The organism is Campylobacter sp. BCW_6464, from assembly GCF_001762775.1.
Lineage (GTDB): Bacteria > Campylobacterota > Campylobacteria > Campylobacterales > Campylobacteraceae > Campylobacter_D > Campylobacter_D jejuni.
Genome location: NZ_MJXM01000026.1, coordinates 1 through 56240, shown reverse-complemented (window position 1 = coordinate 56240; position 56240 = coordinate 1). Strand labels below are relative to the sequence as shown.

At 31.2% G+C, this 56240-nt stretch carries 64 protein-coding genes and 4 tRNA genes (1 of these 68 running past the window's edge); 49 read left to right on the top strand and 19 right to left on the bottom strand.

The window, feature by feature from the left end:
• Both gltB and AJ885_RS01065 read right to left on the bottom strand, forming a co-directional pair.
• A protein-coding gene (gltB, locus tag AJ885_RS01070) for a glutamate synthase large subunit (RefSeq protein ID WP_070280595.1) crosses the window boundary here: on the bottom strand, positions 1-2883 show its 5' portion. 1608 nt of this gene lie to the left of the window's left edge; only the first 2883 of its 4491 coding nucleotides appear in the window; its start codon is at positions 2881-2883; its stop codon lies beyond the left edge, outside the window.
• A 134-nt stretch (positions 2884-3017) separates the two neighbouring features.
• Entirely contained in the window at positions 3018-4325 is a 1308-nt protein-coding gene (locus AJ885_RS01065; protein ID WP_044779740.1) for a Na+/H+ antiporter family protein, read from the bottom strand.
• 203 nt (positions 4326-4528) lie between these two features.
• Here AJ885_RS01065 and AJ885_RS01060 point away from each other — a divergent pair, with 203 nt between their 5' ends.
• Both AJ885_RS01060 and AJ885_RS01055 read left to right on the top strand, forming a co-directional pair.
• Positions 4529-5767, top strand: a complete 1239-nt coding sequence (locus AJ885_RS01060) for a sulfite oxidase (RefSeq protein ID WP_070280593.1) — start codon at positions 4529-4531, stop codon at positions 5765-5767.
• Positions 5768-5769: 2 nt separating this feature from the next.
• On the top strand, positions 5770-6111 hold the full coding sequence (locus tag AJ885_RS01055; RefSeq protein WP_070274248.1) for a monoheme cytochrome C: 342 nt from the start codon (positions 5770-5772) through the stop codon (positions 6109-6111).
• A 25-nt stretch (positions 6112-6136) separates the two neighbouring features.
• Here the strand turns inward: AJ885_RS01055 and gyrB are convergent, their stop codons facing one another.
• The 3 genes from gyrB to dnaA all read right to left on the bottom strand — a co-directional run bounded on the left by gyrB (position 6137) and on the right by dnaA (position 11025).
• The gene (gene gyrB / locus AJ885_RS01050) at positions 6137-8446 is read right to left on the bottom strand and encodes a DNA topoisomerase (ATP-hydrolyzing) subunit B (protein ID WP_070280591.1); all 2310 of its coding nucleotides are present in this window, start codon (positions 8444-8446) and stop codon (positions 6137-6139) included.
• Positions 8447-8475: 29 nt separating this feature from the next.
• Positions 8476-9543, bottom strand: a complete 1068-nt coding sequence (dnaN, locus tag AJ885_RS01045; RefSeq protein ID WP_002860849.1) for a DNA polymerase III subunit beta — start codon at positions 9541-9543, stop codon at positions 8476-8478.
• A 159-nt stretch (positions 9544-9702) separates the two neighbouring features.
• Positions 9703-11025, bottom strand: a complete 1323-nt coding sequence (gene dnaA, locus AJ885_RS01040) for a chromosomal replication initiator protein DnaA (protein ID WP_020246800.1) — start codon at positions 11023-11025, stop codon at positions 9703-9705.
• A 94-nt stretch (positions 11026-11119) separates the two neighbouring features.
• Between dnaA and ruvC the strand changes: the two genes are divergently transcribed.
• The 4 genes from ruvC (at position 11120) to AJ885_RS01015 (ending at position 15816) form a co-directional block, all read left to right on the top strand.
• A complete protein-coding gene (ruvC, locus tag AJ885_RS01035; RefSeq protein ID WP_074497628.1) occupies positions 11120-11602 on the top strand; it encodes a crossover junction endodeoxyribonuclease RuvC in 483 nt (160 codons plus the stop codon).
• Positions 11603-11804: 202 nt separating this feature from the next.
• Positions 11805-14405: a flagellar hook protein FlgE gene (gene flgE / locus AJ885_RS01030; RefSeq protein ID WP_070280587.1), complete on the top strand. Its 2601-nt coding sequence runs from the start codon at positions 11805-11807 to the stop codon at positions 14403-14405.
• 245 nt (positions 14406-14650) lie between these two features.
• A complete protein-coding gene (queF, locus tag AJ885_RS01020; RefSeq protein ID WP_070233449.1) occupies positions 14651-15034 on the top strand; it encodes a preQ(1) synthase in 384 nt (127 codons plus the stop codon).
• A gap of 137 nt (positions 15035-15171) precedes the next feature.
• Positions 15172-15816, top strand: a complete 645-nt coding sequence (locus tag AJ885_RS01015) for an outer membrane beta-barrel protein (RefSeq protein ID WP_044778581.1) — start codon at positions 15172-15174, stop codon at positions 15814-15816.
• Between the two features lie 35 nt (positions 15817-15851).
• Here the strand turns inward: AJ885_RS01015 and AJ885_RS01010 are convergent, their stop codons facing one another.
• Positions 15852-16481, bottom strand: a complete 630-nt coding sequence (locus AJ885_RS01010; protein ID WP_002860843.1) for a hypothetical protein — start codon at positions 16479-16481, stop codon at positions 15852-15854.
• A gap of 320 nt (positions 16482-16801) precedes the next feature.
• Between AJ885_RS01010 and leuA the strand changes: the two genes are divergently transcribed.
• The 4 genes from leuA to leuD are packed head-to-tail and all read left to right on the top strand — an operon-like array spanning position 16802 to position 21413.
• Positions 16802-18337, top strand: a complete 1536-nt coding sequence (gene leuA, locus AJ885_RS01005) for a 2-isopropylmalate synthase (protein ID WP_070243343.1) — start codon at positions 16802-16804, stop codon at positions 18335-18337.
• On the top strand, positions 18334-19410 hold the full coding sequence (gene leuB, locus AJ885_RS01000; protein WP_070248648.1) for a 3-isopropylmalate dehydrogenase: 1077 nt from the start codon (positions 18334-18336) through the stop codon (positions 19408-19410). The genes leuA and leuB overlap by 4 nt, the downstream gene beginning before the upstream one ends.
• Entirely contained in the window at positions 19397-20809 is a 1413-nt protein-coding gene (gene leuC / locus AJ885_RS00995) for a 3-isopropylmalate dehydratase large subunit (RefSeq protein WP_072238641.1), read from the top strand. The genes leuB and leuC overlap by 14 nt, the downstream gene beginning before the upstream one ends.
• Position 20810: 1 nt before the next feature.
• A complete protein-coding gene (gene leuD / locus AJ885_RS00990; RefSeq protein WP_070209953.1) occupies positions 20811-21413 on the top strand; it encodes a 3-isopropylmalate dehydratase small subunit in 603 nt (200 codons plus the stop codon).
• Here leuD and AJ885_RS00985 read toward each other — a convergent pair.
• From AJ885_RS00985 to AJ885_RS00975, 3 genes are all read right to left on the bottom strand, one after another.
• Complete coding sequence (locus AJ885_RS00985) at positions 21393-21923, bottom strand: GNAT family N-acetyltransferase (protein ID WP_070209952.1); 531 nt, start codon at positions 21921-21923, stop codon at positions 21393-21395. The genes leuD and AJ885_RS00985 overlap by 21 nt on opposite strands.
• Positions 21924-21950: 27 nt before the next feature.
• A tRNA-Val gene (locus AJ885_RS00980) sits at positions 21951-22026 on the bottom strand.
• Positions 22027-22029: 3 nt separating this feature from the next.
• Positions 22030-22105, bottom strand: a tRNA-Ala gene (locus tag AJ885_RS00975).
• 136 nt (positions 22106-22241) lie between these two features.
• On the opposite strand from AJ885_RS00975, the gene AJ885_RS10585 reads away from it, so the two are divergent.
• The 8 genes from AJ885_RS10585 to AJ885_RS10385 all read left to right on the top strand — a co-directional run bounded on the left by AJ885_RS10585 (position 22242) and on the right by AJ885_RS10385 (position 27279).
• Complete coding sequence (locus tag AJ885_RS10585) at positions 22242-22469, top strand: DNA topoisomerase (protein ID WP_286086455.1); 228 nt, start codon at positions 22242-22244, stop codon at positions 22467-22469.
• Positions 22435-22962, top strand: coding sequence for a topoisomerase DNA-binding C4 zinc finger domain-containing protein (locus AJ885_RS00970; RefSeq protein ID WP_070248646.1), 528 nt, complete (start codon positions 22435-22437; stop codon positions 22960-22962). Before AJ885_RS10585 ends, AJ885_RS00970 begins: the two co-directional genes overlap by 35 nt.
• Positions 22959-25310 carry a hypothetical protein gene (locus tag AJ885_RS00965; RefSeq protein WP_070280585.1) on the top strand — a complete coding sequence of 784 codons (2352 nt, stop codon included), beginning with the start codon at positions 22959-22961 and terminating at the stop codon, positions 25308-25310. The genes AJ885_RS00970 and AJ885_RS00965 overlap by 4 nt, the downstream gene beginning before the upstream one ends.
• A gap of 167 nt (positions 25311-25477) precedes the next feature.
• Positions 25478-25816 carry a hypothetical protein gene (locus tag AJ885_RS00960; RefSeq protein ID WP_070274256.1) on the top strand — a complete coding sequence of 113 codons (339 nt, stop codon included), beginning with the start codon at positions 25478-25480 and terminating at the stop codon, positions 25814-25816.
• The gene (locus AJ885_RS00955) at positions 25813-26211 is read left to right on the top strand and encodes a hypothetical protein (protein WP_172346024.1); all 399 of its coding nucleotides are present in this window, start codon (positions 25813-25815) and stop codon (positions 26209-26211) included. Before AJ885_RS00960 ends, AJ885_RS00955 begins: the two co-directional genes overlap by 4 nt.
• 118 nt (positions 26212-26329) lie before the next feature.
• Positions 26330-26560 carry a hypothetical protein gene (locus AJ885_RS10390; RefSeq protein ID WP_004305866.1) on the top strand — a complete coding sequence of 77 codons (231 nt, stop codon included), beginning with the start codon at positions 26330-26332 and terminating at the stop codon, positions 26558-26560.
• 62 nt (positions 26561-26622) lie between these two features.
• Positions 26623-26946: a hypothetical protein gene (locus AJ885_RS00950; protein WP_004305863.1), complete on the top strand. Its 324-nt coding sequence runs from the start codon at positions 26623-26625 to the stop codon at positions 26944-26946.
• Positions 26947-27075: 129 nt separating this feature from the next.
• Complete coding sequence (locus AJ885_RS10385) at positions 27076-27279, top strand: hypothetical protein (protein WP_140442065.1); 204 nt, start codon at positions 27076-27078, stop codon at positions 27277-27279.
• A 95-nt stretch (positions 27280-27374) separates the two neighbouring features.
• Here the strand turns inward: AJ885_RS10385 and AJ885_RS00945 are convergent, their stop codons facing one another.
• The 5 genes from AJ885_RS00945 to AJ885_RS00930 form a co-directional block, all read right to left on the bottom strand.
• Positions 27375-27704, bottom strand: a complete 330-nt coding sequence (locus AJ885_RS00945) for a hypothetical protein (protein WP_004305859.1) — start codon at positions 27702-27704, stop codon at positions 27375-27377.
• A 62-nt stretch (positions 27705-27766) separates the two neighbouring features.
• On the bottom strand, positions 27767-28561 hold the full coding sequence (locus tag AJ885_RS00940) for a Fic family protein (RefSeq protein ID WP_004305857.1): 795 nt from the start codon (positions 28559-28561) through the stop codon (positions 27767-27769).
• Positions 28562-28762: 201 nt separating this feature from the next.
• The gene (locus AJ885_RS10035; RefSeq protein ID WP_004305855.1) at positions 28763-28927 is read right to left on the bottom strand and encodes a YopX family protein; all 165 of its coding nucleotides are present in this window, start codon (positions 28925-28927) and stop codon (positions 28763-28765) included.
• 75 nt (positions 28928-29002) lie between these two features.
• On the bottom strand, positions 29003-29296 hold the full coding sequence (locus AJ885_RS10580) for a hypothetical protein (RefSeq protein WP_251988558.1): 294 nt from the start codon (positions 29294-29296) through the stop codon (positions 29003-29005).
• 758 nt (positions 29297-30054) lie between these two features.
• Positions 30055-30142, bottom strand: a tRNA-Ser gene (locus tag AJ885_RS00930).
• Between the two features lie 136 nt (positions 30143-30278).
• Between AJ885_RS00930 and AJ885_RS00925 the strand changes: the two genes are divergently transcribed.
• Positions 30279-30355, top strand: a tRNA-Met gene (locus AJ885_RS00925).
• A gap of 13 nt (positions 30356-30368) precedes the next feature.
• On the opposite strand, the gene AJ885_RS00920 is transcribed toward AJ885_RS00925, so the two are convergent.
• From AJ885_RS00920 to AJ885_RS00910, 3 genes are read right to left on the bottom strand one after another with little or no spacing between them, the layout of a single operon-like run.
• A complete protein-coding gene (locus AJ885_RS00920) occupies positions 30369-30467 on the bottom strand; it encodes a hypothetical protein (RefSeq protein WP_002869298.1) in 99 nt (32 codons plus the stop codon).
• The gene (gene rlmN / locus AJ885_RS00915; protein ID WP_004305852.1) at positions 30464-31534 is read right to left on the bottom strand and encodes a 23S rRNA (adenine(2503)-C(2))-methyltransferase RlmN; all 1071 of its coding nucleotides are present in this window, start codon (positions 31532-31534) and stop codon (positions 30464-30466) included. The genes AJ885_RS00920 and rlmN overlap by 4 nt, the downstream gene beginning before the upstream one ends.
• A 22-nt stretch (positions 31535-31556) precedes the next feature.
• The gene (locus AJ885_RS00910) at positions 31557-32093 is read right to left on the bottom strand and encodes a purine-nucleoside phosphorylase (protein WP_004305850.1); all 537 of its coding nucleotides are present in this window, start codon (positions 32091-32093) and stop codon (positions 31557-31559) included.
• A gap of 79 nt (positions 32094-32172) precedes the next feature.
• On the opposite strand from AJ885_RS00910, the gene rsmA reads away from it, so the two are divergent.
• The 24 genes from rsmA (at position 32173) to secY (ending at position 45677) form a co-directional block, all read left to right on the top strand.
• Entirely contained in the window at positions 32173-32973 is an 801-nt protein-coding gene (rsmA, locus tag AJ885_RS00905) for a 16S rRNA (adenine(1518)-N(6)/adenine(1519)-N(6))-dimethyltransferase RsmA (protein ID WP_004305848.1), read from the top strand.
• Positions 32942-34936 carry a ribonuclease J gene (locus tag AJ885_RS00900; protein ID WP_079860274.1) on the top strand — a complete coding sequence of 665 codons (1995 nt, stop codon included), beginning with the start codon at positions 32942-32944 and terminating at the stop codon, positions 34934-34936. Before rsmA ends, AJ885_RS00900 begins: the two co-directional genes overlap by 32 nt.
• 35 nt (positions 34937-34971) lie before the next feature.
• The gene (locus AJ885_RS00895; protein ID WP_004305844.1) at positions 34972-35733 is read left to right on the top strand and encodes a pseudouridine synthase; all 762 of its coding nucleotides are present in this window, start codon (positions 34972-34974) and stop codon (positions 35731-35733) included.
• A gap of 197 nt (positions 35734-35930) precedes the next feature.
• A complete protein-coding gene (gene rpsJ / locus AJ885_RS00890; protein ID WP_002779353.1) occupies positions 35931-36242 on the top strand; it encodes a 30S ribosomal protein S10 in 312 nt (103 codons plus the stop codon).
• 9 nt (positions 36243-36251) lie between these two features.
• A complete protein-coding gene (rplC, locus tag AJ885_RS00885) occupies positions 36252-36827 on the top strand; it encodes a 50S ribosomal protein L3 (protein WP_070280583.1) in 576 nt (191 codons plus the stop codon).
• On the top strand, positions 36824-37438 hold the full coding sequence (gene rplD, locus AJ885_RS00880; protein WP_002829330.1) for a 50S ribosomal protein L4: 615 nt from the start codon (positions 36824-36826) through the stop codon (positions 37436-37438). The genes rplC and rplD overlap by 4 nt, the downstream gene beginning before the upstream one ends.
• A 2-nt stretch (positions 37439-37440) precedes the next feature.
• Positions 37441-37722: a 50S ribosomal protein L23 gene (locus AJ885_RS00875; protein WP_002856384.1), complete on the top strand. Its 282-nt coding sequence runs from the start codon at positions 37441-37443 to the stop codon at positions 37720-37722.
• A 1-nt stretch (position 37723) separates the two neighbouring features.
• Positions 37724-38554 (top strand): 50S ribosomal protein L2, encoded by an 831-nt coding sequence (rplB, locus tag AJ885_RS00870; protein WP_002869292.1) that lies wholly within the window; start codon positions 37724-37726, stop codon positions 38552-38554.
• 1 nt (position 38555) lies between these two features.
• The gene (gene rpsS / locus AJ885_RS00865; RefSeq protein WP_002851509.1) at positions 38556-38837 is read left to right on the top strand and encodes a 30S ribosomal protein S19; all 282 of its coding nucleotides are present in this window, start codon (positions 38556-38558) and stop codon (positions 38835-38837) included.
• A gap of 10 nt (positions 38838-38847) precedes the next feature.
• Positions 38848-39273, top strand: a complete 426-nt coding sequence (gene rplV, locus AJ885_RS00860; RefSeq protein WP_004305840.1) for a 50S ribosomal protein L22 — start codon at positions 38848-38850, stop codon at positions 39271-39273.
• Positions 39273-39974: a 30S ribosomal protein S3 gene (gene rpsC / locus AJ885_RS00855; RefSeq protein ID WP_002851138.1), complete on the top strand. Its 702-nt coding sequence runs from the start codon at positions 39273-39275 to the stop codon at positions 39972-39974. Before rplV ends, rpsC begins: the two co-directional genes overlap by 1 nt.
• Positions 39975-39976: 2 nt before the next feature.
• Positions 39977-40402 (top strand): 50S ribosomal protein L16, encoded by a 426-nt coding sequence (gene rplP / locus AJ885_RS00850; protein ID WP_002779441.1) that lies wholly within the window; start codon positions 39977-39979, stop codon positions 40400-40402.
• Positions 40389-40574, top strand: a complete 186-nt coding sequence (gene rpmC / locus AJ885_RS00845; RefSeq protein ID WP_002851566.1) for a 50S ribosomal protein L29 — start codon at positions 40389-40391, stop codon at positions 40572-40574. Before rplP ends, rpmC begins: the two co-directional genes overlap by 14 nt.
• A gap of 11 nt (positions 40575-40585) precedes the next feature.
• Positions 40586-40837 carry a 30S ribosomal protein S17 gene (gene rpsQ, locus AJ885_RS00840; protein ID WP_002851549.1) on the top strand — a complete coding sequence of 84 codons (252 nt, stop codon included), beginning with the start codon at positions 40586-40588 and terminating at the stop codon, positions 40835-40837.
• Complete coding sequence (gene rplN / locus AJ885_RS00835) at positions 40837-41205, top strand: 50S ribosomal protein L14 (protein ID WP_002779438.1); 369 nt, start codon at positions 40837-40839, stop codon at positions 41203-41205. The genes rpsQ and rplN overlap by 1 nt, the downstream gene beginning before the upstream one ends.
• A complete protein-coding gene (gene rplX, locus AJ885_RS00830) occupies positions 41205-41438 on the top strand; it encodes a 50S ribosomal protein L24 (RefSeq protein WP_070248637.1) in 234 nt (77 codons plus the stop codon). Before rplN ends, rplX begins: the two co-directional genes overlap by 1 nt.
• Before the next feature lie 3 nt (positions 41439-41441).
• Entirely contained in the window at positions 41442-41987 is a 546-nt protein-coding gene (gene rplE / locus AJ885_RS00825) for a 50S ribosomal protein L5 (RefSeq protein ID WP_002851453.1), read from the top strand.
• Position 41988: 1 nt separating this feature from the next.
• Entirely contained in the window at positions 41989-42174 is a 186-nt protein-coding gene (locus AJ885_RS00820; RefSeq protein WP_002851478.1) for a type Z 30S ribosomal protein S14, read from the top strand.
• A 9-nt stretch (positions 42175-42183) separates the two neighbouring features.
• On the top strand, positions 42184-42579 hold the full coding sequence (gene rpsH, locus AJ885_RS00815; protein ID WP_002860830.1) for a 30S ribosomal protein S8: 396 nt from the start codon (positions 42184-42186) through the stop codon (positions 42577-42579).
• 78 nt (positions 42580-42657) lie between these two features.
• Positions 42658-43194, top strand: coding sequence for a 50S ribosomal protein L6 (gene rplF, locus AJ885_RS00810; protein WP_004305835.1), 537 nt, complete (start codon positions 42658-42660; stop codon positions 43192-43194).
• A 9-nt stretch (positions 43195-43203) separates the two neighbouring features.
• The gene (gene rplR, locus AJ885_RS00805; protein WP_044778598.1) at positions 43204-43560 is read left to right on the top strand and encodes a 50S ribosomal protein L18; all 357 of its coding nucleotides are present in this window, start codon (positions 43204-43206) and stop codon (positions 43558-43560) included.
• Between the two features lie 11 nt (positions 43561-43571).
• Positions 43572-44015, top strand: coding sequence for a 30S ribosomal protein S5 (rpsE, locus tag AJ885_RS00800; protein ID WP_002779428.1), 444 nt, complete (start codon positions 43572-43574; stop codon positions 44013-44015).
• Between the two features lie 4 nt (positions 44016-44019).
• Positions 44020-44412, top strand: coding sequence for a 50S ribosomal protein L15 (gene rplO / locus AJ885_RS00795; RefSeq protein ID WP_002868266.1), 393 nt, complete (start codon positions 44020-44022; stop codon positions 44410-44412).
• Positions 44412-45677 (top strand): preprotein translocase subunit SecY, encoded by a 1266-nt coding sequence (secY, locus tag AJ885_RS00790; protein ID WP_002860827.1) that lies wholly within the window; start codon positions 44412-44414, stop codon positions 45675-45677. Before rplO ends, secY begins: the two co-directional genes overlap by 1 nt.
• 27 nt (positions 45678-45704) lie before the next feature.
• Here secY and AJ885_RS00785 read toward each other — a convergent pair whose 3' ends face one another.
• Positions 45705-46976 (bottom strand): MFS transporter, encoded by a 1272-nt coding sequence (locus tag AJ885_RS00785; RefSeq protein WP_044779753.1) that lies wholly within the window; start codon positions 46974-46976, stop codon positions 45705-45707.
• Positions 46977-47150: 174 nt separating this feature from the next.
• On the opposite strand from AJ885_RS00785, the gene topA reads away from it, so the two are divergent.
• The 6 genes from topA (at position 47151) to AJ885_RS00755 (ending at position 54280) form a co-directional block, all read left to right on the top strand.
• A complete protein-coding gene (topA, locus tag AJ885_RS00780; protein WP_044779754.1) occupies positions 47151-49253 on the top strand; it encodes a type I DNA topoisomerase in 2103 nt (700 codons plus the stop codon).
• A gap of 1 nt (position 49254) precedes the next feature.
• Positions 49255-50091, top strand: a complete 837-nt coding sequence (locus tag AJ885_RS00775; RefSeq protein WP_044779755.1) for a biotin synthase — start codon at positions 49255-49257, stop codon at positions 50089-50091.
• Positions 50072-51247 (top strand): cation:proton antiporter, encoded by a 1176-nt coding sequence (locus AJ885_RS00770; protein ID WP_044779757.1) that lies wholly within the window; start codon positions 50072-50074, stop codon positions 51245-51247. The genes AJ885_RS00775 and AJ885_RS00770 overlap by 20 nt, the downstream gene beginning before the upstream one ends.
• A 114-nt stretch (positions 51248-51361) precedes the next feature.
• Positions 51362-52630 carry a citrate synthase gene (locus AJ885_RS00765; protein ID WP_002851494.1) on the top strand — a complete coding sequence of 423 codons (1269 nt, stop codon included), beginning with the start codon at positions 51362-51364 and terminating at the stop codon, positions 52628-52630.
• 78 nt (positions 52631-52708) lie between these two features.
• Positions 52709-53473 (top strand): 3'(2'),5'-bisphosphate nucleotidase CysQ, encoded by a 765-nt coding sequence (locus AJ885_RS00760; RefSeq protein ID WP_044779758.1) that lies wholly within the window; start codon positions 52709-52711, stop codon positions 53471-53473.
• Positions 53474-53512: 39 nt separating this feature from the next.
• Entirely contained in the window at positions 53513-54280 is a 768-nt protein-coding gene (locus AJ885_RS00755) for a hypothetical protein (protein ID WP_074487267.1), read from the top strand.
• Positions 54281-54283: 3 nt separating this feature from the next.
• Here the strand turns inward: AJ885_RS00755 and AJ885_RS00750 are convergent, their stop codons facing one another.
• Positions 54284-56038, bottom strand: coding sequence for a hypothetical protein (locus AJ885_RS00750; RefSeq protein ID WP_070280582.1), 1755 nt, complete (start codon positions 56036-56038; stop codon positions 54284-54286).
• Positions 56039-56240 lie beyond the last annotated feature (202 nt).

Sequence of the window (56240 nt, the reverse complement as noted above, 5' to 3'; positions counted from 1 at the left end):
ATAGACTTTAAAGCCCATTAATTGTCCGCCTTCACCTGGTTTTGCGCCTTGAGCGACTTTGATTTGAATTTCTTTTGCATGACTTAAGTAGTTTAAATCCACGCCAAAACGCCCACTTGCTACCTGCTTAATGGCTGAGTTTTTATCCGCACCCTCTTTGATTTCATAGCGTTCTTCATCCTCGCCACCTTCACCTGAATTTGATTTAGCACCTATTTTATTCATAGCTTGTGCTAAACACTCGTGTGCTTCTTTAGAAATAGAACCATAACTCATCGCCCCTGTTCTAAAGCGTTTAACTATACTTTCTACACTTTCAACCTTATCTATACTGATAGCTTCACTAAAATCAAATTCCATCAAAGAACGCAAATTAACTTGTTTTTCATCTACTAAAGCCGAGTATTTTTTAAAGCTTTCATAGTCTTTGTTACGACAGGCTTGCTGAAGATTAAAAATCACAAGCGGATCGATTAAATGTTCTTCTTTAGCACTTCTAAAACCATGAATTCCTTTAGAATCTAAAGCCTTATGTGTATCGTTAAAAGCATGTTTGTGTAAAGCAATGAGTTCTTTTTCAAAATCTTCTAAATCCATACCTTCAATGCGTGAAGTTGTAGAAGTGAAGTATTTATCAATCACCTTAGAGCTTAAGCCCAGACATTCAAAAAGTGCAGAGCCATTATAACTTTGCAAGGTAGAAACTCCCATTTTAGAAGCAATTTTGACTATGCCACTTGAACTTGCCTTGATAAAATTTTCTACCGCCTTTTCATAACTTAAATTTAAATCTTTATTGGCAATGAGTTTTTGTATGCTCTCATAAACCAAATAAGGATTAATAACAGTCGCACCATAGCCTAAAAGACATGCAAAATGATGAATTTCTCTAGGTTCACCACTTTCGATGATAAGACTTGTGTGTGTTCTTAAATTTTTTCTTACTAGATGATTATGCACTCCAGAAACAGCAAGCAAAGCGGGGATATAAGCGTTTTTTTCATCCACTCCTTTATCGCTTAAAATGATAATAGAAACACCTTTTTTAACCTCATCTTCTATCTTAACACAAAGTTCATCTAAAGCCTTTTCTAAAGTTTTTTTAGAATAATCATAAAGTATAGAAAATTCTTTAACTTGAAATTTATTTAAAGCCTTAACTTCAAAAAGTTCTTCATTACTTATCACAGGCAAGGCTATTTTTACACGTTTTGCATTGTTTTCATCGGGTTTTAATAAATTGCCTTCGCTTCCTAGATAAATCCTTGTAGAAGTAACGATCTCTTCTCTTATGGCATCAAGGGGAGGATTAGTTACTTGTGCAAAAAGTTGTTTAAAATAATTATACAAAGGTTGATAAGTTTTAGAAAGTATAGCCAAAGGAGTATCTACACCCATAGCTGCTATAGCTTCTTTACCATTTTGAGCCATAGCAGCCACACTCATTTTAAGCTCATCATAACTCCAACCAAAAGCTTTTTGGAGTTTTAAAACCTCATCTTCTTTTAAAAACTGATGTTTATAAACTCCGCTTTTTTGTTTTTCAAGTTCAACTAAATTTTTAAGCCATTTTTTATAAGGCTTAGCATTAGCATAATGCTCTTTGATTTCATTATCAGCTATAACCCTACCTCTTGCTGTATCAACGAGTAAAAGTTTTCCAGGTTCTAAGCGTTTTTTAGCTTTGATATTTTTTTCATCAAGTTTTAAAGCCCCTGTTTCACTTGAAAGTATGAGCATATCATCTTTTGTAAGATAATACCTTGAAGGACGAAAACCATTTCTATCCAAACTCGCCCCCATAATCACTCCATCAGTAAAAACTATAGCAGCAGGTCCATCCCAAGGCTCCATCAATAAAGAATGATATTCATAAAAAGCACGCTTTTTGCTTTCCATATTTTCATTTTTATGCCAAGGTTCTGGCACCATCATCATAAAAGCTTCTTCTAAAGTGCGACCATTTAGAGCTAAAAATTCTAAAGTATTATCAAACATTGCAGAATCACTGCTAGGCTTAGCTATGATGGGAAAAATTTCATCTAAATTTTCAAAATACTCACTTTGCATCAAACCTTCTCTAGCTCTTATACTATCAACATTTCCGCGTATGGTATTAATCTCTCCATTATGCACCATATAGCGGTTTGGATGTGCTCTTTCCCAACTTGGAAAGGTATTAGTCGAAAAGCGAGAATGCACCAAAGCGATGGCTGATTTCATATTGACATCTTTAAAATCAAGATAAAAATTGCTCAATTGAGTTGAAAGAAGCATTCCTTTATAAACTATGGTACGTGAAGAAAAACTTGAAAAATAAAATTTTGGCACATTAATAGCTCTTTTTTCTATAAGGCGACGCGTACTATAAAGCACTCTTTCAAACTCAAGTCCTGCACTTATTTTACTTGGTTTTTTCACAAAGGCTTGTAAAAAATAAGGCATAGCTTTTAAAGCACTTACACCTATATCGCTAGGATTAAAAGGCACTTCTCTAAAACCTAAAAATTCAAGTTTTTTATCCTTTAAACCTTGTAAAAATATCTCTTTTGCTTCTTCTTTTGCATCAGTATTGGGTGATAAAAACATCTGTGCTACGGCATAATCACCCTTTTTAGGAAGTTCAAAACCCAATTCTTGAGTTTTAAAAAAATCATGTGGAATTTGGATCAAAATCCCCGCCCCATCACCTGAATTTTCTTCAGCTCCTGCACCACCTCGGTGCTCAAGATTCATCAAAATTTCTAAAGCATCACAAATAACCTTATAAGAGGCAATACCGCGTATATTAGCAATTGCAGCGATACCGCAGGCATCATGTTCGTTCTTTGGATGATATAAACCTATGCTTTGATTACTTTCTAGGATATTTTCTAAATCCATTCTGCTCTCCTTATAAGACTGATTTAAATTTTGTTAGCTTTATAAAGGATTATAGCATATATTTTTTTAAAATCGATATAATTTTTATCTTAAAAATAAATAAATTAAAAAATATTTTGATAGATTTGTAAAAATTATAAAAACATGGCGATAATACTACCTAAAATCAATAATGAGCCATTATAAAAAATAAAAGTTGGTATGCAAGTATCTTTAATGTGATCGTGTTGTTTATCAGCATTTAATCCTACAGTAGTTCCCATGGTTGTTTCACTAGCTGGACTTCCTGCATCTCCTAAAGCTCCTGCTACTCCTAAGATAAATATAATAAGTGCTGTACTAAAACCAAGTTCCAAACAAATAGGACAAAAAAGCGTAGCTATGATAGGTATAGTTCCAAAAGAAGTACCTATACCCATAGTGATGATAAGTCCTATTAAAAGCATAAAAAATACTGCTAAAAATTTACTTTGTTCCATCCAAGGAACGACTGAATTTACAAGCTCTACTACTGATCCACTTTCTTTTAAAACTTCTCCATATCCTGCAGCAACAAGGATAACAAAAGCTATAAAACCCATCATTTTAAGCCCATCATCAAAAACTTCATTGACTTTTGAAAATTCAACTCCACCCAAAATAACCATTAAAACAAAACCCAAAAGCCCTGATAAAGGTAAATTCATAGTCAAAATTTGCAAAATTAAAGTTAAAACAAGCCCAGCTAAAACGCCCCATTCCTTACGCGTCATTTCAAGATTTTCTAAATTTACTTTAGCAATTTCTACTTCTTGATACTCTCTTGGCTTACGATAAAACACAAAAAGCGCTAGAAAAAGTCCTGTTATCATACAAATAGCAGCAAAATACATAGTATTTGTAACATCATTTAAAGATACACTTACATTATTTGCATTTAAATTATCTTTTAAAAGATCTTGAAAAGTAAGTCCAAAGCCTACTGGCAAAACCATATAAGGCGTAGTAAGTCCAAAAGTTAAAGCACAAGCAACCGCTCTACGATCGATTTTAAGTTTATTAAAAAGACTTAAAAGAGGTGGAATTAACAAAGGTATAAAAGCCACATGAATAGGAATTAAATTTTGAGAAAAACAAGAAATCAAAGCTATAGACAAAAGCAATAAATATTTTTTATGAGATATAAAATGGCTTACTATCTTAATCAAATATGCAGTTAAATTTGTCTTTGAAATCGCTGCGGCAATGGCCCCTAAGAGTATATAGCTAAGAGCTGTTTTTAAATTTTCCTTCATTCCGCTTATAAGTATATTCATAGTATCTACGAGTTCAAGATGAGAAAATACACCTGCAACAAGAGCTGAAATCAAAAGACTCAAAAGCACATTAAAACGAAACAAACAAAGTAAAGTCATCAAAACAACACTGATAATGATAGGATTAGTAAGTAAAGTCAAAATCATTCCTTAAATAATTTTAAAAATTTAATTGTAGAAAAAACTTAGTTAAAATGTAATAAAAATCGAACATATGATGATTTTATTTAATATGTAAAATTATAAAAATAATTAATTTTTTTAATTTAAATAATTAATATAATTAATTATTTAAATTTTTAAAATTTATAATAAAATAAAAGATTATATAAATATTTAAGGATATTTCAATGAAACAGAACAATCAAAAAGAAAATCGTAGAGACTTTCTAAAAAATATAGGACTTGGTTTATTTGGCATTAGTGTATTGTCAAATTTTTCTTTTGAGAATTTTTTAGGAAGTAAGGCTTTGGCAAAAGAATTACCTGATTTTAAAATAGAAGGTAAAAAAGATCTTATCTATCATGGTGAAAAACCATTAACAGCAGAAACTGAAATTTATGCTCTTGATTCTGATTTTACAAAACCTGAAAATTTCTTTGTTAGAAATAATGGCTTACCACCAAGCCTAGAAACGATAAAAGAAAGACTTCATAAAGGTTGGACTTTAGAAATCGATGGAGAAAGTATTATCAATAAAAAATCTTACACCATAGAAGATTTAAAAAAGAAATTTAAAACCTATACTTATGCCTTAACAGTTGAATGCGGTGGAAATGGTAGATCTGAAGTTATACCTAGCACAAAAGGAACTCAATGGGGTTATGGTGCAGTAGCTTGTGGTAGATGGACAGGAGTGCGTTTAAAAGATATTTTAAAAGATTGTGGCATCAAAAATGATGCGGTGTATATTGGATATTATGGTATAGATACAAAATTAAATGGTGAAGAAACTTCACCTATTAGTAGAGGGGTTCCTATTTCTAAAGCTTTACAAGATGAAACTCTAATAGCTTGGGCTTATGAAGGCAAAGATATTCCTTTAGTCAATGGCTATCCACTTAGACTTGTTTGTGGTGGTTACCCTGCAAGTACAAGCGGTAAATGGCTTTATAAAATTTCAGTAAGAAATAAAATTCATGATGGTGAAAAAATGGAAGGTTCTTATAAAGTTCCTGTAAATCCGGTAAAACCAGGAGATTTTAATTATAAAGGCGAGATGAAAATCATAGAATCAATGCCTATAAGATCTGTAATTACTAATATCAAAAATGGTTCTGAAATAAAAGCAAATAAAAAATTTGAAGTTAGAGGTAAAGCTTGGGCTGGAGAACTTGAAGTTAGTGAAGTTTATATAAGCAATGATTATGGCGTAACATGGACTAAAGCAAAGGTAGAAAAACCATTAAATAGATTAGCATGGCAAAAATGGAGTGCTCAAATATCAATACCAACAAAAGGATATTATGAAATTTGGGCAAGAGCTATCGATAGTCAAGGTAACAGTCAACCTATGGTTTTAGCACAGTGGAATCCAGGAGGATATATCAATAATGCATGCCATAGAGTTAATGTTTATGGAGTTTAAGTATGAAAAAAATTATATTGATCTTAGCATTGTTTTTAAGTGCAAGTTGGGCTCAAAATCTTGAAATTAACCCTGATACAGGATTGATTATCGATCCTGATTCACCTTTAGTGGAAGCAAATTGTTTAGCTTGTCATGGATCCAATCTCATTACCAATATGCACGCAAGTAGAAAAGCTTGGTTAGCAGCTATAAGATGGATGCAAGATAGTGAAGGACTTTGGGAAATAGAACCTGAAGATGAAGAAAAAATTTTAAATTATCTTGAAAAATATTATGGAGAAAAATACGATACAAGAAGAAGAATTCCTCTAGCTATATTCTTACAAAGCAAAACTCATTGAAGAAATCATTTCTTCAATGATAAATTTACACATCCAAATGTTTTACATCTTTAGCGTGTGCTTGAATATAATCGCGTCTTGGTTCAACCTCATCGCCCATAAAGAGATTAAAGGTATCGTTTGCACTTTGTGCATCTTCAATAGTGATTTTTAAAAGTCTTCTTACGCTTGGATCCATTGTGGTTTCCCAAAGTTGCTCAGGATTCATTTCTCCTAAACCTTTATAGCGTTGTATAGTAGCACCTTTTTTAGCATTGGTTTCAACATCTTCAAGAACTTCTAAAATATCTTTATCAAATTCCAAGCCTCTATCTTTAATCTTATCAAAAATATAACTTGCTTCTTCATATAGTGGATGAGTGAAAAGTTCTTCATTGATCACAAGTTCTTCTAGGCCATTTTGAGTTTGAACAAAAGCTCGAATTTCATTTTCGTTGATATAATGATTTAAGATATTGTGTCCTTGTGTTTCTAAAAATTGTTTGATTACACTAAATAATTCTTCATTATTTGCTTTAACTAAATTTGAATTTTCTATCATATAGCGTATCACAGAAATCACATTAAAACGCTTTTCAAGATCTTTTAAAATCGCACGATAAGCTGCAACGATTTTTAAATAATCTTTTAAATCATTCATTCCTATACCTTCATAGTTTAAACCTTCTATTCCCGTTTCTATCAGGTATTCGCTCAAAGCTTTTTCATCTTTTAAATAAATTTGCTTTTTAGCTTTTTTATAAAGATATAAAGGTGGTTGTGCTAGATAAATATGTCCATTTGTTACAAGTTCATTCATAAAACGGAAGAAGAAAGTTAAAAGCAAGGTTTGTATATGAGATCCATCAACATCCGCATCTGTCATGATGATGATTTTATGATATCTAAGTTTTGAAAGATCAAAATCTTCACCTATACCACAGCCAAAAGCGGTAATCATATTTTGAATTTGCTCAGATTTTAAAATTTTATCCAGTCTTGCTTTTTCAACATTTAAAATTTTACCACGCAAAGGCAGTATAGCTTGGAAAGATCTTTCTCTACCTTGTTTTGCAGAACCTCCTGCAGAATCCCCTTCCACAAGATAAATTTCACTTTCACTTGGATCTTTACTTTGACAATCAGCTAATTTCCCTGGTAAAGTTCCTACGCTTAAACTTTCTTTTTTACGCGTTAATTCTCTAGCTTTTTTCGCTGCTTCTCTTCCTCTAGCTGCCATTAAAGCTTTGTTCATTATAGCTTTAGCTTCGATAGGATTTTCTTCAAAATATTTAGTCAAATACTCAAAACTTGCTTTTGAAACTATAGGACGCACATAAGTTGAACCAAGTTTTCCTTTGGTTTGTCCTTCAAATTGTGGTTCAGGCACCTTTACACTTACAACAGCGATCAAACCTTCACGCACATCTTCACCCGTGATTTTATTATCTTTTTCTCTAGCACTTGCATTTGCTTCTATATAGTTACTTATCACACGAGTTAAGCCCATTCTAAAACCAGCTTCATGTGTTCCACCATCTGGAGTTTTGATATTATTTACAAAAGAGAGTAAATTTTCGCTATAAGTATCATTGTAAAGCAAAGCTACTTCAACATTCACATCTTCTTCATCTACGCTAAAGAAAATTGCTTTAGTTAAAGCTTCTTTTTTATTTAAGTCTGTAACAAACTGAGAAATTCCACCTTCAAAGTGAAAACTTTCATGTTTGCCTACGCGGTTATCTTTAAAATTTATAGTGATTTTTGGATTTAAGTATGCAAGTTCACGAAATCTTTTAGCCAAAATTTCATAATCAAATTCAGTCACTTCAAAAATTTGATCATCAGGCCAAAATTCTATAGTTGTTCCTGTCTTTTTACTTTTTCCTATCACACCAAATTCACTGATAACTTTACCTTCTGAAAATTCTTGACGATAAATTTCTCCATTTCTTTCAACTGTAGCTACAAGTTTTTTAGAGAGTGCATTTACAACCGAAACCCCAACACCGTGCAAACCACCTGAAACTTTATAAGTATCTTTATCGAATTTTCCCCCTGCATGAAGGACAGTTAAAACAACGGTTAAAGTTGGCATATTTTCAGTTGGGTGCATATCAACAGGAATACCACGACCATTATCACTAACTATACAGCTTCCTTCAGTAGTGATTTCTACATCTATAGTATTACAATGTCCTGCCATAGCTTCATCGATAGAATTATCCACAACTTCATAAATCATATGATGAAGTCCGCCTATGTTTGTATCTCCTATATACATACCTGGGCGTTTTCTAACAGCTTCTAGACCTTTTAGGACTTTAATATTACTCGCACCGTAATTTTCTTGCATATTTTTCCTTTATCTTTTACTTGTTCTTATTATAAAACCATAGGCATGATAATCATTGATAGTCCTTGGGATTTGACTATAAATGCTGAATTAGGTTCATTTACACTTAAAGTGAATTTTTCTTCTTCTATAGAAGTTAAGAAGTCAAGTAAATATTTGATTTTTATAGTAAGATTAAATTCTTCACTCACTCCTGTTTGAATTTCAAGTTCTGTTTTTGCTTCCATATTGTCTAAACTTATACCTTCAAAGATGATTTTATCTTTGTTAAAATGAAGTTTCATTTTTTCAGTTACAACGCTGATTTTTTTAAGACTATCTATAAAATCTTCAGTTGAAAAGCTAAGTTCTTGTTTGAAAGTTTTTGGTATAACTTTTTCATAATCTGGAAATTTATCGTTAATAAGTTTTGTAAAGAATTCAAAGTTTTCATTTTTAGCGATAAGCATATTTTGATCATAAAAAATTTCTATTTTTTCATAGAAAAGTTTTTGCATTTCCATGATAGCTTTTTTAGGGATACTAAAACTGAATTCTTGATTATTTGCTTTTTCTAAAGTATAGATTGCAAGGCGTTTTGTATCAGTTCCTACGAAGTTAATTTTATCTGTTTTTATATCTAAAAATGCACCATTTAAGGAGTATTTTGGGTTGTTTGTATCAATACTTGGTAATATCTTTTTAAGAGAACGGCTTAAATCACTTGAATCAATGTCAAATTGGTTTTTTCCTTCTGTATTTGGAAAATTTGGAAAATCTTCGTGATTAAACATAGGAAGTTTGTATTTTGTACTTTTTTGTCTTATAAATAAGAAATTATCAATAGTTTCTAAAACAACTTCTTCATTATTTAAGCTTTTAATAACATCTGCAATACTTTTTGCATTTGCAGTAGCAAAACCACTTGATTCTACGCGGATTTTTTTTATCTTATAGTTGATACCTATTTCATAATCACTAGCTCTAATAAGAAGTTTATCTTCATCAGCATGAAAAAAAAGATGAGAAGTAATGGTGCTTGAATCTTTTTTTTCTACATAAGCATTACATAAAATCACTGCAGATTCTAAAGTATTTTTATTGATACTTAACTTCATTTTTTCTCCTTGGTTTATTTTAATTTAAATTCGTTGTAATAATAAGCTTGTTGAAATTGTGAAATTCTTCAAAGCAAAATAATCAAATTTGTATTTTATCATACTTTGCTTAATTTCTTTTTTTTCACACTCTAGAATTTATTTTTCACATCCTTTCACTTAACTTTGACTTTTAACAAGAATTTTGTTTTTAAGTTCTTCGATTTTTGCTTTTAAAGAAGCATCATTTTCTATCATTTCTGTGATTTTTTTAACATTATGTGAAATAGCTGTATGATCTTTCATTTCAAAATAATTCGCAAGTTGTGGCATAGTCAAAGCTGTAAGTGTCCTAGCTAGGTAAATCACAATGCGTCTTGCTGTGACTATATTTTGAGTTTTTTTATTGGATTTCACATCGCTTGGTTTGATGTTAAATTCTTTACATACTAAAGATAAAATATCATCTATGGTGATATTTTCTTTCTTTTCTTTGATATGATCTTTCATCACACTTTTGGCAAGTTCGAGTGTGATTTCTTGTCCTAGTATGGTTGCATAAGCATTTAAACTTATGATGATACCTTCGATTTCTCTTATATTATCCCCTAAAGAAGTAGCGATATAGTTTATGATATCATTAGAAAGATTGATATCGTTAAATTCACATTTTTTTCTTATGATGGCTATTTTTGTATCTAGTTGAGGTGGAGTTATATCAGCTATGATCCCATGTGCAAAACGACTTTTTAAGCGTTCGGTTATACCTTTTAGCATGTTGGGTGGATTGTCTGAAGTCATGATGATTTGTCCATCGTTGTTTTTGATTTCATTAAATATAAAGAAAAATTCTTCTTGAATTTTATCGGTTTTTCCTAAAAACTGCACATCATCTATAAGCAAAACATCGCAGTTTCTATACTTTTCATGAAATTTATCTAAAGAGCCATTTTTTAAATTTGAAGTAAAATCATTGATAAAATTCTCACTTGTAGCGTAAATGACTTTTTTTCCCATTTCTAAGCTCGCATTTCCAACTGCTTGAAGTAAATGTGTTTTTCCAAGTCCTGTAGGCCCATAAACAAAGATAGGATTATAAAGTTTTCCAAGCTTGTCTTTATGTATTATAGCTTTACATGCTCCATAAGCGTATTTGTTAGAATCCCCTACAACAAAACTTTCAAAAGTAAAAGAAGGATTTAAAATCGTGCTTTGTGCTTTTATATGAGCTATGTCGATTTTTGTGCTTTTGTTGCTTTGCTTAGCACTTTGTGCTTGTATATTTATGATGGCTTTATTTCCACTTTGTACTTCATAAAAATGCGCGATTTTTTTGCCGTATTTTGTTTGTATGAATTTAGCCATGAGTTCATTTGGAGCGTTAAAAACCAAAAGATCTGCTTTGCTTTGCTTTTCGTTGAATTTTAAATTTGATAAATAGTTTTCGTATTCGTTTTCGCTTAATTCTTTTTTTAAATTTTCAAGTATTTGGCTTGGATTCATAATCTCTCTTTAAATTTTGCATAATGTATAAATTTTATCTTAAATTTCATAAAAAAAGGTTAAAATCCGCTTTTGTATTTTATTTTCAAAAGGTATGAATTTGAAAATTTTAGGTATAGATCCAGGTTCAAGAAATTGCGGTTATGCTATCATAGAAGCCAACAAAGGAAAAAACATTCTCATAGAAGCAGGGCTTATAAAGATAAAGCCAAGTACTTTACAGTATCAAATCACAGAGCTTTGCGAGGGTTTGGACTTGATTTTTAAAAATCATTCTTTTGATGAGGTAGCTATAGAAGATATCTTTTTTGCTTACAATCCAAAAACTGTTTTAAAACTCGCACAATTTCGTGGAGCCCTAACTTTAAAAATTCTTCAAATTCATGGAGACTTTGCAGAATACACTCCCTTACAAGTGAAAAAAGCCGTCACAGGAAAAGCCAAAGCAACCAAAGAACAAGTTGCTTTTATGGTAAAAAGACTTTTAGGACTTAGCAAAGATATCAAGCCTTTAGATATCACAGATGCTATCGCAGTGGCTTTAACTCATGCGGCAAATTTAAGAGTTAGGGTATGATTTTGGTAATTTTCATTACACAAAAGCCTAAAGTTCCATAAACTCCCAAAATACCTTTAAATTTTTTCTATATTTTTTAAAAATTTCATAAAAAATTTCAAAAGTTGGAACAGAACTTGCTTGTAAAACTTCACATAAACGCAAAAGTTTTTTAAAGCCAAAGCGTTAAATTTTTAAAGCAATATTTTATAAAGGATTTAAGATGATGAGATCACTTTGGTCTGGCGTAAGCGGACTACAAGCACATCAAGTTGCGATGGATGTTGAAGGTAATAACATTTCAAATGTTAATACTACTGGTTTTAAATATTCTCGTGCAGATTTTGGAACTATGTTTAGCCAAACAGTAAAAATCGCTACAACTCCAACTGATGGAAGAGGTGGACAAAACCCACTTCAAATCGGTCTTGGCGTTTCAGTAAGTTCTACTACAAGAATTCACTCTCAAGGTTCAGTTCAAACTACAGATAAAAACACTGACGTTGCTATCAATGGTGATGGTTTTTTCATGGTGAGTGATGATGGTGGTCTTACAAACTATCTTACAAGAAGCGGAGATTTTAAACTTGATGCTTATGGGAATTTCGTAAACAATGCCGGTTTTGTTGTGCAAGGATGGAATATCAACTGGGATGATCAAACCATAGATAGCTCAAGAACTCCACAAAACATTTTCATCGATCCAGGTATGCATATCCCTGCAGCAAAATCAACTGAAGTAGCTATCAAAGCAAATTTAAATAGTGGTTTAAATATAGGAACTTCAAGCACGAATTTATACGGACTTGACTCAGTTCATGGATGGAATACTAAAACTAATAGAGCTGAAGATGAAAATGATACAGGAACCACTCAGTTTTATACCACTTCTAAAAATTCGGTTGAAGTAACTGAAAAAGGCGTAGATGCAGGAGCTTTGTTTAATGCAAAAGGAACAGGGCTAAATCTAAGAGATGGACAAGGAATTTGGGTATCTTATGCGGATGCAAAATATTCAACAAATAAAATAGGATTTAATGTATTTGATCCAAATTTACAGCAAAATCAAACTTCAGCCTTTTGGGGAACAGCAGATCAAAAAGTAAATTTAGATATAACTTTAAATGGAGTTAGAATTCAAAATGAAAATATCCAAAGTATAGATGAAGCGATTGCTTATATTAATACTTTCACTGCACCAACAGATACTAGAGAAGGAACAGGAGTAAAAGCCGTTAAAAATGCTGATGGTAGTGGTATAGATTTTGTCAATACAAATTCTGATGGCACTACGGATAATATGAAAAATATAAATCTTGTAGTCGCTTCTACTAATACAGCTGGAGAGATTTGGAACGCTACTTGGAACGCAGAAAAAAAATCGTTTACTTTTTCTCAAACAGGAATTCCTGCTATTGAAAAAAATGGAACTTCTCTATGGACAGCTGATAAAGTGGCATATGATCCAACTCCTCCAGATGGTCCAGCTACAAAAATTACATTAACAGGAACTGATAGAGTAGAAGTTATTACAGCTCATAAATATATTTATAGTTCAAATCCTGTAGATATAGGTCCTATGTATAATCCTGATGGAGGCCCTTCTTTTAAAGATAATGATAATGTCCAAAATACAAGACCAACGGATCCTGCTTCAGGAGCTTATTATGATGCAGTAAATGGTAGACTTTTAAATACAAATGCAAGAACCTTTAGAACCACAGAAGATTTAAGAGAGCTTTTGCAAAGAGATGCAAGATATGGGGTAGATTATGATGGAAGTGGATCTTTTTCATTAGATGATATTAATCAAAGTGTAAAAGTTGTGGTAAATTCAAGTGGACATTTTGCTATTTCTAATGCTAATGAAAAATCAGAAATTCCAGCTAATGCTTTTAATAATGGAAATGGTGGTGCAGGAACAACACAAACAACAAATCCAAAAAATATGAGTTTTAATATCACTGCTTATTCTAACAAGGCTGGAACAGTAAGTACCAACGATGCTTTTACAGCTATCTTTAAAGCTTGGGATGGTCCTTTAACAGTGGGTGGCTCTATCAAAGAAAGTGAACAACTTAAGATGAGTTCTTTCTCAGCTGGACTTGAAATTTATGATTCTTTAGGTTCAAAACACACTTTAGAAGTGCAATTTGTTAAACAAAGCACCACTCAAGATGGGGGTAATGAATGGCAAATGATCATTCGTGTACCAGAACCTGCAGAGATCAACACTACAGGAGAAGGTCCTACGAACATCATCGTGGGTAGTGCAAGATTTAATAATGATGGATCTTTAGCAAGTTATACACCAAAAACTATAAATTTCTCACCAAACAATGGTGCTGCGCCAAATCAACAAATCAAACTTTCCTTTGGAACAAGCGGAAGCAATGACGGTCTTGTAAGCTCAAACTCTGCTTCAACTCTAACAGGACAAGCAACCGATGGTTATACTTCGGGTAACTTAAAACCTGATGCTATCCGCGTTGATGATAAAGGAAATATCTTGGGCGAATTTACCAATGGTAAAACTTTTGCAGTGGCAAAAATCGCTATGGCTTCAGTGGCTAATAACTCAGGTCTTGAGGAAATCGGCGGAAACCTTTTCAAAGTTACTGCAAATAGTGGTAATATTGTAGTAGGTGAAGCAGGAACAGGGGGTCGTGGTGAGATGAAAACCTCAGCTCTTGAAATGTCAAATGTGGATTTGAGCCGTTCTTTAACAGAACTTATCATTATCCAAAGGGGTTATCAAGCAAACTCAAAAACCATTTCAACCAGTGATCAAATGCTTCAAACCTTGATCCAGCTTAAACAATAATTTAAGCTTAGTATTCTATAAAATATTGTTTTTTGCTCCCTTTAAGGGAGCAAGCCTTGCTTTGCAAGCCTATCTTGGTAGTCTTGTAATACTAGGCTTAGGCTTGAACTGCCTTCAATTTATTGCTAACTCACTCTTGCTAGGGGTGAGTTGCAATAAAATTGCATTTTCTTATCTGTATCATAATCGTTTTAAAAACTTATTTTGTTATAATTTTTGCTTGAATTTAAATTTAAGGAAAATCTATGCGTTATGGTGAAAAAGAAATCAAAGAATTTGATGTAGAAAATATGGAAATTTGGCCAAATGATGCGAAAAATGACTATATCATTAAAATCACTTTGCCTGAATTTATGTGTTGTTGTCCGCGTTCGGGTTATCCTGATTTTGCGACGATTTATCTTGAATATATGCCTGATAAATTTGTGGTTGAGCTTAAGGCGATAAAGCTTTATATCAATACTTTTATGCATAGAAATGTTTCACATGAAGCAAGTATCAATGAAATTTACAATACTTTAAAAGATAAACTAAAACCAAAATGGATTAAAGTTGTGGGGGATTTTAACCCGCGTGGAAATGTGCATACGGTAATAGAATGTCGTAGTGATATAGTTGTTCCGAAATAATATTTGAGTAAAATATTCACATATTTTTATGTAAAGATTAAATATTTTATAAAAAATTCTTATTTAATCTTTGAAGAATATATAATATAAAAAGATCTAAAATTTTTAGATCGAATTTTATTATAAGGAGTTAGGTTATGAATAAAAAATTATTAAGCATTGTCGCAAGTGCTACTTTGTTTTCAAATTTGGCTTTAGCAGATGAGAATTCTGGTTTTTTTATAGGTGCTGATGCAGCTTGGATGCATGCTCAAGTAAAAAGTGAGTTAAAACATAAGAATACAAAGCAAAATTTTAATGGAGATATTTCAGGTAATATACCATCGTTTGGTCTAAAACTTGGATATCGTTTAAATGAAAATCATAGAATTTATGCTGGTTATAATTATTCTGATGAATTTAGTGATTTTATCAAAACTCCTAGAATTCAAATCGAAGGTGATTTTACTACACATAAATTTTTAACAGGTTATGATTTTACTCCTAAGCTTTTTGAAAAAACCAGAGCTGTTTTAGGTGTGTATGGAGGATATGCAAGAACAGATCTTACCTTAAAAACAAGCTTTTTATCTTTGTCGCAAAATTTTGACGGTTATTTTTATGGAGCGAAAATAGGTGCTTTATATGATTTGACACCACATAATGAAATAGAATTAGGCTTTAAAGCAGAGCAAATTCATTATAATTCTAGAAATTTTTATCAAAATAAAGTGGGCTCAAACTTTTACGATCCTAAACAAACAAATTATGGTGTATATTTAGGATATAATTATAAATTTTAATCTAATGCAAGTTTTTATAACTTGCATTAATGAAATCAACCTCCACCAATAAAGTATTTTTCAACATCATCAAGTAATTTTTCACAAATTTGAGAATCTGTATTTTTTTCTACTATAAGATTTATATAAGTTTTAGTATCTCTAAAGCTTCCTGCTGATTTTGAATTTTCGCGAGTGAGTTTTTGAGTGTCTCTAGTGTATTCTATATTGATGTTAAATTTTAGCGCAGCGCTTGCTTCTCCTAAATTTGTTTTTACTACTACATTCATTTTAGAAGCTTTAGCGAGTGTGGCTTGGGTTTTATTTATGATTTCTTTAAAGCGTTGGCAAGATCGTATGAGTGTAGCGATAAATTTGTTATCAAGTCCCTCATAAGCTACTTTGAGTTTGTTTTTGATATCTTTTGTACTTTCCTTTTCAGGGGCGACAAAAACCATGTAAAAACCGTTTTTTATAGCTACATTGTCTGTTTTTACATCGCGTCCACTTGACATAACTTTAACATAAATGGCATTATCAAGATAAACACGATCTACCATAGGGCCATAAATTTCGTATTCTTTTTTTCGGACTATGACTTCACGGGCTAGCATATTTAATTTTACATTGGCTTCGTGAATAACAGGTTCCATTTCTTTTTTAATCTCTAAGAGTTCTTTTAACATCAACATCCTTTTTGTTACTTAAAATTACAATTATATCAATAATTTTCTTAATTTAAGAATTTTACAAACACATTTACTAAAAATATGATACATTAAGGATTAATTTGAAACAAAGGAGGAAAAGATGAAACAAATTTTTGAAATTTCAAATTCAGTCCAACAAAAAAGTAAAGACAATACTTTTAATCTGCTACTGCAACTCTCACTCTAAAACTCAATTTTATTTTTAATCATTTTTTACATTTTTAATTTTTTATCATTGTTGTTAAGTTTTTGAATTTTTAATTCATTTAGTCTGTTTCGTTTTAAAGGATTAAATCATGAAAGATAATAAAATCATAATCTTTGATACCACTTTGCGTGATGGAGAACAAGCTTTAGGCAGTTCTTTAGGTATCAATCAAAAATTACAAATCGCTTTAGCGCTTGAAAATTTAGGCGTAGATGTTATAGAAGCAGGTTTTCCGGTATCTTCACAAGGGGATTTTAAAGCGGTACAAAAGATCGCTTCTAAGGTTAAAAACTCAACCATTTGTGCACTTTCTAGGGCATTGGATAAAGATATAGATATGGCTTATGAAGCTTTAAAAGTGGCAAAGCATTTTAGAATTCATACTTTTATAGCCACTTCAACTTTGCATATACAAGATAAATTAAAAAAAGATTTTGATGAAATTTTGTCTATGGCAAAAAGAGCGATTATAAGAGCAAGATCTTATACTGATGATGTAGAATTTTCATGCGAAGATGCAGGAAGAACTCCTATAGATAATCTTTGTTTTATGGTGGAAAATGCGATAAAAGCAGGTGCTAAAACTATAAATATCCCAGATACTGTGGGCTATACCTTGCCAAGTGAATTTGCTAATATCATCAAAATTTTATTTAACAAAGTGCCAAATATAGACAAAGCTATCATTTCTGTGCATTGTCACAATGACTTAGGTATGGCAACGGGTAATAGCTTAAGTGCTATTTTGCAAGGTGCAAGACAGATAGAGTGCACTATAAATGGACTTGGTGAAAGGGCGGGCAATTGTGCTTTAGAAGAAGTGGTTATGGCGATAAAAACTAGGAAAGATTATTTAAAAGGTTTTTATACTGATATTAAATGTGAAAATATCTCTAAAACTTCAAAATTAGTTTCAGCTATCACTAATGAAAGCATACCTTCGCATAAAGCTATAGTGGGTAGCAATGCGTTTTCTCATAGTTCAGGTATTCATCAAGATGGAGTGCTTAAAAATAGGCAAACTTACGAGATCATAAGCCCTAGTGCCATAGGAATTCATGAAAATCGTATGCTAATGACAGCAAGAAGCGGAAGAGCTATGATAAAAACTTGCCTTGAAAATTTAGGCTATGATGAAAATACTTATAATTTAGATGATGTTTATGAGCGTTTTTTACGCCTTGCGGATAAAAAGGGTCAAGTGTATGATTATGATTTAGAAGCGTTGATGTTTTTAAGCTATGAGAATGAAGAAGAAAATGAATTTATACTTGAAAAATTAAGCGTGATTAGTGGCAATATCCCAACCGCTTGTGTTTGTATGCGTATCAAAGAAGAGCTAAAAACTGAAGCTTGCACAGGAAATGGTCCTGTTGAAGCAGTTTTTAACTGCATTGCTAGGATAACGAATTTAAAGCCTGTGCTAAAAGCTTATAGTATCAATGCAAAAAATTCAGGAGTAGATGCTCAAGGACAAGTGGATGTGGATTTGGAATTTAAAGGGAGAAAATTCCATGGAAAAGGACTTTCAACAGATGTTATAGAAGCTTCAGCACAAGCTTTTGTGAGTGCTTATAATGCGATTTATCGCTCTTTAAAAGTAGAAGAAAGGAAAATGGCATGAAAACTTATAAAGTAGCTGTTTTAGCAGGAGATGGCATAGGGCCTTTGGTGATGAAAGAGGCTTTAAAAATTTTAACTTTTATCGCACAAAAATACAATTTTAGTTTTGAATTTAATGAAGCTAAAATAGGTGGTGCAAGTATAGATGCTTATGGAGTGGCTTTAAGTGATGAAACTTTAAAGCTTTGTGAGCAAAGTGATGCGATTTTATTTGGTTCTGTGGGTGGGCCTAAGTGGGATAATTTACCCATAGATCAAAGACCTGAAAGAGCCTCGCTTTTACCTTTAAGAAAGCATTTTAATTTGTTTGCAAATTTGCGTCCTTGTAAAATTTATGAAAGTTTAACTCATGCTTCACCTTTAAAAAATGAGATTATCCAAAAAGGAGTGGATATTTTATGTGTTAGAGAGCTTACAGGTGGAATTTATTTTGGTAAGCAAGATTTAGGTAAAGAAAGTGCTTATGATACTGAAATTTACACTAAAAAAGAGATAGAAAGGATAGCTCATATCGCTTTTGAAAGTGCAAGAATAAGAAAGAAAAAAGTCCATTTAATCGACAAGGCGAATGTTTTAGCAAGTTCTATTTTGTGGCGAGAAGTGGTGACAAATGTTGCAAAAGATTATCAAGATATAAACTTAGAGTACATGTATGTGGATAATGCTGCGATGCAGATTGTAAAAAATCCTAGCATTTTTGATGTTATGCTTTGTTCAAATCTTTTCGGTGATATTTTGAGTGATGAGTTAGCTGCCATTAATGGATCTTTGGGTTTGTTAAGTTCAGCAAGTTTAAACGATAAAGGTTTTGGACTTTATGAGCCAGCAGGTGGAAGTGCGCCTGATATAGCTCATTTAAATATAGCCAATCCCATAGCTCAAATTTTAAGTGCGGCTTTGATGTTAAAGTATAGTTTCAAAGAAGAACAAGCCGCACAGGATATAGAAAATGCTATATCTTTGGCATTGGCACAAGGAAAAATGACTAAGGATTTAAATGCTAAGTCGTATTTAAATACCGATGAAATGGGGGATTGTATTTTAGAAATTTTAAAGGAGAATGACAATGGCTAAAACTTTATACGAGAAAGTCTTTGATGCTCATGTGGTTTATGAAGGCAAAAACGAACTTCCTATACTTTATATCGATAGACATTTAATCCATGAAGTAACAAGCCCTCAAGCATTTTCAGGGCTTAAAATGGCTAAGCGTAGAATGGCAAGATCGGATTTAACTTTGGCTACTATAGATCATGATGTTTCAACTAAAAGTATGGATTTAAATGCTTGTTCTGATATGGCAAAAGAGCAAATTACAACTTTGATGCAAAATACTAAGGAATTTGGAGTAAGGCTTTTAGGACTTGGAGATAAAAATCAAGGCATAGTTCATATAGTAGGTCCTGAGCTTGGCTTTACTTTACCTGGGGTTACTTTAGTTTGTGGGGATTCTCATACGGCAACACATGGGGCTTTTGGAGCTTTAGCCTTTGGTATAGGCACGAGTGAAGTAGAGCATGTCATGGCAACGCAAACTTTAAAACAAGCCAAACTTAAAACTATGAAAATCGAATGTAAAGGGCAGTTTCAAAAAGGCGTTTATGCTAAGGATTTGATTTTGTATTTGATCGCACAATATGGCACGGCAAAAGGCACAGGCTATGCTATAGAATTTTGTGGAGAACTTATAAGAAATTTAAGTATGGAAGCTAGAATGACTCTTTGTAATATGGCTATAGAATTTGGAGCTAAAGTAGGTATGATAGCTCCTGATGAGATCACTTTTGAGTATATTAAGGGAAAGGAATTTGCACCTAAAGGAGAAGAATTTCAAAAGTATTGTGAGTATTGGAAGAGTTTAAGAAGCGATGAAGGAGCAAAATATGATGAGAGTATTACTCTAGATGTAAGCAAGATACAACCACAAATTAGCTATGGAACAAATCCTTCGCAAGTGATTGGTATAGATGAAAAAATTCCAAAAATAAGCGATTTTAAAAATCAAAGTGAGCAAAAATCTTTGCTTGATGCTTTATCTTATGTAAATTTAGAGCAAGATCAAGTTATAGAAGGGGTAAAAATCGACATTGTATTTATAGGATCTTGCACAAATGGGCGTTTAGAAGATCTTAAAATAGCCGCTGATATCTTAAAAGGGCGCAAAATTCATAAAAATGTTAAAGCTTTAATCGTGCCTGGTTCAATGCAAGTAAGAAAAGAAGCTGAAAATTTAGGACTTGATAAGATTTTTATCGAGGCAGGGTGTGAGTGGAGATATGCAGGGTGTTCTATGTGTCTTGGTATGAATGATGACAAAGCAAATTCAGGTCAAAGAGTTGCTTCAACTTCAAATCGTAACTTTGTAGGCAGACAAGGTAAAGGTTCTATCACTCATTTGATGAGTCCTGCAAGTGCGGCAGCTTGTGCCATAGAAGGTGTTATTTGTGATAATAGAAAGTATTTAGGAGTTTAATATGCAAAAATTTATTATACATAAAGGTATAGCTTGTCCTTTAGAATATGCTAACATAGATACAGATCAAATTATACCTAAACAATTTTTACTTGCAGTGTCTAAGCAAGGTTTTGGTAAGCATTTGTTCCATGATTTGCGTTATTTAGATGATAAAGAAAGTGTTTTAAATATGGATTTTAATCTTAACAAAAAAGAATATCAAAATAGCTCTATTTTGGTGAGTTTTGAAAATTTTGGTAGTGGCTCTTCAAGAGAGCATGCGCCTTGGGCTTTGGTTGATTATGGTATTAGAGCTATTATCGCACCTTCTTTTGCAGATATTTTTAAAAACAATGCCTTAGGAAATGGTTTACTTACCATAGAACTTGCTAAAGATGAGGTTTTGGAAATAGTTGATGAGTTAAAAAAATCCCAAGATAAAAATATAGAAATTTCTTTGTTGGAAAAAAGAGTATTTTTTAAAGATAAGATTTTTTCTTTTGATTTAGATGATTTTCACAGAATTTGTCTTTTGGAAGGACTTGATAATATAGCTTTGACTTTAAAACATGAAGCACAAATCAAAGTCTATGAAAAAAACTCAAAAAGCTTTTTGGTTTAGAATTTTTTCATAAGCTAAAAAAGGATCTTGGTAATTAGGTATGTCAAAGTTTCCACAAAAATTAAAATCAAGCTTTTTAAAAAGCGAATTCATAGGAAAATTTTTACTATGAGTATCTGCTCTTAAACTTGCCTTGTGATTTTCCAAGGCAAAATTTTCGCAAAAATTTAAAAGTTTTTGTGCTACGCCTTTGCCCTTTGCTTTTTGTTTGACGGCTAAACGGTGTAGATAAAAAGCTTTATCATCATAATTTTTGTTAAAAATAACTTGTTTATAAAATTCAGGTTCAAATTTTTCATTGATACAGATAAAGCCTAAAATTTCATCATTTTCTTTAAACACATAAAGTTCTTGTGCTTGTATATCTTCTTGAAAAACTATTTCATTGGGATAATTCTCATCCCATTGGTGAAAATTCATAGCTTTCATAGCATTTAAAGCATCTTTTGTGATTTCAAGTATAGAATTTAAATTTTTATGGACGGCTTTTTGTATGATAGTGTTTTGCATGATAATCCTTTGTATAAGGAAGGGTGATGGTGGCTCCGATTGGACTTGAACCAACGGCCACTACCATGTCAAGGTAGTGCTCTCCCAGCTGAGCTACGGAACCATATGGTGGAGCATAGCGGGTTCGAACCGCTGACCCCAACGCTGCCAGCGTTGTGCTCTCCCAGCTGAGCTAATGCCCCTTTATAAGTCTGAGATTTTATCGCAATATTACTTGTTTTTGGCTGAAAACTAAAATCAAATTTTTAATTTATGATGTAATATACTACTTTATTAAAAGATTTAAATCAAGTTTCTAAATATGTTAAAGATGAAAAAATTAAAAAACTTTTAATAGAAAAAGATAAAGATAAAAAAGGCGAAAATGGCGGAATAGGAACTCCAGCAACAAGAAGTAATCACATAGAAACTTTAATAAACAGAGGCTATATTGTAGTTTCAAAGGATAAAAAGCAAGTTGTTAATGCTACAGAACTTGGAATTAATTTAATCCAAAAATTTAGATCCTATATTGACAAATCCAGACATGACAGCTTTATGGTTTGAATCTCAAAAAGAGATACAAGAAGGAAAACTAAAAAGAAGCGATTTTTTAAATTCAATTAATGATTTTATTTTAAAAATAATTGATAATGAAAAGAGTTTAAACAAAAAAATTGCTTCTAATGAAGAAAAAGAAAAAATAACTTGTCCTAAATGTCAAAAAGGTTTTTTAAGAGAAATAAATGGAAAATTTGGAAAATTCTTTTCTTGTTCTGAATATTCTAATGGTTGTGATTTTAAGGCAAAATCTGTTAATGGAAAACCTGAATTAGAAAATAAAAGCACTAATTTAAATACATCTTTTAAATGTCCTCAATGTAATCAAGGAGACTTAATAAAAAGAGAAAGTAAAAATGAAAAAAACAAATTTTGGTATGGTTGTTCTGAATGGAAAAATGGTTGTAAATTTATGTGTCCTGAATTAAATGGCGAACCTAATTTAAATGCTAAAAATAATTTTCAAAACAATTATAAGCAAAAGGTTAAATACAAATGAAAAAAATAATTTTATTTTTATTGCTGTTTAATTTCTTATTTGCAGAAGGAACAAATAATGGGCAAGGAGTTGTTTCTGAAACTACTAAAGAAGAAATGCAAAAAATATTTCCTAATAGTGATGATGACATAGATTCTAAAAATGAATGTAGTTGGGAGTGTAGAAAGGTTAATAGCGGATATGGAACTCAAATCATAGGATTTGATTTTAAAAATGGGACAACTTTTTGTAGAGTTTATAAAAATGAAAATTTTGATTTAGATTTAAAATTTAATGCTTCAAAAACTAATTTATCTTGTGCTAAACAAGTGTATACAGGACTTGATACTGAATTAAAAAATTATGAAAATATAGATAGAAAAATTAATTTAGAAAGTATAATTAAATGGACGCCAAGCGATACTAAAATTAATTTTGCAAAATATTTAGTTGCTTTAGCAACTTTAAATCCAAATATTATTGATAGAGAAAAAACTTATAATTTAGGAGAATTAACCTTAAAAGATGGTATAGATAATTTTAGCATTAAAACTATACAAAAAAATCAAAGTTTTATGGATTTTTTGATAGCTCCAAATTCTGTTTTAAATCAAAATAAAGGATTTTCTACTTCAAGTATAAGTTTGCAAGAAGCTTCAGCTGTAGATGGTTTTAATAAAAACAATATGGCATATTTTTCAAATCTATTTTTAACCAATGAAAAAATTTATCAACATTTACAAATTCTAATTCTTGTTTTAGTTGGCGGATTTTTTCTTACTTCAATTAGTGCAGAAAAAATTCAAGCTTACTTAGAAAATAGGGGCGAAAATGAAGGAAAACAAAAATTTTTACATAAATTTTATATTCCAATGATTATGATGGGAATATTTTTTATGCCTATACCTGAAGGAAATGGTTTAGCTCACTCAACAATTATGCAAAACGTCATTAGATATTTTGCATTAAAATCAACAGATATTGCAGATATGGCTAGTGCAATTGGTGGAAAAACCTATATGGATAAAATTTATAAAAGTATAGGTGGAGTAAATATTCAAGGTATTAAAGCCTTATTAGAAAAAAAGAAAGAAAATGAGTTTCTTATAAGTCAAGGAGATGAAATTTATAAAAAAACTTGTTCTTTAAGATATAAAAACCAACTATCTGCCATTAGAGAAAGCTATATCACTTCTTTAACAGATGAAGATAAAGAAAAAATAAAACGATTTTTAGCTGAAGATAGTAATGATATGGCAGGAAAAAATGGCGATATTTCCTTGGAAGCTTGTATAGCTTTAGAAGCTGATATTTTAAAAGCAAGAAATGAAATAACTAAAATAAATTCTCAAATGGAAAAAATTGATAAATTAAGAGATAACACTCAAAAAATCAATGAAATGAAAAATCTTGATGCTTATTTTGCAGTAAGAGAAATGCAACTTGGATGGATAAATTCTTTATTTACGCCAAGTAGTGCAATTTTAGCAGAAGTAACTATGTTTAAAGAAGAGCAAGTTGATGAAGATGAACAAAAAGAAAGGATGATTAAAGCAACTAAAAAAAATATTCAAAACACTAAAGAAAATATAAATAAAGGAGATATTGAAATTAGTAAAGATGATATTACAGATAGCTCTTTAGGATGGATAGCAGGTAAATTAGTATGGATGATGTTACCAGGAGCTTCAACTATAAAAGATTTTGTAATGGAAAATACTGGAAAATTCATGGCTGTAATTCAAGCAGTAGCAGCTTCTACTGTGCCAATCATAGGAACAGTAGGTGGAGCTATCGTTGGATACATAACAGGAACAGTTGCCTCAACAATTACAGGATATGCTATAGCTATAATGTTAATAGAATGGACTTTTCAAAAAATACCATTATTGGTTTGCACTACAGCTTCTATTATAATATTTGTATCTTATTTAGTTTCTTTGATAAAATATTTTTATATTTCACCATTCGTTGTAGCTTTCTCCTTAGCAACTAAAAGAATGGATAAAATTATTGAATTCTTAATTAATGGTATGGCTATATTTTTAAAACCAGTATTAATTATTCTCTTTATATATTTATCATTATTTATAAATGTTTTAGTAGACGAATTTTTCTTATTTGTTTCTGTAGAACAATTTACAGGAATTAAAACTAGCGTATATAATTTTCACACTAACTTTATTATAGGTGCAATCACAGGCTTATTAACCATATTTGCAAAAATTGCTTCAGCGGTAATTATGTGGAATTTAATTATTAAAGGGCCTTCATGGGCTTTATCATTAGTAGGTATTGATGGAAAACAAAGTGAAATGATTTCTCAAGGTATGGAAAACACTTTAAACAAGAGAGCAAATATTGTTTAAAGAAATCTCAACTAAACCAAATATATACAAAGGAATAAAATGGAAAATAAAATGAAAAAAAATATATAGAACTTGAAAGAAAAGAAGGACAAATCAATGACATTCCATACACTATTTTGAAAGTTGAATATCCTAATCTAAAAGAATTAAAAGATAAGGATTTATTAATGCAAAATGACAAAGGACAATGGCTTTGTGGCTATATTGGCTTAAAACACGAACAAAAATTAGATTTTAATAAGTTGAAAAATGAAGTTTGTATAGCCCCTATTTATTTAGAAAAATTTGACACTGATTTATTTGAAAAAGACGAGAATGTTACTAAAATCATATTTTTTGATCAAAATCATTCTTGGAATAAAAGTAGGATAAATACTCAGTTAGATGAAGATTTATGCTTAAAAGATATTGAAAAAGTAGTAAATCACATTATTAATTTTAACAAAAATAATATAAAAGAAGAAAATTCCAATAAAGAATATAAATTTCAAAGGAGAAGAAAATGAGCAATTTAATGATGGAACTTGCAATGATGGACAAGAAAGACTATTATAAAGAGTTTATAGAAAACGATGTAATAAGAGTTATATTTGGTTATAAAAATGAAAAGGAATATGATAGCGATGATTATTTTGAAATGTCGCTTAGAGTGTGGGTAGGAAAAGAATATTTTGATGAATTTCTTAATAATCCAAAAGTGGAAAACAATATGGAAGTTGTGAAATTATTTATGGAAACCCCATTTTTCAAAGAATTAGCAGAACAAACTATCAAGATTGATTTTAAAAATTGGGATTTTATAATCCCCGATTTTTTTAAAAAGCATAATATAAAAATAATTCCTTATTTTCAATTAGGCAATAATGAAAATTTAAGCCCAAAACAATTTTTATGTTTCTAAAAGAACTAAAAGTTAAAGAATTAAAATATATAACCACCATTCTTTGCAGTAAATCAATTGAAGATGAGTATAAACTTTTGCATAAAAAATTTTAGTTAGCAAGAAAAAAGGAGTTAAAATGCTATTAGAGAATATACAAGAAAATAATCAGTATTTTTTTCATTCCTTACAAAATGATATTGATGATATTGCAAAAAATTATATGGATAAATTTTTTGCAATTTTAACCCTAGCAAGAAATGAAAATACAAAGTTTGTAAATTTAAAGCATTTCCATAATTTAAAAAATGCTGAAATGGAAATATTTTTTGATAATGTATTTAGAAACAATGAATTTAAAAAAATATAAAAGATAAATTAAAATTATTTGATAAAGATAGGAAGCATTCAATAAAAAAAGGAAGTTACCTTGTGCTTATTTGTTTTTTAAATGAGTTATATAAAAATCTTATCATTGATGACAAACAATTTGAAAATTTGTTAGTTTCAACAACAAAAGAATATTTCATAAGAATAATTGATAAAAAAAGAAAAGGAATGATTAACATATATTTCCAAAAAGATAAAGAAAATGTATGGGTAGATAGATTTAAAATTGTAACAGATGGTTTTGGAGGCAATGATTATGATGAAAAAATGCTTTATTATGGATTAGAAAAAGCAAATTATATAAAAATAAATGAAAAATTTATAGAAGAAGAACTTGAAAAATTAAATTTATTTAAATTTATTTAAATACAAGGATTTAAAATGAAAAAAACAGATTATTATGATTTTGTAGCATAGAGAAATGTTTTAAAAATTTTTAGGAACTGATTATAGGAAGTAGAAAAAATCATCTTGATATTATGATTACAAATCCAAATGCAAAAGAAAAAAGATATAGAAAAGGATAAAAAGAAAATGGTAGAAGAGAAAGAAAGTAAGGGGAGCAATCTTATACAATTAAGAATTAGCGATAAGACGAAAGAATACCTTCAAGAGAGAGCTGACAGTTTAGGTTTTCCTTTAAATACATATATTTATCATCTTATTATGAAAGATATGGAAACTTTTAATCGAAAGTGATTAAAAGTTTTTTCGAAAAATGCTAAACTCAAAGAAACACTAGATAAAAAAGCTGAAGAGTTAGGCATTAACACAACTCAACCCATAAAAACATTTTAATTATTAGAAATATCACAAAATTTCCTTCGCAAATTGCACTCAACGCTAAGTATACTATAATGATCATTATAATTTATAATCATTATATCAGCATATTGATATCTTCCATTTTCAATTTCTTTTTTAGATTCTTTTTGTGAATTTAAAAGAAAATTATAATCTCTTTCTTTAAGTGTTTTAATATTTTTTATTTCGTTTAAATCAATTAAAGAATACTTTCCACGTGTTTTATACTCTTCATCAATTTTTTTAAGTGCAAATTCATATCCTTCTTTACTTCCTTGCTCTGAATTATAAGTATATTCTTTAAGTTTTAGGTTCTCCACAACCTATAAAAATTAAAGATAATCCAAAAATAATTAAATGCAAACTTTTTTCTTTTTTCATTTTAGTTCCTTCTTATTTTATCTTTTAAATTTTCTTGATATTCATTTTTTTCATTTTTTAGAGCGAAATGTTTTCTTTTTTCTAGTTCATTTTTAACTTCTTTTATTACTATTGTGTCAAATTTTTCAAAGTTTTTATAATAACAAGCTTCTTCCAAAGCTTGAAAGTATTCTTCTTTTGAAGAATACTTAATATTGATAGGTGGATAATTATTTTTAACAAGCTCATAATTCATTAAAAGCCTTGACATTCTTCCATTACCATCAATAAATGGGTGTATTCTAACAAAGTCAATATGTATTCTTGAAGCTCTAATAATAGGGTGTAAATTTTGTGCTTCATTCTCATACCAATTTAAAAAGTTTTTCATTTCAAAATCAATACTCAAATAATCAGGTGGAATATGTTTTGCACCGCTAATCACTACATTAGCCTTTCTATATACTCCAGCATTCTTTATATCAATTGTTTGTAAAATAATTTGATGTAAAGATTTAATATCAAATTCATTTAAAATTGTATTAGCATTTGCAAGTTCTAACATAAAATCAATAGCATGTGAATGGTTTATGGTTTCTAAGTGTTCTTTTACACTTTTTCCTGCAATAGTCATACCTTCAAGCACTGCTTTTGTTTCAAATAAGGTAAGTGTATTTCCTTCGATTGCATTAGAATCATTTGTATATCTTAATTTAAAATCTTCTTCTAGTGATTTTTTAGTTTCAAAAGCTAGTTTGTGTTCTTTCAAAAAATCTTTTAGAATATCAATTTCCTTTAGAACATCTTTTAAATTCATTTTCTTTTCCTATTTTTTATAATGATAGAATATTTTTTTATTTTATCAATTTTTCTATTAATTTAACCATCCCAATACAAAAAACAGATATTTCTCCATATAAGACAGAAATTCCCTAACTTTTCTTTTGTTATTCATTTTTTCTCCTTTTATTCCAAAGATAATCAATATTATATTATATAGTATTATATTATAAAATTTTCACTCCTTAACTTCTAATAACTCCTTGTTTTCATAGATATTGCCTACGATTTCAAAATTATAATAATATTTTTCATAATAAGTTATTTCTCCACCTTGTTCCGCATCTTCATCTATATTCGATGTAAGCACAAAACCATTTTTCCCAAATTTAACAATACCCATATATTTTTGCCAAAAATGATAAGCTGTGATAAATGTATAAAAAGATTTATTTTATGAAAAATTATTTGATTAATTCTAAAATATCTCTTTTTTGTTAAGTTCAAGTTGTCTAGAATAATAAAAATATTTAGTCAAAACCAAAATTCCTATATGGAATTCTTTTTTCTTATCTAAAAATTTCTTAATATATTGATGAGCATTATTAATAATTTCCAATGCATCTTTTGGGCGACTTTTAAAATATTCAATTACTGCTGACAAATTCTCATTATCAATCAAAGCAAAGTGATAATTTGGTTTTAAAGTTCCTTCCATAAACCAAGTTTCGCAAGTTATTTTTGGAGCTAAAACTAAAGAATTAGAATTCATAGCCTATTTTAAGTTGCTTGCTACATCGCCACCCTCTAAAGAAATTATAAATTTATATTTCATTTGTTCTTTTTTGTTTAAAAAGTTTTTTTCCATTGGCTAGGTTGTTTTGAAGTATCTCCTATATCGCAAAAAGTTCTATCAAAATAAGAATCAAAAAATTCTTTTCGATGTTTTTAATATACTGCTCCTCTAAATATTGCTATATCCTTTTTATTTTCATAGTTTATGTTATCTTTTAAAAAGCAAAAATGCCTATTTTTATCAAGTTTTAATAAAATATTATTTATATTATTTTCCAAAGATCTTGATTTGCAAATAGTTGCTTCTTTAAAAGTATGTCTTACATCGCCAAATTCTTTATTCCATAAAAATTCATCTTTAAAGTATTTACTGATTTCATAAGCATCAAAAGCATAAGAGGTGTCTTTAAAAGGAAATTTTCCTATTTTTTCCTTTGCTGTAGGTGTAAAAAATTCATTTATTTGATTATAATATTTAACTCGAGTTTGTATTTCTTCTAAGTCTTTAATATTGTATTTTAAAATATCATTAAAAATTTTATCTAAATTTATTTGAAAAAATATTTTGGTATAAAAGATATTCCTATTTCTTTTAAATTCATCAAAAGTCTTGATTGTAGCATTATAAAAAACCTAATAAATAAAATTTTTAATATTTTATCAAAAATTTAAGAATTTGTAAACAATAAAATAACTTTTGACAGAACAATAATTTTTAAATATTAAAAATAAGAATGGCAGACAGGAAGGGATTCGAACCCTCGAAAGCTTGCACTTTACACGCGTTCCAGGCGTGCTCCTTCAACCGCTCGGACACCTGTCTATGAAATAAAGCTTTTATTATATCTAATAAAAGCTTTAAAAATAAAGAAATTTTGTAAATATTGAAAATAAAATTATTTTTTAAAAAAATCAGAAAATTTTTAGTAAAAAGTAGTATAATTATATTTTTATTTTTAGTCAGGGTAGCTCAGCTGGTTAGAGCGCTGGTCTCATAAGCCGGAGGTCGGGAGTTCAAGTCTCCCCCTTGACACCATTAAGTGTAAGAATTATTTTTTTTCTTTTGTTACTACAAAAACAATTCCGCCAAAACCTATAATCACAACAGCTGTTATAAAAACGATTTCAAAAATATCTAGCATTGTCATTGTTCTTTCGCCCTTTCTTTAAGCTGTCCGCAAGCAGCTGAGATATCAAGCCCTTTACTTTCTCTTATAGTACAAGTTACACCTTTATTGCTGAGTAAATCTTGAAATTTAATCGCATTTTCTAAACTAGGGCGTTTATATAAGCTTCCTTCATGTGGATTAAAGAGTATTAAATTCACTTTGGCTTTAATGCCATTTAAAAGCTTGACTAATTCTTTAGCGTGTTCAAGCTTATCATTGATACCATCAATTAAAAGATATTCAAACATTACCCTTTTTCTTTGATCTATAGGAAATTCACGCACCGCATCCATAATCGCAGCGATATTATAAGCTTTATTGATAGGCATAAGTTCGGTTCGAAGCTCATCATTAACCGCATGCAATGATATAGCAAGTAAAACACCTAAGTTCATTTGACCTAATTCTTTGATTTGTTTTGCTAAACCACTAGTGCTGATGGTTTGACGGCGGGGACTTATGGCAAGCCCCTCATTTTGTGCTAAAATTTTTACCGCTTTAGAAACATTTTTAAGATTATCCAAAGGCTCGCCCATACCCATATATACTATATTTACACGGCGTTCATAAGGGATATTATTTTGTTTTTTGATCCATAAAATTTGTCCGACTATCTCCCCTGCGCTTAAATTTCTTTTCAAACCACCCTTGGCAGTAAGACAAAAACTACATCCACTTTTACAACCCACTTGAGAAGAAACACAGATAGTGTATCTTGCATGAGAAATTCTTTTGCCTTCTGTGTCTATTTTTTCTTCTTTCATAGGCAAAAGCACACTTTCTACCCTTAAACCATCAACGAGTTCAAAAAGATATTTTATACTTCCATCTTTACTTTGCTCATTTTTAACACATTTTACAGGAGAGAAATGAAAATTTTGCGCAAGTTCTAAACGTAGATCTTTTGATAAACTTGACATATCGGAAAAATTATTGGCGTATTTTTGATAAATCCATTGATAAATTTGTTTCACGCGAAACATCGGTTTGATTTTTTCTCCTAATTCTTCGGGTAAAAAATCTAAAATATTAACAAGCTCTTTCAAAATTATTTTCCTTTTTGAATTTTTAAATATAGTGATATTTTTTTAAGTATTCTTCTAATTTTTCTTTCGCCTTTTGATGATTTTTTATAAAATCTTCGTGAGCATTTTCATTGCAAAAATTTGTCGCACACAAAATACACTCTGCATCAATATCTAAATTTTGAGCTACGCTTAAAACAGAAAAGGCTTCCATATTTTCTGCAAAAAAACCTAATTTCGAAAATTCTTTTGCTGCTTTTGAATTTTGACAAATATAATTTGAAGAATTGATTTTGATTGTTTCACGAGAAACATTTTCTTTTTCTAAGCAAATTTCATATTTTGCAGGAGTATAAAAAGCATGTGAAATTTTAGAAAATTCTACATTAAAAGCACATGAACTTCTATAAATTTCTAAAATTTCCCCCTTATCATAAAGCCCACAAGTTCCTATAAATATGAGTTTTGATGGTTTTTCTTTTAAGCAAAGTTGACCCAAATGAAAAGCTGATTCAACCAAACCTATACCTATAGCTTTTGCAAAAGAAAAATTTTCATTTCCACCCGCACAAACAATCATTTTGATCCTTATGAAATTTTATAAAAATAATTCTACCTAAAAAGACTTAATTAAGAATTTTTAGATAAAATTATTTCTTATGGTTAAAGCAAAAAAACAATACGGACAAAATTTTTTAATCGATAAAAGCGTATTAGCAAAAATCATCCAAGCCATACCCAAAGAGATGAACAATATCATTGAGATTGGGCCTGGCTTAGGTGATTTAACGCAAGAACTTTTAAAAATTTCTCAAGTAAAAGCTTATGAAATCGATAATGATCTCATACCTATTTTAAAAAAGAAATTTCAAAAAGAACTTGAATGTGGAAAATTTAACTTGATCCATCAAGACGCAAGCGAAGCTTTTAATCCTAGTCTTGATGAAAAACCATATTTTTTGGTTGCAAATTTGCCTTATTATGTTGCAAGTCACATTATATTAAAAGCTTTAGAAGATAAAAATTGTCTAGGGCTTATTGTAATGGTGCAAAAAGAAATGGCTGAAAAATTCTGCGCTAAAGAAGGAAATAGTGAGTTTTCTTCCTTAGGTGTTTTAAGTGCAATGATTTGCGAAAGAAAAATGCTTTTTGATGTTGATCCACAATGTTTTAATCCGCCGCCAAAAGTTGTGTCAGCGGTGATGAGTTTGATTAAAACTAAGGATTTTGATGAACTTTGTGAAATAGAAAATTTCAAAAATTTTCTAAAAGACTGTTTTAAAGCTCCTAGAAAACAACTCTTAGGAAATTTAAAAACATATAAAGCAAAAGTTTTAGAAGTTTTAAGCACTCTTGGCTTAAAAGAAAACATCAGACCACATGAAATTTGCGTTGATTCATACCTTAAAATTTATGACAAATTAAAGGATGAATATGGACGAAAACAAAGAGATAAATAAAAACGAACAAAATCCGAACTCAAATTCAAAAAACAATAAACGCTATAAATATAAAAATCGTAGAAAAAAATTAGTTGATTCTTTGCAAAATGAAAATGATACTCCAAAAATCGATCAAAATTCCAACAAGGAAAATTCTGAAAACTCAGAAAATAAAACTGAGAAAAAAAAGAAGAAAAATCGTAATCTTCCTTCAAAACTCACAGGCAATGAAGATTGGCAAATCGCTCTTGCAGAATGTATAGAAGCCAACCGTGTTTCACATGAAAACCGCTTGCACCCTTTAAAATATAATAATTCTAGCGAACATAAAATCCGCATCACTCCTTTAGGGGGCTTAGGGGAAATTGGTGGAAATATCAGTGTTTTTGAAACCAATAAAGACGCAATTATAGTAGATATAGGTATGAGTTTTCCAGATGGGACTATGCATGGGGTAGATATTATCATCCCTGATTTTGATTATGTAAGAAAAATTAAAGATAAAATTCGTGGTATAGTGATCACCCATGCACACGAAGATCATATCGGTGCGGTGCCTTATTTCTTTAAAGAATTTCAATTTCCTATCTACGCTACGCCTTTGGCTTTAGGAATGATTTCAAACAAATTTGAAGAACATGGCTTAAAAGCAGAACGCAAATGGTTTCGCCCTGTAGAAAAACGCAAAGTTTATGAAATAGGTGAATTTGATATAGAGTGGATCCATATCACGCATTCTATCATTGATGCTTCAGCACTTGCGATCAAGACAAAAGCAGGAACTATTATCCACACAGGTGATTTTAAAATCGATCAAACTCCAATTGATGGCTATCCAACAGACTTAGGGCGTTTGGCACATTATGGAGAAGAAGGGGTTTTATGTCTTTTAAGTGATAGTACAAATTCCTATAAAGAAGGTTATACAAAAAGTGAAAGCTCTGTAGGACCAACTTTTGATCAAATTTTTGCACGCACCAAAGGCAGGGTGATCATGAGTACTTTTAGTTCTAATATCCACCGCGTTTATCAGGCCATCGCTTATGGTTTAAAATACGGTAGAAAAGTTTGCGTTATCGGTCGCTCTATGGAAAGAAATCTTTATACCACTATGGAATTAGGCTACATCAAACTTGATAAAAAAATTTTCATCGATGCTGATGAAGTAAGCAAATACAAAGACAATGAAGTGCTTATCGTAACCACAGGAAGTCAAGGCGAAACCATGAGTGCGCTTTATAGAATGGCAACAGATGAGCATAAATTTATAAAAATCAAACCTACAGATCAAGTGATCATTTCAGCTAAAGCTATACCAGGAAATGAAGCAAGTGTTTCTGCTGTGCTTGATTATCTTTTAAAAGCAGGAGCTAAAGTAGCGTATCAAGAATTTAGCGAAATTCATGTAAGCGGACACGCTAGTATAGAAGAGCAAAAACTTATGCTAACTCTTACTAAACCTAAATTTTTCTTACCGGTTCATGGGGAATACAACCATATCACCAAACACAAAGAAACAGCAATGAAGTGCGGTATCCCTGAAAGAAATATTTATCTTATGAGTGATGGCGATCAAGTAGAACTTTGTCAAAAATATGTCAAACGCATAAAAACCGTAAAAACAGGTAAAGTTTTTGTAGATAATCAAATCAACAAACAAATCGCCGATGATGTAGTTATAGATCGCCAAAAACTTGCAGATAGTGGTATAGTAGTTATTATCGCACAAATTGACAAAGCTACAAAAACACTGATCAACAAGCCAAGAGTATTTAGCTATGGGCTAGTAGCTGACAAACACGATCATGCTTTTAGCAAAGATATGGCTGAAGTTTTAGGACAGTTTTTCATCAATGTTAAAGATGAAGTACTCAATGATCCAAGATTTTTAGAAAATCAAATCCGCCAAGTTTTAAGAAAACACATCTTTAGAAAGATTAAAAAATACCCAACCATAGTTCCAACTATTTTTGTAATGTAAAAAAGGGCAAAAACGCCCTTTTTAAGGAAGATCAAATGAGAATTAATAAATTTATATCCCATAATACCTGCTATTCACGTCGTGAAGCTGATGAGCTTATCAAACAAGGCTTAATAAAAATAAACAACAAAATTGCCCTTTTAAGCGATGAGGTTAAATTTGATGATAAAGTCTTTGTTAAAGGTAAAAGAGTGCAAAAAAGAACACAATTTAGCGTGATAATCTACCATAAACAAAAAGGTGAAATTGTCAGTAAAAAAGACGATCGTGGAAGAAAAACCATATACGATACCTTGCCAAGACAATTTAGCACTTGGCTTAGCGTAGGTAGGCTGGATTATGCAAGTGAAGGCTTACTTTTGCTTACAGATTCTCCTGTGATTGCTGATGCTTTAATGCATAGTGATTTAGAAAGAGAATACTATCTTAAAGTTAAAGGTATGGTGAGCAAACAAGTCATCGAGGCAATGCAAAATGGATTTGAGATTAAAAATGAAAAAAAAGGCGCACATGTAAAAACCAAAATCACCTCTATGAGTTTTGCTCCTTTTATAGACTTTGAAATTTTTGGATCAAGTGGAGGTTATACCAAGCTTAGAGTGGTTATAAATGAAGGTAAAAATAGAGAGCTTAGACGCTTTTTTGGGCATTTTGATCTTGAGGTTATGGATCTTAAGCGTGTTGCTTTTGGGGCTTTAGATCTTGGTATGTTAAAAGCGGGAAAATATCGCTATTTGGAAAATGGCGAATATGAAAAATTAAGAGATTTTTTAAAATTTAATGAAATAAGATATTGATCATTATATACAAAAATTTAAAAAATAATGATAATTTTTAAATTCTAAAAATTCTATTATTATCCTTTTTAAAAGGAAAATAATAGAAAAATTTCATCAAATTCCTTGACTTTGAAAACAAGATTTTATATACTCTCATTTCAATTTTTATAAATTGGTTAGTTTTTAACTAACGAGTTCTTTTTAAAGGAAATATTATGGAAAGAATTAGGCTTAAGCTAAAAGCTTATGACCATCGAGTACTAGACAGAACAGTTGCAGCAATCGTAGAAGCTGTTAAAAGAACAGGTGCGGATATCAGAGGTCCGATACCAATGCCTACTAAAATCAAACGCTATACAGTTTTAAAATCTCCACACATTAACAAAGATTCTCGTGAGCAGTTTGAGATAAGAATTCACGCGCGTATGCTAGATATAGTAGCAGCGACTCCAGATACAGTTGATTCTTTAACTAAGCTTGATTTAGCGCCAGAAGTAAGCGTTGAAGTAAGAGCTATGGGTAAGTAAGGATAAGATATGGAATATATTGTAGAAAAAATCGGAATGAGCAGAACAATTACTAATCCAAGTATCGCTGTAACTTTACTAAGAGTTGTAAATGCAAAAGTATGTGAGGTTAAAGGCGGAAAGGCTTTAGTAGCATATCCAAAAGGTAAAGCAAGTAATAAATGTGTCGCAGGACAACAAAAAAAGTATAATCTTTCTGCAGAATACAATAGATTTGCGACTTTAGAAGTAGCAAATACTGAAGCAGGAGATTTAGATGAAACTCCATTAAATGAAGCAAAAATTTTAAAAGTAAGCTTTAACACCAAAGGTAGAGGTTATAGCGGTGTTATGAAAAGACATAACTTTGCAGGGGGTCCAGCAAGTCACGGTTCGAGATTTCATAGACGCCACGGATCTATTGGTAATAGAGAATGGCCAGGTCGTGTTCAACCAGGTATGAAAATGGCAGGACACTATGGAAATACTAAAGTAACCGTTAAAAACGAAGTTGTATCTTATGATGCTGAAAACAAAATTTTAGTAGTTAAGGGTGCAGTACCAGGTTATAATGATGCTATGGGTAAAATAAGGATTGCAAAATGAGTAAAGTAGTTGTTTTAAATGATAAATTAGAAAAAGCAGGTGAACTTGATTTACCTTCAAAATATGCGGAAGTAAATCCACACAATCTTTACTTATATGTAAAATCTTACCTTGCAAGTTTAAGAGCAAATACAGCTCATACTAAAGGTAGAAGTGATGTAAGCGGTGGTGGTAAAAAACCTTGGAGACAAAAAGGTCGTGGCGGTGCTAGAGCGGGTTCAACAAGAACTAACGTTTGGGTAGGCGGTGCGGTTGCTTTTGGTCCAACAAATGAAAGAAACTACTTCCAAAAAGTAAATAAAAAACAAAAAAGATTGGCGCTTGAAAGAGCTTTAGCAGATAAAGCAGCTAAAGGTGTGTTATTTACTGCTGATTCTTTGGCTATTGAAAGTGGTAAAACAAAAGATGCAAACGCTGTGATTAAAAAACTTGGCGTCAAAGATGCTTTAATCGTTAAAGATTTACTAGATGAAAAAACACTTTTAGCTTACAGAAATTTAGCAAATTGCTATGTAGTTGATGTAACTGAAGTAAATGCTTATTTAGTATCTGTATTTAATGCTGTTATCATAGAAAAATCAGCGTTAGAATCTATTACAAAAGAGGGATAATTATGGCAGATATTACTGATATAAAGACTATACTTTACACAGAAAAAAGTTTGAATTTGCAAGAGCAAGGTGTCGTAGTTATTCAAACTTCACCAAAGATGACTAAAACAGGCTTAAAAGCGGTTTTAAAAGAGTATTTTGGTGTAACTCCAAAAAGCATCAATTCATTAAGAATGGATGGAAAAGTTAAGCGTTTTAGAGGTCGTTTAGGTCAAAGAAACGATTACAAAAAATTCTATGTTAAGCTACCTGAAGGTGTTAGCTTAGAAAATACGGAGGCTTAAGATGGCAATTAAAACTTATAAACCATATACTCCAAGTAGAAGATATATCACAGGTTTAAGTTCTGAAGATATTACAGCTAAACCAAGTGTGCGCTCACTACTTGTTAAACTTCCAGTGCACGCAGGTCGTAATAGCTATGGAAGAATTACAAGTCGTCATAAAGAAGCGGGTGCTAAAAAACTTTACAGAATTATTGATTTTAAACGCCGTAAATTTGGTATAGAAGGCAAAGTAGAAGCAATCGAGTATGATCCATATAGAAATTGTAGAATTGCTTTGATTGCTTATAAAGATGGGGAAAAAAGATATATTCTTCAACCACGTGGATTAAGCGTTGGCGATATTGTTGCAGCTGCTGAAAGCGGACTTGATATTAAACCAGGTAACGCAATGAAACTTAAAAACATTCCTGTGGGTACTATTGTTCATAATGTTGAGTTAAAGCCAGGTAAAGGCGGTCAAATGATTCGTTCTGCGGGTGCTTACGCACAACTTATGGGTAAAGAAGAAAAATATGTTATTTTAAGACTTGCAAGCGGCGAAATGAGACAAGTTTTAGCTGAATGTATGGCAAGTATCGGCGAAGTAGGTAACGAAGAATGGGCTAATGTAACTATCGGTAAAGCAGGTAGAAATCGCCATAGAGGTATCCGTCCACAAACTCGTGGTTCTGCTATGAACCCAGTAGATCACCCGCACGGTGGGGGTGAAGGTAAGAAAAATTCAGGCCGTCATCCAGTAACTCCATGGGGTAAACCAACCAAAGGTGCGAAAACTCGTCGTAAAAAAGCTAGCGATAAGCTAATAATTTCAAGAAGAAAAGGAAAGTAAGATGGCTAGATCACTAAAAAAAGGTCCTTTTGTTGATGATCATGTAATGAAAAAAGTCATCGCTGCTAAAAAGGCTAATGATAATAAACCAATTAAAACTTGGTCAAGAAGAAGCACAATTACTCCTGATATGATAGGACTTACATTTAATGTTCATAATGGTAAAAGCTTTATTCCAGTTTATATTACTGAAAATCATATCGGTTATAAGCTTGGTGAATTTGCTCCAACACGCACATTTAAAGGGCATAAAGGCTCTGTGCAAAAGAAAATTGGTAAGTAAGGGATAAGATATGAGTAAAGCATTAATTAAATTCATAAGATTATCTCCAACTAAAGCAAGATTGATTGCTAGGGAAGTTCAGGGGATGAATGCAGAATTAGCTATGGCTAGTTTAAAATTTATGCCAAATAAAGGTGCAAAATATATCGCAAACGCAATTTCAAGTGCAGTAGCAAATGGTGGCTTTGAAGCAAACGAAGTGGTTGTAAAAAGTTGTCGCGTGGATGCAGCTGCGGTGTTGAAAAGATTTAGACCAAGAGCTAGAGGAAGTGCAAGTCGTATTAGAAAACCAACTTCACATATTTTAGTAGAAGTGGCAAAAGCAGAAGTGAAAGCTGAAGAGAAAAAAGCAGTAGCTAAAAAAACTACTACAACAAAAGCTCCAGCTAAAAAAACAACAAGCACTAAAAAAGCAACAGCGAAAAAGGAAAGCTAATGGGACAAAAAGTTAATCCAATTGGTCTAAGACTAGGAATCAATAGAAACTGGGAATCAAGATGGTTTCCAACTAAAGCAAATTTAGTAGAAAATATCGGTGAAGATTACAAAATCAGAGCTTTCTTAAAAAGAAAACTTTATTACGCAGGAATTAGCCAAATTTTAGTAGAAAGAACTGCTAAAAAACTTCGCGTTACTGTAGTTGCTGCAAGACCAGGTATCATCATCGGTAAAAAAGGTAGTGATGTTGATAATTTAAGAAAAGAATTGCAAGATTTAATCGGTAAAGATGTAAATATCAATATCAAAGAAGAAAGAAAAGCAGGAGCTTCAGCTCAACTTGCTGCTGAAAGTGTTGCAACTCAACTTGAAAAAAGAATTGCTTTTAGAAGAGCAATGAAAAAAGTAATTCAAGGCGCGCAAAAAGCAGGCGCTAAAGGGATTAAAGTTTCAGTTTCTGGTCGTTTAGGCGGTGCTGAAATGGCAAGAACAGAATGGTATCTTGAAGGACGCGTTCCACTTCATACTTTAAGAGCAAAAATCGATTATGGTTTTGCAGAAGCTAGAACTACTTATGGAAACATAGGGGTTAAAGTATGGATCTTTAAAGGTGAGGTATTACACAAAGGTATGCAACCTGAAAAAACTGAAGAAAGTGCTCCAGCTAAAAAGCCAAGACGCACAAGAAGGGGTAAATAATCATGTTAATGCCAAAAAGAACTAAATATCGCAAAATGATGAAAGGGCGTAACAGAGGTTATGCTAATCGTGGAACAGAATTTACTTTTGGTGAATTTGCATTAAAAGCAACTGAAGCAGGACGCATTAACTCACGCCAAATCGAAGCAGCGCGTATTGCTTTAACTCGTTTCGTTAAAAGACAAGGAAAAACTTGGATTAGAGTTTTCCCAGATAAGCCTTTGACAAAAAAACCTTTAGAAACTCGTATGGGTAAAGGTAAAGGTGCTGTTGAGGAATGGGTAATGAATATCAAGCCAGGCCGTATCATTTATGAAATGGCAGGAGTAAGCGAAGAAATGGCAAGAGAAGCATTGACTTTAGCTATGCATAAACTTCCATTTAAAACTAAGTTTGTTACAAGAGAGAGCCAAAATGAAATATACTGAGATTAAAGATAAAACAGCAGCTGAGCTTGCAACAATGCTAAAAGAAAAAAAGGTGCTTTTATTCACTTTAAAACAAAAGCTAAAAACAATGCAACTTACTAATCCAAAAGAGATTAGCCAAGTAAAAAAAGACATTGCTAGAATAAATACAGCAATTAACGCTTTAAGATAAGGATAGAGAAAATGGCATTTAAAAGAGAAATTCAAGGCGTTGTTGTTAAAATCGCTGGTGAAAAAACCGCAAGTGTTTTGGTTGAAAGAAAAGTGGTTCATCCAAGATATAGAAAAATTGTTAAACGCTTTAAAAAATATCTAATTCATGATGAGAGAAATGAAGTTAAAGTGGGTGATACTGTTGTTGCAGTAGAATGCAGACCACTTTCAAAAAGAAAATCATTTCGCTTAAAATCTGTATTAGCTACAGGAGTTGAGTAATGATTCAAAGTTTTACAAGACTTGCAGTTGCTGATAATAGCGGTGCAAAAGAATTAATGTGTATCAAGGTTTTAGGGGGTAGCAAAAGAAGATACGCTACCGTAGGTGATGTAATCGTTGCATCTGTTAAAAAAGCTTTACCAAATGGAAAAGTTAAAAAAGGTCAAGTGGTAAAAGCGGTTATCGTTAGAACTAAAAAAGAAATTCATAGAGATAATGGTTCTTTGATTCGTTTTGATGAAAATGCTGCGGTTATTCTTGACAACAAAAGAGAGCCTATCGGAACTCGTATCTTTGGGCCAGTGGGCAGAGAAGTTAGATATGGTGGCTTTATGAAAATCGTTTCACTAGCACCGGAGGTATTATAATGGCGGTTAAATTAAAAATCAAAAAAGGTGATAGCGTTAAGGTTATCACAGGCGATGATAAAGGTAAAATAGGTAAAGTTTTAGCGGTATATCCAAAAACACTTAAAGTGGTAGTTGAAGGATGTAAAATCGCTAAAAAAGCTATTAAGCCGAGTGAGAAAAACCCAAATGGTGGTTTTATCAATAAAGAAATGCCAATGGATATTTCCAATGTGGCAAAAGTTCAGGAGTAAGCGATGATGAGATTAAAAGAAAAATACAATCAAAGCATTAAACCTGCATTGGTTAAAGAATTTGATATTAAAAATCCTATGCTTATCCCTGTGATCGAAAAAGTAGTTATCAGCGTAGGTGCTGGTGAGTTGGCTAAAGATCAAAAAGTATTGCAAAATGTTGCAGATACTATTTCTTTAATTGCAGGACAAAAGGCTGTGATTACTAAAGCTAAAAAATCAGTTGCAGGATTTAAAGTTCGCGAAGGTTTTCCTGTGGGTGTAATGGTAACTTTAAGAAAAGAAAATATGTATGCTTTTCTTGATAAATTAATTTCTATTGCTTTGCCAAGGGTGAAAGACTTTAGAGGTTTAAGTAGAGATGGTTTTGATGGACGCGGAAACTATAACTTCGGTCTTGATGAGCAGTTGATGTTCCCAGAAGTGGAGTATGATAAAATTTTAAGAACTCATGGTATGAATATTTCTATAGTTACAACAGCACAAAATGACAAACAGGCACAAAAGTTATTAGAACTTATCGGTGTGCCATTTACAAAAGGAAAGTAAGATGGCTAAAAAATCAATGATTGCAAAAGCGGCACGCAAGCCTAAATTTAAGGTTAGAGCTTATACGAGATGCCAAATTTGTGGGCGTCCGCATTCGGTTTATAGAGATTTTGGAATTTGCAGAGTTTGCTTAAGAAAAATGGGCAATGAAGGTTTGATTCCAGGCCTTAAGAAAGCAAGTTGGTAAGGATAAAATATGATAAATGATATTATTTCAGATTCACTCACTCGTATCAGAAATGCAGGAATGAGAAAGCTTGAAACAACCAAGCTTTTACATTCTAAAGTTGTAGAAGCTTTAGTTGGAATTTTTCAAGCTAAGGGCTATATTGAGAGTTTTAATGTTATTGAAGAAGATAAAAAGAAATTTATCAATGTAGTTTTAAAATACGATGAAAAAGGTAAGAGTGTTATCAATGAGCTTAAAAGAATTTCTAAGCCTGGTCGTCGTGTTTATAAAGGTAAAGATGAAATCAAGCGTTTTAAAAACGGTTATGGTACTATCGTAGTTAGCACAAGTCGTGGCGTTTTAGCTAATGATGAAGCTTATAAAGCAGGTGTTGGCGGCGAAATTTTATGTACTATTTGGTAAAAAATCTGCTTTTTATGGCATTGGGTATCCATTCTTTTAAAAAAGTAGAAATATCCTAGACAAATAAAAAGGAAAAATATGTCTCGTATAGGTAAACAACCGATTGCTATTCCAGCAGGAGTAGAAGTAAAATTAGAAGGAAATTTGCTTAAATTTAAAAAAGGAAATTTGGCAAAAGAACTTGATACTAAAGCAAATGTAAATGTTGAGATTAAAGATAATAATATTCTTTTTTCTCCAAAAGGTGAAGATAGACAAAGTAGGGCTTATTGGGGAACTTACAGAGCTTTAGCTTACAATATCGTTGTAGGTTTAACTCAAGGTTTTTCAAAAACTCTTGAAATCAATGGAGTTGGTTATAAAGCAGCTTTAAAAGGTAAAGTTTTAGAACTAAGCCTTGGTTTTTCTCATCCTATTAATTATGATATTCCAGAAGGAATTGAAATTGTAGTGGATAAAAATACTATTACAGTTAAAGGAAGTGATAAACAAGTTGTAGGTCAAGTTGCTGCTCAAATTCGTGAATTTAGACCACCAGAGCCATATAAAGGAAAAGGCGTTAAGTATTCTGATGAACGCATTATCCGCAAAGCTGGTAAGACATCTAAGAAGTAAGGGTAGAATATGAGAGCAAATGTATTAAAAAGAAAACTAACTTTAAGAATCAAAAGAAAAAAAAGAATTAGAGCGAAAATTTCAGGTTGTGAAAATTTTCCAAGAATTTCTGTATTTAAATCGAACAGAACTCTATATATCCAAGCGATTGATGATGCAAAAGCTGTAACTTTAGCAGCAGTTGATGGACGCAAACTTGGCGTTAAAGCAAATAAAGAAGGCGCTAAAAAAATCGCTGCTGAATTTGCTAAAACTTTAAAAACTAAAAAGATAGAACAAGCTGTTTTTGATAGAAATGGTTATGTATATCATGGTGTTATTGCAGTTTTAGCTGAATCTTTAAGAGAAAATGGCATTAGGCTATAAGGGGTAAATCGATGGAAAAATATAATAGAGAAGAATTTGAAGAAGTAATCGTCGATATCGGCAGAGTTACTAAGGTTGTTAAAGGTGGTAGAAGATTTAGATTTACTGCTTTAGTTATCGTTGGAAACCGCAAAGGTTTGGTAGGTGTTGGTTATGGTAAGGCTAAGGAAGTTCCAGATGCTATCCGTAAAGCTGTTGACGATGCGTTTAAAAATATCGTTGAAGTTAAAACTAAAGGCTCAACTATCGCTCATGATGTAGAGGTAAAATACAACGCAAGTAGAATTTTACTTAAACCAGCTAGTGAAGGTACAGGAGTTATCGCGGGTGGTTCTACACGCCCTATCGTCGAGCTTGCAGGTATTAAAGACATCTTAACCAAGTCTTTGGGTTCAAATAATTCAGCTAATGTGGTTCGTGCTACAATCAAAGCTTTAACAATGTTAAAAGGATAAGAAGATGAATTTAACAAAAGCAGCGGGTTCAACGCATAAAACTAAAAGAATTGGTCGTGGTCAAGGTTCTGGCATGGGTAAGACTGCTACTAAAGGGGGTAAAGGTCAAACTGCTAGAAAAGGCTATAATGAAAAAAGAGGTTTTGAAGGGGGTCAACAACCACTTCAAAGAAGACTACCAAAAGTAGGTTTTACTTCTAAAATTCAAAAACCTTATGTAATCAATGTTGAAAAAATCACAGCTGTAAAAGAGCTTAGTGAAATTACATTTGAGAGCATTAAAAGTGTTCACAAAATTTCAAAATCTGTGAATAAAATCAAATTAATTGGTGTAAGTGCAAAAGACTTAGTATCAAAAATCAAAGACGAGAATATTAGCGTCACCGGATCAAAATAATGAATAGAGCATTGACGAATAAGATTTTAATCACCTTAGCATTTTTGTTTGCTTATAGGGTTCTGGCTTATGTGCCAGTTCCTGGCGTCAATGCTGATGTGATTGCGGAATTTTTTAATAACAATCAAAACAATGCTTTGGGTTTATTTAATGTTTTTAGTGGTGGAGCGGCTGAACGCTTTTCTATCATTTCTTTAGGTATTATGCCTTATATTACTGCTTCTATTATTATGGAGCTTCTTGCAGCAACTTTTCCAAATATTGGTAAGATGAAAAAAGAGCGTGATAGTATGCAAAAATATATGCAAATTATCCGTTATGCGACTATTGTGATTACTTTGGTTCAAAGTATAGGCGTTGCTATAGGTTTGCAAAGCTTACATGGTCGTGGTGGCGCAGGGGCTATAATGGTGGAAGATTTAAATATGTTTATCGCACTTTGTGCTATTTCCATGCTTGCAGGAACTATGCTTTTAATGTGGCTTGGCGAACAAATTACACAAAGAGGTATAGGAAATGGTATTTCTTTAATCATTTTTGCAGGTATTGTTTCAGGTATTCCAAGAGCGATTTCAGGAACTGTAGGACAAATTAATTCAGGTGAGATGAATTTCTTAACCGCTTTTGCAATTTTTGCTTTGATTTTAATCACTATAGGCGTGATTATTTATGTAGAACTTGGAGAAAGAAGAATTCCTATTTCTTATTCTCGTAAAGTTGTAATGCAAAATCAAAACAAACGCATTATGAATTATATTCCTATTAAACTCAATCTTAGTGGAGTTATTCCACCGATTTTTGCTAGTGCGATTTTGATGTTTCCAACAACGATTTTACAAACTAGTACAAATCCTTATCTACAAGCCATTAATGACTTTTTAAATCCAAATGGTTATTTGTTTCATGTTTTAACCTTCTTGTTTGTAATTTTCTTTGCTTATTTTTATGCTTCTATTGTATTTAACGCTAAAGACATAGCAGAAAATTTGAAAAAGCAAGGCGGTTTTATCCCTGGAATTCGTCCAGGTGAAGGAACTTCAAATTATCTTAATGAAGTGGCTTCTCGTTTAACTTTATCAGGTTCTATTTATTTAGGGCTTGTTGCAACCTTGCCTTGGGTTTTGGTGAAATTTATGGGTGTGCCTTTTCATTTTGGCGGTACTTCTGTACTTATTGTAGTTCAAGTAGCGCTTGATACAATGAGAAAAATTGAAGCTCAAATTTATATGAGTAAATACCAAACTTTAAGTGCAGTAGGTTTGTAATAAATAAAATTAGCAAGATTTTTCTTGCTAATTTATCCTAGGTTTTTGCTTTAAAAATAAAAACACAATGCACACTATAAAAATTACTATTGACCATATTAAAAAAGCATCTACAAGACCCATTTTCCTAACGATAGGTTGAGAGATAATAGGACTTAAAAATTGTCCTAAAAATATACAACTTGCTAAAATTCCATAAGCCCTAGCGCGAGCATTTTCAGGACAGATTGAAAAAAGATAAGCCGTATTATTTACAAGCATAATACCTCCGCCCATTCCAAGCAAAGCTAAGGCGATTAAAACTGTGAAAAAGCTATCTACTAAAAAAAGCAGCAAAAAAGAACAAGATACGATAAAAAGAGTTAAAACATAGATAGTTTTAATACTTAAGAATTTTATAATATATCTATAGCTTAGAGAGAAAAAACCATAACATAGTGCAGACACAGACATCGAAATACCTATATATTTAGGGTCCAATCTTAAATGTTCTTCTATATAGTAAGGAAGTTGAGTTGGCGAAATATAATAAACTACCATGATAAAAAAACCTATAAAATAGATAGGGAAAAATTGCCAATAATTTGTTTTTGCTTCTATTTTTGTATGATTATAGAATTTAAATTTTCTAGGTTCAAAAAGATAAATGATAGCCATTAAGGTAATTAAAATTCCAAGTCCATACACCAAAAAAGGATAACGCCAAGAATAACTTGAAACAAATCCCGCAATAGAAATAAAAATAGCACCCCCTACCGCACAAAAAAATCCTTGAAGACTTAAAGCATTTTCTCTGCGATTAAAGCCACCGCGACTATAATAATCTCCAAGTAAAGCCGAAGCGCCTGTCATTATAAAAGCAGTTGCCATACCAAAAATAGCTCTTGAAGTCAGTATAGCATAAATATCATTTAAGAAAAAGCCACTTACTCCAGAAATAGTCCAAACCACCATAGCTGGAAGAATGAATTTTAATTTGCCAAATTTATCCATTAAAATACCAGCGAATGGAGATAAAATGACAACAAAAATAGCAGGAATGGTTAAAACTAAGCGAACAAGTATATCAAGATGAGCTAATGTGAAACTTGAAGCAAGAGTAGCACCACTTTGGGTTAAAAGTTCTTCAAAATGTCTGTTGATAGCAGGTAGAGCAGATGAAATGACTACACTTCCTAGCATAGTCATAGCGGCCATAGAAAACACAGCTGCTTTAAATCCGGATTTTTCGGTAATTTGAATTATTTTTTTATCCATTTTTGTATCATTTGGATGAAATTTATAAGTTTTGCCATTCATAATTTTGCCTTTTTTATTTTATTATACTCCAAAAATTATGATTTGTATTTAAAATTACTTAAAATTATATTTTATTTATTTTGTTATGATAGTTTTGTTTTTAAAATATATTTTATAAGTAGAATTTTAAATAATTTTAGCTAAATTCAGCTTTTTATTTAACAAGGGTGTAAAATGAAGAAAAATTTAATCATAGTAGAATCTCCTGCAAAAGCTAAAACCATAGGAAATTTTTTGGGAAAAGATTATGAAGTGATTGCTTCTAAAGGACATATTAGAGATTTACCTAAATCAAGCTTTGGGATTAAAATAGAAGATGATGAATTTATCCCTGAGTATAGAATCACAAGCGATCATAGCGCCTTAGTTAAAGAACTTAAAAGCAAAGCCAAAGATGCCAAAGAAGTCTATCTTGCAACGGATGAGGATAGAGAAGGAGAAGCCATAGCTTATCATATTGCAAAAGCTATAGGAAAAGATGAAAACACCTTGCCACGCATCGTTTTCCATGAAATTACTAAAAGTGCTATAGAAAATGCTTTAAAAAATCCAAGAAAATTAGATATGCACTCTGTAAATGCCCAACAAACTAGACGCCTTTTAGATCGCATTGTAGGATATAAACTCAGCCCCTTATTGGGGCAAAAAATTCAAAGAGGACTTAGCGCAGGGCGTGTTCAAAGTGCGGCTTTAAAGATCATAGTCGATCGTGAAAAAGAAATTCGTGCCTTTGTACCACTGGAATATTTTAGCATAGATATGATTTTTCAAAAAGATTTGGATGCAGAACTAGTTGAGTTTGACAAAGCTAAGATAGAAAAACTTACCATTATCAACAAAGATCGTGCCAAACTTGTACTGGAAGCTTGCAAAAATGAAGCTTATACTATAAGTGACATTGAAAGCAAAGAAAGAAAAATCGCTCCACCACCTCCTTTTATGACTTCAACTTTACAGCAAAGTGCTAGCAATCGCCTTGGTTTTAACCCTAAAAAAACCATGATGATAGCTCAAAAACTCTATGAAGGAGTAAATACTCACGAGGGCGTGATGGGGGTTATTACCTACATGAGAACTGATAGTTTAAATTTGGCCAAAGAAGCTATAGAGAATGCAAGAAAATTCATACAAGCAAATTTTGGCCAAGACTATCTTCCAAGCAAAGCAAATGTATATACTACAAAGGCCAAAGGCGCCCAAGAAGCACATGAAGCTATACGCCCTACAAATTTAAGTTTTACTCCAGAAATTGCAGCTAAATTTTTAGACAAAGATGAGTTAAAACTTTACACACTTATTTACAATCGCTTTTTAGCCTGTCAGATGAATCCTGCTATTTCTCAAACTCAAAATGTATTTGTAAAAAATGATAGAGCAGTTTTTAAAATAGGCGGTAGAAAAATCCTTTTTGAGGGATATTATAAAGTTTATGGTGATATGGATAAGGATAAAATTTTACCAAATCTTAAAATAGGCCAAAATTTAAAAGTGCAAAATTTAGAAATGAACTCACATTTTACCGAACCTCCTTCAAGGTATTCAGAAGCAGGACTTGTAAAAAAACTTGAAAGTTTAGGCATAGGTCGTCCTTCTACTTATGCTCCAACCATTTCTATACTTACAAGCCGTGATTATGTAAAAATAGACAAAAAACAACTCATTCCTAGCGAGGTTGCTTTTAATGTAACCGAAGTGCTTGAGAAAAATTTTAGCGATATAGTAGATAGCAAATTTACTTCAAATCTTGAAAACACTTTAGATGAAATCGCAGAAGATAAGGCAGATTGGCAAGAAACTTTAAAAGAATTTTACTATCCTTTTATGAGAAAAATCGAAGAAGGAAAAACAAAAATCGCCAGTCAAAAAACTGTTACAAAATTAGGTGAAAGTTGTCCTGATTGTGGCGGGGAACTTGCTATTAGAAAAGGACGTTTTGGAGAATTTGTAGCGTGTTTAAATTTTCCAAAATGTAAGTATTCAAGAAATTTAAAAAGTGAAAGTAAAAATGAAAGCGAAAATACTGCCGCAAAAGCTAAAGCTAATGGTACAGGTATTACTTGTCCAAGTTGTCAAAAAGGTGAAATCGTAGAACGCTTTTCAAAACGCGGTAAATTTTATGGCTGTAGCGCTTATCCAAAATGCAATTTTATAAGCAAATACAAACCAAGCGAAGAAAAATGCGAAGAGTGTGGCGAAACTTTAGTGATAAAAGAGCTTAAAAAAGGTACATTCTTAGAATGTTTAAAGTGTAAAATTAAAAAAGAAATGAAGGATTAAAATGCAAATCATGCTTTGTGCTATTTCAAATATAGCGAGTGGAAATTGTTCAGAAGACTGTAAATACTGTACCCAAAGTGCCCATGTAAAAACAGATATTCAAAAATATCGTCGTAAAGAACTTTCACAAATCGTTTTAGAAGCAAAAATGGCAAAGAAAAATGAAGCCTTGGGTTTTTGTTTGGTTACAGCAGGACTTGGGCTTGATGATGAAAAGCTTGAGTATATTTGCGAAGCTGCTAAGGCCGTGCAAAAAGAAGTGCCTAACTTGCTTTTAATTGCCTGTAATGGCATGGCAAGCGTGGAACAACTCAAAGAACTTAAAAAAGCAGGAATTTTTTCTTATAATCACAATCTTGAAACTTCTAAGGAATTTTTTCCGCAAATTTGCACCACGCATACTTGGGAAAGTAGATTTCAAACCAATTTAAACGCTAAAGAAGCAGGGCTTATGCTTTGTTGTGGTGGAATCTATGGTATGGGTGAGAGTGAAGAAGATAGGCTAAGTTTTAGAAAATCTTTGCAAGAATTACAACCTTTTTCAACGCCTATTAATTTTTTTATAGCAAATGAAAATTTAAAACTACAAGTTCCAAGACTGAGTGCCGATGAAGCCTTAAAAATTGTTCGTGATACCAAAGAGGCTTTACCGCAAAGCGTGGTAATGGTAGCAGGTGGGCGTGAAGTGGTATTACGAGAAAGACAATATGAAATTTTTCAAGCAGGTGCTGGGGCTATTGTTATAGGGGATTATTTAACCACTAAAGGTGAAGAACCAAGTCAAGATATAATAAAATTAAAAGAAATGGGATTTACTTTTGCATCAGAGTGTCATTGATACACAGGCTTTAATTGATTTAAAAATTCTTATTGTTATAGCTTTATGCTTACTTTTTTCTCCGCATATTGCAAAAATTTTACGCTTGCCTCTTTCGGCTACTGAAATTATTTTAGGGGCAATAATAGCGTATTTTGGTTTCATAGGAAAAAGTGAAAATTTTGCACTTTTAGCCAATGTAGGTTTTTATTATCTAATGTTTATAGCGGGCATGGAGGTAAATTTAAGAGCCTTTTTTAATATGGATAAAGAAGTTGTCAAAAAAAGTTTTTTTTATATTTTTTTACTTTACGCTTTATCTTCTTTTATAGTATGGATTTTTGGACTTTCTTTAGTATTTATTATCATTATACCTGTGATGAGTGTAGGGCTTTTATCTTTACTTTTTAAGGATTTTGGAAAAGAGTGTTATTGGCTAAATATTGCTATGATAGTAGCTACTTTAGCTGAGGTGATTTCTATTGTGCTTTTGACTATAGCGGGAGCTTTTTTGCGCGAAGGAACAGGTATTATTGATGTAGCGCAAAGTATTTTATATCTTAATATCTTTTTGGGACTTTGTTTGCTCGGATTTAAAATGCTTGGTGTGCTTTTTTGGTGGTATCCTCAGCTTAAAGTTGTGCTTATGCCATGGGAAGATAAAAATGAAAAAGATATAAGATTTTGTATGGCCATTTTTATACTGATTATTGTTGCTATGGTTATTACAAAACTTGAAATCGTTCTTGGCTCTTTTATAGCAGGTTCATTTATAGCTACTTTTTTTGATCATAAAAAAGATCTTGAGCGCAAGCTTTCTACTTTTGGACACGGGTTTTTGATCCCTATTTTTTTTATCCATATAGGCTCAACCTTTGATCTTAAAATGATTTTAGATTATAAAATCGTTTTACAAGCATTTTTACTTATGTTTGTTATGGTGGGTTTAAGAATTTTATGTGCAAGTGTTTTTTTAAAAAGAATTGGTTTTAAAAATATGATTTTATTTGGTCTTAGTCATTCTATGCCTTTAACCTTGCTTATAGCAACAGCTACTCTGGGTTATTCGGGCAAGGTTATTGATGAGAAGCTTTATTCAGCACTTATTTTAACAGCATTATTTGAGGCTATTATTGTTATGAGTATGATTAAATTTCTTTCTAATTCTAAAAAATGAAAGTTACTTTTTTACTCAAAAAAGCAAACAAAATCTTAAAAATTCAATAATAAAAAAACTCATAATCGTCCTTTTTTGTTAGAATTAATAAAAGTAACAATAAAAGGAGCGAAAATGTCAAATTCCGTTACTATAACCGATAATAGAAATGGAAAAAGCTATGAATTTCCTATATATGATGGTACAACTGGGCCAAGCGTTGTAGATATGTCAAGTTTTTATAAACAAACAGGAATGTTTTCTTATGATGAGGGCTTAACTTCTACAGCTACTTGTAAATCAAAAATCACTTATATTGATGGAGAAAACGGAATTTTAATGCACCGTGGCTATCCTATAGAGTGGCTTGCTGAAAACAAACTTTATTTAGATGTGGTTCATCTTTTACTTTATAAAGAATTACCTGATGCTACGCGTCTTGAAGCGTTTCGTTATGAAATGAAAAAGCGTTCTTTTATCCATGAAGGTATGCATCGTCTTTTTGATTCTTTCCCTGATAATGCTCATCCTATGGCAGTTTTACAAGGTGCTGTTTCATCGCTTAGTGCTTTTTATCCTGATCATTTAAATATGAACGTAAAAGAAGAATATATGGAAATGGCAGCTAGAATAGTAGCTAAAATCCCTACTATAGTCGCCACCGCTTATAGATATAAACATGGCTTTCCTATGGCTTATCCAAATTTAGATCGTGGTTTTACAGAAAATTTCTTATATATGTTAAGAACTTATCCTTACGATCATGTAGAGCTTAAACCTATAGAGGTAAAAGCACTTGATACAGTTTTTATGCTTCATGCAGATCATGAGCAAAATGCTTCAACTTCAACGGTTCGTGCTGTGGGTTCAACTCATGCTCATCCTTATGCCTGTATAGCAGCAGGTATTGGCGCACTTTGGGGTCATGCACATGGTGGAGCTAATGAAGGTGTTATTAGAATGCTTGAGCAAATAGGTAGTGTTGATAGGGTAGATGAATTCATCAAAAGGGCTAAGGATAAAAACGATCCTTTCCGTTTGATGGGCTTTGGGCATAGGGTTTATAAAAATTTTGATCCTAGAGCAAAAGTGCTTAAAAAACTTCGTGATCAACTTATTGATGAGTTGGGTATTGATACCAATCTTATTAAAGTAGCAACGCGTATAGAAGAGATTGCTTTAAGCGATGATTATTTTGTTCAAAGAGGGCTATATCCGAATGTTGATTTTCATAGCGGACTTATTTTAAAAGCCTTAGGTATTCCAAATGAAATGTTTGCTACTTTATTTGTTATAGGACGCACCCCAGGATGGATAGCTCAGTGGATAGAACAAAAAGAGCAAGAAAGTCTTAAAATAGTCCGTCCAAGACAACTTTATTTGGGTGAAACTAGTAAAATTTAATTAAAATTTTTGTGGAAATTAAAAATTCCACAAAATCTTCTTGTATAATTTTAAAAATCTTATAGAAAGTTTATAATCATGCTTAATCTTGATAAATTTTTAGAAATTGCTATAAATGCTAGCAATCAAGCTTCTAAGGCTATTTTAGAAGAGAGAAAAAATTTCAAAACTTGGGAAAAAGAAGATAAAAGCCCGCTTACATCAGCAGATCTTGCTTCTAATAAAATTTTAAATGATATTTTAGGTTCTACGGATATTAAAATTTTATCAGAAGAAAAATTACTCAGCAAAGAAGAATGTGAAGAATTAAAAACTTTTTGGCTTATTGATCCTCTTGATGGAACAAGTGGTTTTTTAAAAGGCAGTGATGAATTTTGTGTTATGATAAGTTTAGTTCATGACAATCGCCCTGTTTTATCGCTTATACAAAATCCATCAAAAGGTGATATGTTCTATGCTCATGCAAAAACTAAGGTTTATAAAAATGATAAACCTTTGCAAATTGACCAGCAAGAATACGAGAAAAATAAATATAAAGCCTTATTGAGTGTTAATCATCTTAGCAAAGAAGATGAGGACTTTGCAAAAGAGCATCAATTAGAAGCTATTAATATAGGCTCTGGATTGAAATTTTGTGCTATTTTAGAGGCTAAAGCAGGAGTTTATAAAAGATTTGAAAAGCTTAATATTTGGGATATTGTAGCAGGAGATTTTTTAATTAATCAAAATGGAGGATTTATGGGAGATTTTTTTAAAAAATACATTTTATATAACCCTTTAAATTATAAGTCCAGTCCTTTTATTTGTGTTTCATCTAAGAATTTTTTACAAGATTTTTTATAAAATAAAGAGTATAATTTTATATTTAAATAATTTATAGGGATGAAGATGAGGTATTGTTTCATTTTGTTTTTAAGTTTAGTTTTAAGCTCTAATCTTTTGGCAAATAATTTTTCTCAGAAAAAAGTTATTAAAATTGAAAAAAGCACAGATAGTTTTGAGCTAATAGATCTAAATCAAAATGTTGCAAATCCAAATCTAAATCAACAAAAAGCATTGTTTGATAGTTCTACCTTAATTGAAAAAAAATCACAAATCAGCAAAGATAAAGATATTGATTTTGCTATTGTATTAACTTTTAGGAAAAATTTCGGTTATTTTTTAGATGGTTTTAGGGTGAGTGATAAGGAGTTTTCTACATTATTTGCTAAAAATTTGATTCAAAGTTTAAAGCTTAATTGGGTTAATTCTGCTGCAAATGGTATTTATCAAAGTCCTAAAACTTTGTCACATTTTAGTCCTAAGGATGCAAAACTTATAAATGTAAGTCCTTTTTTAACACAAGAAAAAGATAAGGCTAAAATGTATGCTAAATTTACAGATTATGTTGTGGTGGTAAATTTGCAAGATTTTTATGTAAATATTACAAATTATTTTATCACAACAAGCAAGGAAGGTGTGGCTAGTATTAATTTTAAAATCATTTCTACAAGCAATGGAAAAATTCTTTCAGCTAAAAATGCAAAATTAAATTTGACATTAAAAGATCAAGATGCAAAGCAAAATTATCAAGATATTATAAACCAAATGCCAAAAATGCTAGCTGATGTTATCAAAAACCAAATTTTCCACCTAAAGCTCTTAAACTAAGCTTTAGTTTAAAATATCTTTAATCAGTTTTTGCAAATTTCTTTTTGTTTCTTCTCGTTCTTTTATGATAAAACATTTTGCTTTTGGCCAAAAATAACTTTTAGGATTTTCAAATTTTCCCCAACGCCAATCAAATCTAGGATGTAAAAGAACTATAGTAGGAATATCCATAGCTAAACTTAAATGCGCTATAGCACTATCAATACTAAGCATACAGTCAATATCATATAAATAATTTAGAGTATCATTCCAATTTTTTATAAGCTTACTTCTATCTTCTATTACCTTAGGTAATTCTTCTTTTAATTGCATTTGAAAAGAAATGATTTCATAATCTAAGTCTTTTAATATATCAAATAAAAATTCAAATTTTACATTTCTTAATAAATCAGAATTTTCAGCATTAGGAGTAGCATAAAAAATACCAAGTTTTTTTCTTTTATTATGCGGTTTTTTCTGCGGCAATATAGGTGTTTTTAATCGTGAAATCTCATCAAGCTTAATATCAATAAAAAAAGGCAAAGAACAAATAGGAATAGCATAATCAAAATTTGTAGGTAGATTTTTTAAAACCTTTACATTTTTAAAAATATCATCATTTTGATTTAAAAATTTGATTTGATTTTTAAACATTTCATACATGGCACTTTGAGGAGCAAATAAAACCTTTGAAGCGATTTTGCAAAGTTTTTCTAAGCATCTTGCATACATTATAGTATCGCCAAAGCCTTGCTCGCAAAATACTAAAACTTCTTTATTTTTAAAAGCATCAACGCCAAATTTATTAAAAGCTTTTAAGCTTTCATTATAATGATAAGTAGAAAAAGTTTCATTATGAGCATAAAATAATCTGCTTTCATAATACTTCTTGCCCTCTTCAAAATTATCATCCACTCCCATACGCATCAAAAGATAAGCCAAATCAAATTGATAGGTTGCATGAGAATCCAAGCTAAGACATTTTTTATAAGCATGATAAGCTTCTTGATAGTTTGAGTTAAATTCTAATACCTTAGCATAGTTTTGCCAAAACTGTGCATGGTGTTGATTGGCTTCTTGTAGTGATTGAAAAAGTTCTAAAGAATCAGATATTCTAAAAAGCTTAAAAAGCAAGTATGCTTTTTGGGGTAAAATTTGATGAGTTAAAAAATCTTCTATTTTAGAAATGGTAAGATTTTCTTTGGTTTTACTGTGAAGCCTATCTTCGAGTTTGACTAAATTAAGATTGGTTTGTTCAGCAATGATTCCTTTTTGTAGTTTATCAATCAAATCTTGCATAAAATGACACAAGTGCTCATGTGCATTTAATGCCTTCGTAAAATCATGTTTAAAATAAATTTCTGCATAATTTTTCCATAGATTAAGATTATACATATCTTTAGAAAGTAATTCTTTGAAAATTTGTTCAGATTCTTCTAGTTTATTACTCAGTTTATAAATAAAAGCCAATTCTAACTTAAGTTCATCTTCTAAATCATCTTTGCGAGTTAAAAGTGTTTGTAATAAATTCAAGGCTTCATCAAGTCTTAAATTTTCAATATAGCTTTTAGCAAGCATAAGACCATTAAAACTTGTAGGATTTAAAGAAAAAAGCTCTTGAGCATAATATAAAGCTTTTTGAAAAAGAGAAAGTTTATAAGAAGAAAGCATAGCAAATTCTAAAGCAAATTTTGGACTTTCTTTTAAAAATTGCTCACTCAAGTTTAAACATTTTTCATAATTAGCATTAAAATAATAATAATGAATTTTATCAAACATATTTTTCCTTGATAGTTACATTAAAATCTAATATTATCTTATAAGTTGCATAAAAAGATAATTATATTTTTATAAAATTAAATAATAAAACAAAAATAAATACAATAAAAACATCCATCCTAATAATTTTAAAATTATTAGGATGAAATTTTTAACAAGTAGGAGAGTAAACTAATTAAACTAAGTATGATCTTTTATAAGA

What these genes read in the sequence shown, in the direction of transcription:
- AJ885_RS10390 (WP_004305866.1), top strand. Translation starts at nt 26,330, where the DNA reads ATGCTATTAGAGAATATACAAGAAAATAATCAGTATTTTTTTCATTCC.
- dnaA (WP_020246800.1), bottom strand. Translation starts at nt 11,025, where the DNA reads ATGAATCCAAGCCAAATACTTGAAAATTTAAAAAAAGAATTAAGCGAA.
- rpsQ (WP_002851549.1), top strand. Translation starts at nt 40,586, where the DNA reads ATGGCATTTAAAAGAGAAATTCAAGGCGTTGTTGTTAAAATCGCTGGT.
- rplD (WP_002829330.1), top strand. Translation starts at nt 36,824, where the DNA reads ATGAGTAAAGTAGTTGTTTTAAATGATAAATTAGAAAAAGCAGGTGAA.
- rpsJ (WP_002779353.1), top strand. Translation starts at nt 35,931, where the DNA reads ATGGAAAGAATTAGGCTTAAGCTAAAAGCTTATGACCATCGAGTACTA.
- leuA (WP_070243343.1), top strand. Translation starts at nt 16,802, where the DNA reads ATGAAAGATAATAAAATCATAATCTTTGATACCACTTTGCGTGATGGA.
- leuD (WP_070209953.1), top strand. Translation starts at nt 20,811, where the DNA reads ATGCAAAAATTTATTATACATAAAGGTATAGCTTGTCCTTTAGAATAT.
- AJ885_RS00955 (WP_172346024.1), top strand. Translation starts at nt 25,813, where the DNA reads ATGAGCAATTTAATGATGGAACTTGCAATGATGGACAAGAAAGACTAT.
- rsmA (WP_004305848.1), top strand. Translation starts at nt 32,173, where the DNA reads ATGGTTAAAGCAAAAAAACAATACGGACAAAATTTTTTAATCGATAAA.
- AJ885_RS00895 (WP_004305844.1), top strand. Translation starts at nt 34,972, where the DNA reads ATGAGAATTAATAAATTTATATCCCATAATACCTGCTATTCACGTCGT.
- secY (WP_002860827.1), top strand. Translation starts at nt 44,412, where the DNA reads ATGAATAGAGCATTGACGAATAAGATTTTAATCACCTTAGCATTTTTG.
- AJ885_RS00765 (WP_002851494.1), top strand. Translation starts at nt 51,362, where the DNA reads ATGTCAAATTCCGTTACTATAACCGATAATAGAAATGGAAAAAGCTAT.
- AJ885_RS00755 (WP_074487267.1), top strand. Translation starts at nt 53,513, where the DNA reads ATGAAGATGAGGTATTGTTTCATTTTGTTTTTAAGTTTAGTTTTAAGC.
- AJ885_RS10035 (WP_004305855.1), bottom strand. Translation starts at nt 28,927, where the DNA reads ATGGGTATTGTTAAATTTGGGAAAAATGGTTTTGTGCTTACATCGAAT.
- AJ885_RS00960 (WP_070274256.1), top strand. Translation starts at nt 25,478, where the DNA reads ATGCAAAATGACAAAGGACAATGGCTTTGTGGCTATATTGGCTTAAAA.
- AJ885_RS00985 (WP_070209952.1), bottom strand. Translation starts at nt 21,923, where the DNA reads ATGCAAAACACTATCATACAAAAAGCCGTCCATAAAAATTTAAATTCT.
- topA (WP_044779754.1), top strand. Translation starts at nt 47,151, where the DNA reads ATGAAGAAAAATTTAATCATAGTAGAATCTCCTGCAAAAGCTAAAACC.
- leuB (WP_070248648.1), top strand. Translation starts at nt 18,334, where the DNA reads ATGAAAACTTATAAAGTAGCTGTTTTAGCAGGAGATGGCATAGGGCCT.
- AJ885_RS01060 (WP_070280593.1), top strand. Translation starts at nt 4,529, where the DNA reads ATGAAACAGAACAATCAAAAAGAAAATCGTAGAGACTTTCTAAAAAAT.
- rplR (WP_044778598.1), top strand. Translation starts at nt 43,204, where the DNA reads ATGAGAGCAAATGTATTAAAAAGAAAACTAACTTTAAGAATCAAAAGA.
- AJ885_RS01055 (WP_070274248.1), top strand. Translation starts at nt 5,770, where the DNA reads ATGAAAAAAATTATATTGATCTTAGCATTGTTTTTAAGTGCAAGTTGG.
- AJ885_RS10580 (WP_251988558.1), bottom strand. Translation starts at nt 29,296, where the DNA reads ATGAATTCTAATTCTTTAGTTTTAGCTCCAAAAATAACTTGCGAAACT.
- AJ885_RS00940 (WP_004305857.1), bottom strand. Translation starts at nt 28,561, where the DNA reads ATGAATTTAAAAGATGTTCTAAAGGAAATTGATATTCTAAAAGATTTT.
- gyrB (WP_070280591.1), bottom strand. Translation starts at nt 8,446, where the DNA reads ATGCAAGAAAATTACGGTGCGAGTAATATTAAAGTCCTAAAAGGTCTA.
- rplO (WP_002868266.1), top strand. Translation starts at nt 44,020, where the DNA reads ATGAATTTAACAAAAGCAGCGGGTTCAACGCATAAAACTAAAAGAATT.
- AJ885_RS00910 (WP_004305850.1), bottom strand. Translation starts at nt 32,093, where the DNA reads ATGATTGTTTGTGCGGGTGGAAATGAAAATTTTTCTTTTGCAAAAGCT.
- AJ885_RS01010 (WP_002860843.1), bottom strand. Translation starts at nt 16,481, where the DNA reads ATGTTAAAAGAACTCTTAGAGATTAAAAAAGAAATGGAACCTGTTATT.
- ruvC (WP_074497628.1), top strand. Translation starts at nt 11,120, where the DNA reads ATGAATTTGAAAATTTTAGGTATAGATCCAGGTTCAAGAAATTGCGGT.
- AJ885_RS00900 (WP_079860274.1), top strand. Translation starts at nt 32,942, where the DNA reads ATGAATATGGACGAAAACAAAGAGATAAATAAAAACGAACAAAATCCG.
- dnaN (WP_002860849.1), bottom strand. Translation starts at nt 9,543, where the DNA reads ATGAAGTTAAGTATCAATAAAAATACTTTAGAATCTGCAGTGATTTTA.
- rplP (WP_002779441.1), top strand. Translation starts at nt 39,977, where the DNA reads ATGTTAATGCCAAAAAGAACTAAATATCGCAAAATGATGAAAGGGCGT.
- AJ885_RS10385 (WP_140442065.1), top strand. Translation starts at nt 27,076, where the DNA reads ATGCAAAAGAAAAAAGATATAGAAAAGGATAAAAAGAAAATGGTAGAA.
- AJ885_RS00820 (WP_002851478.1), top strand. Translation starts at nt 41,989, where the DNA reads ATGGCTAAAAAATCAATGATTGCAAAAGCGGCACGCAAGCCTAAATTT.
- AJ885_RS00875 (WP_002856384.1), top strand. Translation starts at nt 37,441, where the DNA reads ATGGCAGATATTACTGATATAAAGACTATACTTTACACAGAAAAAAGT.
- AJ885_RS01015 (WP_044778581.1), top strand. Translation starts at nt 15,172, where the DNA reads ATGAATAAAAAATTATTAAGCATTGTCGCAAGTGCTACTTTGTTTTCA.
- rpmC (WP_002851566.1), top strand. Translation starts at nt 40,389, where the DNA reads ATGAAATATACTGAGATTAAAGATAAAACAGCAGCTGAGCTTGCAACA.
- AJ885_RS00760 (WP_044779758.1), top strand. Translation starts at nt 52,709, where the DNA reads ATGCTTAATCTTGATAAATTTTTAGAAATTGCTATAAATGCTAGCAAT.
- rplE (WP_002851453.1), top strand. Translation starts at nt 41,442, where the DNA reads ATGATGAGATTAAAAGAAAAATACAATCAAAGCATTAAACCTGCATTG.
- rpsS (WP_002851509.1), top strand. Translation starts at nt 38,556, where the DNA reads ATGGCTAGATCACTAAAAAAAGGTCCTTTTGTTGATGATCATGTAATG.
- AJ885_RS00785 (WP_044779753.1), bottom strand. Translation starts at nt 46,976, where the DNA reads ATGAATGGCAAAACTTATAAATTTCATCCAAATGATACAAAAATGGAT.
- rplC (WP_070280583.1), top strand. Translation starts at nt 36,252, where the DNA reads ATGGAATATATTGTAGAAAAAATCGGAATGAGCAGAACAATTACTAAT.
- AJ885_RS00750 (WP_070280582.1), bottom strand. Translation starts at nt 56,038, where the DNA reads ATGTTTGATAAAATTCATTATTATTATTTTAATGCTAATTATGAAAAA.
- rplB (WP_002869292.1), top strand. Translation starts at nt 37,724, where the DNA reads ATGGCAATTAAAACTTATAAACCATATACTCCAAGTAGAAGATATATC.
- rplN (WP_002779438.1), top strand. Translation starts at nt 40,837, where the DNA reads ATGATTCAAAGTTTTACAAGACTTGCAGTTGCTGATAATAGCGGTGCA.
- AJ885_RS00775 (WP_044779755.1), top strand. Translation starts at nt 49,255, where the DNA reads ATGCAAATCATGCTTTGTGCTATTTCAAATATAGCGAGTGGAAATTGT.
- rplV (WP_004305840.1), top strand. Translation starts at nt 38,848, where the DNA reads ATGAGTAAAGCATTAATTAAATTCATAAGATTATCTCCAACTAAAGCA.
- rpsH (WP_002860830.1), top strand. Translation starts at nt 42,184, where the DNA reads ATGATAAATGATATTATTTCAGATTCACTCACTCGTATCAGAAATGCA.
- queF (WP_070233449.1), top strand. Translation starts at nt 14,651, where the DNA reads ATGCGTTATGGTGAAAAAGAAATCAAAGAATTTGATGTAGAAAATATG.
- AJ885_RS01065 (WP_044779740.1), bottom strand. Translation starts at nt 4,325, where the DNA reads ATGATTTTGACTTTACTTACTAATCCTATCATTATCAGTGTTGTTTTG.
- AJ885_RS00965 (WP_070280585.1), top strand. Translation starts at nt 22,959, where the DNA reads ATGAAAAAAATAATTTTATTTTTATTGCTGTTTAATTTCTTATTTGCA.
- rpsE (WP_002779428.1), top strand. Translation starts at nt 43,572, where the DNA reads ATGGAAAAATATAATAGAGAAGAATTTGAAGAAGTAATCGTCGATATC.
- AJ885_RS00920 (WP_002869298.1), bottom strand. Translation starts at nt 30,467, where the DNA reads ATGACAATGCTAGATATTTTTGAAATCGTTTTTATAACAGCTGTTGTG.
- rplX (WP_070248637.1), top strand. Translation starts at nt 41,205, where the DNA reads ATGGCGGTTAAATTAAAAATCAAAAAAGGTGATAGCGTTAAGGTTATC.
- rplF (WP_004305835.1), top strand. Translation starts at nt 42,658, where the DNA reads ATGTCTCGTATAGGTAAACAACCGATTGCTATTCCAGCAGGAGTAGAA.
- flgE (WP_070280587.1), top strand. Translation starts at nt 11,805, where the DNA reads ATGATGAGATCACTTTGGTCTGGCGTAAGCGGACTACAAGCACATCAA.
- rpsC (WP_002851138.1), top strand. Translation starts at nt 39,273, where the DNA reads ATGGGACAAAAAGTTAATCCAATTGGTCTAAGACTAGGAATCAATAGA.
- leuC (WP_072238641.1), top strand. Translation starts at nt 19,397, where the DNA reads ATGACAATGGCTAAAACTTTATACGAGAAAGTCTTTGATGCTCATGTG.